Source organism: Kitasatospora sp. NPDC059795, assembly GCF_042732175.1.
Classification (GTDB): Bacteria; Actinomycetota; Actinomycetes; order Streptomycetales; family Streptomycetaceae; genus Kitasatospora.
In genome coordinates, this window is record NZ_JBHWID010000002.1 from 171,011 (window position 1) to 212,603 (window position 41,593).

At 73.3% G+C, this 41,593-nt stretch carries 35 protein-coding genes and 1 tRNA gene; 24 read left to right on the plus strand and 12 right to left on the minus strand.

The annotated features are described in order from the left end of the window. Positions 1–102: 102 nt before the first annotated feature. The 4 genes from ACFV4P_RS04730 (at position 103) to ACFV4P_RS04745 (ending at position 4,310) form a co-directional block, all read left to right on the plus strand. Positions 103–678, plus strand: a complete 576-nt coding sequence (locus ACFV4P_RS04730; protein WP_380467392.1) for a TIGR03086 family metal-binding protein — start codon at positions 103–105, stop codon at positions 676–678. Between the two features lie 55 nt (positions 679–733). After that, entirely contained in the window at positions 734–1,693 is a 960-nt protein-coding gene (gene galE, locus ACFV4P_RS04735; protein WP_380467394.1) for a UDP-glucose 4-epimerase GalE, read from the plus strand. A 141-nt stretch (positions 1,694–1,834) separates the two neighbouring features. Then, the gene (locus ACFV4P_RS04740) at positions 1,835–2,710 is read left to right on the plus strand and encodes a LuxR C-terminal-related transcriptional regulator (protein ID WP_380467396.1); all 876 of its coding nucleotides are present in this window, start codon (positions 1,835–1,837) and stop codon (positions 2,708–2,710) included. A 106-nt stretch (positions 2,711–2,816) separates the two neighbouring features. Further along, positions 2,817–4,310, plus strand: coding sequence for a polysaccharide biosynthesis protein (locus ACFV4P_RS04745; RefSeq protein WP_380467398.1), 1,494 nt, complete (start codon positions 2,817–2,819; stop codon positions 4,308–4,310). A 15-nt stretch (positions 4,311–4,325) separates the two neighbouring features. Here ACFV4P_RS04745 and ACFV4P_RS04750 read toward each other — a convergent pair whose 3' ends face one another. Continuing rightward, complete coding sequence (locus ACFV4P_RS04750) at positions 4,326–4,820, minus strand: MarR family winged helix-turn-helix transcriptional regulator (RefSeq protein WP_073811277.1); 495 nt, start codon at positions 4,818–4,820, stop codon at positions 4,326–4,328. Positions 4,821–4,937: 117 nt separating this feature from the next. Between ACFV4P_RS04750 and ACFV4P_RS04755 the strand changes: the two genes are divergently transcribed. Beyond that, on the plus strand, positions 4,938–5,732 hold the full coding sequence (locus ACFV4P_RS04755) for a methyltransferase domain-containing protein (RefSeq protein ID WP_380467400.1): 795 nt from the start codon (positions 4,938–4,940) through the stop codon (positions 5,730–5,732). Positions 5,733–5,739: 7 nt separating this feature from the next. Here the strand turns inward: ACFV4P_RS04755 and ACFV4P_RS04760 are convergent, their stop codons facing one another. From ACFV4P_RS04760 to ACFV4P_RS04770, 3 genes are read right to left on the minus strand one after another with little or no spacing between them, the layout of a single operon-like run. Beyond that, entirely contained in the window at positions 5,740–6,591 is an 852-nt protein-coding gene (locus tag ACFV4P_RS04760) for a DMT family transporter (protein ID WP_380467402.1), read from the minus strand. Between the two features lie 57 nt (positions 6,592–6,648). Then, entirely contained in the window at positions 6,649–7,344 is a 696-nt protein-coding gene (locus ACFV4P_RS04765; protein ID WP_073811272.1) for a TetR/AcrR family transcriptional regulator, read from the minus strand. A gap of 26 nt (positions 7,345–7,370) precedes the next feature. Beyond that, complete coding sequence (locus tag ACFV4P_RS04770; protein WP_380467404.1) at positions 7,371–8,333, minus strand: acyl-CoA desaturase; 963 nt, start codon at positions 8,331–8,333, stop codon at positions 7,371–7,373. A 242-nt stretch (positions 8,334–8,575) separates the two neighbouring features. Between ACFV4P_RS04770 and ACFV4P_RS04775 the strand changes: the two genes are divergently transcribed. The 6 genes from ACFV4P_RS04775 to ACFV4P_RS04800 all read left to right on the plus strand — a co-directional run bounded on the left by ACFV4P_RS04775 (position 8,576) and on the right by ACFV4P_RS04800 (position 13,293). Next, a tRNA-Gln gene (locus ACFV4P_RS04775) sits at positions 8,576–8,646 on the plus strand. A 92-nt stretch (positions 8,647–8,738) separates the two neighbouring features. Further along, on the plus strand, positions 8,739–10,184 hold the full coding sequence (gene glmU / locus ACFV4P_RS04780) for a bifunctional UDP-N-acetylglucosamine diphosphorylase/glucosamine-1-phosphate N-acetyltransferase GlmU (protein ID WP_380467406.1): 1,446 nt from the start codon (positions 8,739–8,741) through the stop codon (positions 10,182–10,184). A 155-nt stretch (positions 10,185–10,339) separates the two neighbouring features. Further along, a complete protein-coding gene (locus ACFV4P_RS04785; RefSeq protein WP_380467408.1) occupies positions 10,340–11,320 on the plus strand; it encodes a ribose-phosphate diphosphokinase in 981 nt (326 codons plus the stop codon). Positions 11,321–11,597: 277 nt separating this feature from the next. After that, a complete protein-coding gene (locus tag ACFV4P_RS04790; protein WP_380467410.1) occupies positions 11,598–12,212 on the plus strand; it encodes a 50S ribosomal protein L25/general stress protein Ctc in 615 nt (204 codons plus the stop codon). 114 nt (positions 12,213–12,326) lie between these two features. After that, positions 12,327–12,902, plus strand: a complete 576-nt coding sequence (gene pth, locus ACFV4P_RS04795) for an aminoacyl-tRNA hydrolase (protein ID WP_380467412.1) — start codon at positions 12,327–12,329, stop codon at positions 12,900–12,902. Between the two features lie 142 nt (positions 12,903–13,044). Continuing rightward, a complete protein-coding gene (locus tag ACFV4P_RS04800) occupies positions 13,045–13,293 on the plus strand; it encodes a hypothetical protein (RefSeq protein WP_073811265.1) in 249 nt (82 codons plus the stop codon). A 69-nt stretch (positions 13,294–13,362) separates the two neighbouring features. On the opposite strand, the gene ppc is transcribed toward ACFV4P_RS04800, so the two are convergent. Continuing rightward, positions 13,363–16,149 (minus strand): phosphoenolpyruvate carboxylase, encoded by a 2,787-nt coding sequence (gene ppc / locus ACFV4P_RS04805; RefSeq protein ID WP_380467414.1) that lies wholly within the window; start codon positions 16,147–16,149, stop codon positions 13,363–13,365. 200 nt (positions 16,150–16,349) lie between these two features. On the opposite strand from ppc, the gene ACFV4P_RS04810 reads away from it, so the two are divergent. Beyond that, on the plus strand, positions 16,350–17,621 hold the full coding sequence (locus tag ACFV4P_RS04810; protein ID WP_380467416.1) for a sensor histidine kinase: 1,272 nt from the start codon (positions 16,350–16,352) through the stop codon (positions 17,619–17,621). A 4-nt stretch (positions 17,622–17,625) separates the two neighbouring features. On the opposite strand, the gene ACFV4P_RS04815 is transcribed toward ACFV4P_RS04810, so the two are convergent. Further along, positions 17,626–18,084 carry an SUKH-3 domain-containing protein gene (locus tag ACFV4P_RS04815; RefSeq protein WP_083646734.1) on the minus strand — a complete coding sequence of 153 codons (459 nt, stop codon included), beginning with the start codon at positions 18,082–18,084 and terminating at the stop codon, positions 17,626–17,628. A gap of 41 nt (positions 18,085–18,125) precedes the next feature. After that, entirely contained in the window at positions 18,126–18,614 is a 489-nt protein-coding gene (locus ACFV4P_RS04820; protein WP_380467418.1) for a YwqJ-related putative deaminase, read from the minus strand. A gap of 318 nt (positions 18,615–18,932) precedes the next feature. Here ACFV4P_RS04820 and ACFV4P_RS04825 point away from each other — a divergent pair, with 318 nt between their 5' ends. From ACFV4P_RS04825 to ACFV4P_RS04855, 7 genes are all read left to right on the plus strand, one after another. Continuing rightward, on the plus strand, positions 18,933–20,045 hold the full coding sequence (locus ACFV4P_RS04825) for a Gfo/Idh/MocA family protein (protein ID WP_380467420.1): 1,113 nt from the start codon (positions 18,933–18,935) through the stop codon (positions 20,043–20,045). Continuing rightward, on the plus strand, positions 20,042–21,061 hold the full coding sequence (locus tag ACFV4P_RS04830) for an NAD-dependent epimerase/dehydratase family protein (RefSeq protein ID WP_380467422.1): 1,020 nt from the start codon (positions 20,042–20,044) through the stop codon (positions 21,059–21,061). Before ACFV4P_RS04825 ends, ACFV4P_RS04830 begins: the two co-directional genes overlap by 4 nt. A 78-nt stretch (positions 21,062–21,139) precedes the next feature. Further along, positions 21,140–22,270 (plus strand): DegT/DnrJ/EryC1/StrS family aminotransferase, encoded by a 1,131-nt coding sequence (locus ACFV4P_RS04835; protein ID WP_380467424.1) that lies wholly within the window; start codon positions 21,140–21,142, stop codon positions 22,268–22,270. A 112-nt stretch (positions 22,271–22,382) separates the two neighbouring features. Continuing rightward, complete coding sequence (locus ACFV4P_RS04840; protein ID WP_380467426.1) at positions 22,383–23,489, plus strand: DegT/DnrJ/EryC1/StrS family aminotransferase; 1,107 nt, start codon at positions 22,383–22,385, stop codon at positions 23,487–23,489. 121 nt (positions 23,490–23,610) lie between these two features. Beyond that, entirely contained in the window at positions 23,611–24,612 is a 1,002-nt protein-coding gene (locus ACFV4P_RS04845) for an SMI1/KNR4 family protein (RefSeq protein WP_380467428.1), read from the plus strand. Between the two features lie 25 nt (positions 24,613–24,637). Next, positions 24,638–26,860 carry an SUKH-4 family immunity protein gene (locus ACFV4P_RS04850; RefSeq protein WP_380467430.1) on the plus strand — a complete coding sequence of 741 codons (2,223 nt, stop codon included), beginning with the start codon at positions 24,638–24,640 and terminating at the stop codon, positions 26,858–26,860. Between the two features lie 214 nt (positions 26,861–27,074). Beyond that, positions 27,075–28,559: a hypothetical protein gene (locus ACFV4P_RS04855; protein WP_380467432.1), complete on the plus strand. Its 1,485-nt coding sequence runs from the start codon at positions 27,075–27,077 to the stop codon at positions 28,557–28,559. Between the two features lie 61 nt (positions 28,560–28,620). Here ACFV4P_RS04855 and ACFV4P_RS04860 read toward each other — a convergent pair whose 3' ends face one another. Both ACFV4P_RS04860 and ACFV4P_RS04865 read right to left on the minus strand, forming a co-directional pair. Beyond that, on the minus strand, positions 28,621–29,862 hold the full coding sequence (locus tag ACFV4P_RS04860) for a Dyp-type peroxidase (protein ID WP_380467434.1): 1,242 nt from the start codon (positions 29,860–29,862) through the stop codon (positions 28,621–28,623). A 10-nt stretch (positions 29,863–29,872) separates the two neighbouring features. Then, entirely contained in the window at positions 29,873–30,442 is a 570-nt protein-coding gene (locus tag ACFV4P_RS04865; RefSeq protein ID WP_380467436.1) for a copper chaperone PCu(A)C, read from the minus strand. A 128-nt stretch (positions 30,443–30,570) separates the two neighbouring features. Here ACFV4P_RS04865 and ACFV4P_RS04870 point away from each other — a divergent pair, with 128 nt between their 5' ends. Beyond that, positions 30,571–31,134 (plus strand): copper resistance protein CopC, encoded by a 564-nt coding sequence (locus ACFV4P_RS04870; protein ID WP_380467438.1) that lies wholly within the window; start codon positions 30,571–30,573, stop codon positions 31,132–31,134. Between the two features lie 4 nt (positions 31,135–31,138). Here ACFV4P_RS04870 and ACFV4P_RS04875 read toward each other — a convergent pair whose 3' ends face one another. Further along, positions 31,139–32,419 (minus strand): nucleotide sugar dehydrogenase, encoded by a 1,281-nt coding sequence (locus ACFV4P_RS04875; protein WP_380467440.1) that lies wholly within the window; start codon positions 32,417–32,419, stop codon positions 31,139–31,141. Between the two features lie 520 nt (positions 32,420–32,939). Between ACFV4P_RS04875 and mfd the strand changes: the two genes are divergently transcribed. After that, positions 32,940–36,548, plus strand: a complete 3,609-nt coding sequence (gene mfd, locus ACFV4P_RS04880) for a transcription-repair coupling factor (protein WP_380467442.1) — start codon at positions 32,940–32,942, stop codon at positions 36,546–36,548. Positions 36,549–36,819: 271 nt separating this feature from the next. Here mfd and ACFV4P_RS04885 read toward each other — a convergent pair whose 3' ends face one another. Further along, complete coding sequence (locus tag ACFV4P_RS04885) at positions 36,820–38,643, minus strand: glycosyl hydrolase family 28-related protein (RefSeq protein WP_380467444.1); 1,824 nt, start codon at positions 38,641–38,643, stop codon at positions 36,820–36,822. Positions 38,644–38,841: 198 nt separating this feature from the next. Between ACFV4P_RS04885 and ACFV4P_RS04890 the strand changes: the two genes are divergently transcribed. Then, complete coding sequence (locus tag ACFV4P_RS04890) at positions 38,842–39,471, plus strand: SurA N-terminal domain-containing protein (RefSeq protein ID WP_380467446.1); 630 nt, start codon at positions 38,842–38,844, stop codon at positions 39,469–39,471. A gap of 6 nt (positions 39,472–39,477) precedes the next feature. Here ACFV4P_RS04890 and ACFV4P_RS04895 read toward each other — a convergent pair whose 3' ends face one another. Further along, complete coding sequence (locus ACFV4P_RS04895; RefSeq protein ID WP_380467448.1) at positions 39,478–39,666, minus strand: hypothetical protein; 189 nt, start codon at positions 39,664–39,666, stop codon at positions 39,478–39,480. Positions 39,667–39,830: 164 nt separating this feature from the next. On the opposite strand from ACFV4P_RS04895, the gene ACFV4P_RS04900 reads away from it, so the two are divergent. Together ACFV4P_RS04900 and ACFV4P_RS04905 are read left to right on the plus strand one after the other, a co-directional pair. Then, entirely contained in the window at positions 39,831–40,859 is a 1,029-nt protein-coding gene (locus ACFV4P_RS04900; protein ID WP_380467450.1) for a LuxR C-terminal-related transcriptional regulator, read from the plus strand. Positions 40,860–41,051: 192 nt separating this feature from the next. Beyond that, on the plus strand, positions 41,052–41,450 hold the full coding sequence (locus ACFV4P_RS04905; RefSeq protein ID WP_380467452.1) for a hypothetical protein: 399 nt from the start codon (positions 41,052–41,054) through the stop codon (positions 41,448–41,450). Positions 41,451–41,593 lie beyond the last annotated feature (143 nt).

A 41,593-nucleotide genomic window follows, 5' to 3' on the forward strand; every position in this document is an offset into this window, starting at 1 on the left:
GACGCGCGCTGATCCGACAAGATCGACCGGACAGGCCCTGTGCCGCGTCGGTGTCGCGTTTGTTCAAGCCGGCCCCCGGTCGGCCGCGCTAGCGTCGGCCGCATGACCACGAAGATCGCCGCCCTGCTGCAGGCCGCCACCGAGCGGACCGTCCCCGTGATCCTCGCGCTGCCGGACGCCGCGCTGGGCGCGCCGACGCCGTGCGGGGAGTACGACGTCCGGGAGTTGATGCGGCACCTGTTCCAGGTGGTGGTGAACTTCCAGGTGCTGGCAGCGAAGGGGCAGCCCGACTGGTCGGGGCCCGCGCCCGAGCTGGACGGCGACTGGCGGCAGCGGTTCGCGGCCGAGGCGGCGGCGCTGGTCGCGGCGTGGGGCGAGCCGGGCGCGGACGAGGGCCTGCTCGGGTCGATGTCGATGCCCGCGGAGACGGTCGGCGCGCTGGCCCTGATGGACCTGGCCGTGCACGGCTGGGATCTGGCGCGCGCCACCGGCCTGCCGTACCGGCCGGCCCCGGAGACGGTCGCCGTGCTGGGGCCGCTGACCGAGGAGTTGGCGCCGAACGGACGGCAGATGGGCATGTTCGCGGAGCCGGTCGCCTACGCAGGGGCAGACCCGTTCGAGGCGCTGCTCGCGCTCACCGGCCGTGACCCCGGCTGGGCCGCCGAACCGGTTCGTTGACCCGGGTGCCATATGCTCCGGACGAGGAACACCCGAGTGTGCGGAGGTCGAGGGCATGAGCAAGTACCTGGTCACGGGCGGAGCCGGCTACGTGGGCAGCGTGGTGGCGGCGCACCTGCTGGAGGCGGGCCACCGGGTGACGGTACTGGACGACCTGTCGACCGGATTCGCGGAGGCCGTGCCGGACGGCGCGGAGTTCGTGCGCGGCCGGATCCAGGACGCTGCCGAGGTGCTCGACGCCTCCTTCGACGGTGTACTGCACTTCGCGGCCTCCTCGCAGGTCGGCGAGTCGGTCGCGGACCCGGAGAAGTACTGGCGCAACAACGTGGCCGGTTCGCTGGAGCTGGTGTCGGCGATGCGCAAGGCCGGCGTCCGCAAGCTGGTGTTCTCCTCCACCGCCGCCGTGTACGGCGAGCCGGACGAGGTGCCGATCAAGGAGACCGCGCGCACCTCGCCGACCAATGCCTACGGCGCCACCAAGCTCGCCGTGGACCACCTGATCACCTCCGAGGCGATCGCCCACGGCCTGGCCGCCGTCAGCCTGCGCTACTTCAACGTGGCCGGGGCGTACGGCCGTTACGGCGAGCGTCACGAGCCGGAGTCGCACCTGATCCCGCTGGTGTTCCAGGCGGCGCTGGGTCAGCGTCCGCACATCGCGGTGTTCGGCGAGGACTACCCGACCCCGGACGGCACCTGCATCCGCGACTACATCCACATCGCCGACCTGGCCGCCGCGCACCTGCTGGCGCTGGACGCCGCCGAGCCGGGCGAGCACCTGATCTGCAACCTCGGCAACGGCACCGGCTTCTCGGTGCGCGAGGTGATCGAGTCGGTCAAGCGGGTCACCGGCCGGGAGATCCCGGTGCAGGTCGCCGGCCGCCGCCCGGGCGACCCGGCGGTGCTGGTGGCCGCCGCCGACCGCGCCCGGGAGGCCCTCGGCTGGACGCCGAAGCACCCCGAGCTCGACCGGATCGTCGCCGACGCCTGGGAGTTCACCCTCGCCCACCGCGCCTGACCAGCCCCGCTCCCGACCCGACCCCGACCCCCGAAGTCCCTGCGTACAGGAACTTCACCAAATCCCCACGGCCGACCGGCGCCGCCCGTACGCTGAGTGAGGCACCGGTGGGGGTCGGGCCAGGAGCAGGGGGGCAGGACGATGGGGCGGATTCGCGTCCTGGTGGTCGACGGCCACCGCATTTTCGCCGAGGCGCTGGCCACAGCACTCGCCGCCGAACCCGATGTGGACGTCGGGGCGGCCGGCAGCGCCGCGGCAGCCGAACGCGCGCTGGAACGGGCCGCGGCCGAACGCCGCCCGTACGACGTGGTGCTGGTCGACGCCGACCTCGGCGCCGTGCCGCCGCTTGCGGCCCGCGGTGCCGTACCGCCGCCCCGGCGCGTCGCTGTACCGCCCCAACAGCAGCCCGCAGCAGGGCAGTTGAGGCGACCTCCGGTGTTCGACCCGACCCGGCCGCCGGGCGACGGGATCGCCCTGGTCGGCCGGGCCTGCCGGGCCCACCCCGGGCTGCGCGCCGTGGTGCTGGCCACCGCCGACGACCCGCAGCGGGCCGTCCGCGCCCTGCAGGCCGGGGCCGGCGGCTGGGTGGCACGGGAGAGCTCACTGGGCGCGCTGATGGCCGTGATCCGCGGCGTCCTGCGCGAGGAGACCCACCTGCCGCCCGCCCTGCTGACCGGCGTGGTCCGCGAACTCACCTCCGCCCGGCGGGACCGCTCCGAGAGCGAACGCCTGGTCGCCGCGCTCACCCCCCGCGAGGAGGAGGTGCTGCGCTGCATGGTCGCCGGCCTGGGCAGACAGGCGGTCGCCGAGCGGCTGTTCCTCTCCCCGCACACCGTCCGCACCCACATGCAGAACGTCCTGGGCAAACTGGGGGTGCACTCCACGCTCGCGGCGGTCGCGGTCGCCCGCCGCGCCGGGATCGCCCCCTCGGAGCCCGCCGCGCCCGCCGCGCCCGCTGTGCCCGCCCCCGTCCCCCCACCGACCGTCGCCTCGACCGCAGGCCCCGGCGCGGGCTGAACGAGCCCCGCCTTCCGAGCAGGTTTCCACTCCGTGAGTCAGCGAGACCGGAGGTCAGATGTCGCCGAACCGCGCTTCCGCACGCCCGCACGCAGCCCGCACTCGCATGCCCGAGCAGCGCGCCGATCCGGCCGGCCTGCGCACCCTGGTGGTCGGGGCCGGGTCGGCCGGCACGGCCCTGGTCCGCGACCTGGACCGGACCCCGGAGTTCGGCCTCACCCCCGTCGGAGTGCTGGACGACGACCCCGCCAAGGCCGGCCGGAACGTCTCCGGCAGCCCCGTCCTCGGCCCGCTCGCCGACCTCACCGCGCACGCCCTCGCGCACCGCGCCCAGGTGGTCGTCCTCGCCATCCCCGGACTGCCGCACCAGCGCGTCCGGGAGCTCGCCACCGCCGCGGCCGCCGCCGGCGCGGCCGTCCGCTACCTGCCGTCCTTCCTGTCCGCGCTGCGCCGCGAAGTCGTCGGCTCGGACCTGCGCACCCTCGACGTCAACCGGCTCATCGGCCGGCACGAGGTGCACGTCGTCTCGCCCGACGTCCGCACCGTCATCGAGGGCCGCCGGGTGCTGGTGACCGGTGCGGGCGGCTCCATCGGCAGCGAACTCTGCCGCCAGGTACAGGCGTTCGGGCCCGCCGCGCTCTACATGCTCGACCACGACGAGTCCAACCTGCACCGGCTGCAACTCGACATCTGGGGCGAGGCGCTGCTCACCGACGAATCCCTGGTGATCGCCGACATCCGGGACCGCCCCCGGATCCAGCAGATCTTCCGCGACCTGCGCCCCGACGTGGTCTTCCACGCCGCCGCGCACAAGCACCTCCCGCTGCTGGAGCGCCACCCCAGCGAGGCCGTCAAGTCCAACGTCCTCGGCACCGACCACCTGGTCGAGGCCGCACTCGCCACCGGCGTCGAACGCTTCGTCCTCATCTCCACCGACAAGGCCGCCGACCCCACCTCCGTCCTCGGCGCGAGCAAGCGCCTCGCCGAGCTGATCGTCCAGGCCAACGCGAAGGACGCCCGCAACCTCGGCACCGGCGCGTTCGCCGCCGTCCGCTTCGGCAACGTCCTCGGCTCGCGCGGCTCGCTGCTGTCGGTGCTGGAGGAGCAACTCCGCAGCGGCGGGCCGGTGACGGTCACGCACCCCGACGTCACCCGCTTCTTCATGACCATCGAGGAGGCGGTCGGGCTGGTGCTGGAGGCCGGACGGATGGCCGAGGGCGGCGAGGTCTTCGTCCTCGACATGGGCGAGCCGGTGCGGATCGTGGACCTGGTCCACAACTACGCGGAGCAGGTGCAACTGGGGGCGGACGAGGTCGAGATCCGCTACACCGGCCTGCGGGCCGGCGAGAAGCTCAACGAGGCGCTGTTCTCGGACGCGGAGGTGCGACTGCCCACCGCCCACCCGCGCATCTACGCGACGGCCGCGGAGGCGGCGACCGGCGTCGAGGACCTGGCCGGGGGACTCACGTCGCTGTACGCCGCGGCCACCACCAACGCGGACCCGCTGGTTCGCGACTGCCTGACGGCCCTGCTGCCCGGCTACAAGAGCGCCCCGGACAAGCCTCCGGCGCTCGCGAGCCTCTACCCGGACGGGTTCTGACGATCGGCGGGCCGGCTAGCCGGCCCGGTCGAAGGGGATGACCAACTGGCGCAGCAGGGAGGCGAGTTCGCCGCGCTGGGTGGGGGCCAGTCGGGCAAGGATCTCGCGTTCGTGGGCGAGGAGGCCGGCCAGCGCCTGGTCGGCCTTGTCGCGGCCGTCGTCGGTGAGGCGGACCAGGACGCCGCGGCGGTCGTCGGGGTCGGGCAGGCGGACGACCAGGCCCTTGGTGGTGAGCCGGTCGATGCGGTTGGTCATGGTGCCGGAGGTGACCAGGGTCTGGGTGAGGAGCTGGCCGGGGGAGAGCTGGTAGGGGTCGCCCGCCCGGCGCAGTGCGGTGAGGACGTCGAACTCCCAGGGTTCGAGGCCGTGCTCGGCGAACGCGGTGCGGCGGGCGCGGTCGAGGTGGCGGGCGAGCCGACTCACCCGACTGAGGACCTCAAGGGGTTCCACGTCGAGGTCGGGGCGCTCTCGGCGCCATGCTGCGACCAGGCGGTCGACCTCGTCCTCCATGACGATCAGTGTATCGGGGGATGTGTCGATGTGAAGTCTCTTGACATCAAGAGATAACAAAGGAACGCTCGGCGCTCGAAAGATATCTTGACGTCGAGATACCTCCGGAGGTCCGCCATGCCCGCCGACTGGGACGCCCGCCAGTACCTGCGCTACGCCGAGGAACGCATCCGGCCGCTGGGCGAACTGCTCGCCCGGGTCCCCGCACTCCCGGACCGCCCCACCGTGCTGGACCTCGGCTGCGGGCCCGGCAACTCCACCGCCGTGCTGCGCCGCCGGTGGCCCGAGGCCCGCCTGCTCGGCCTGGACACCTCGCCCACCCTGCTGGAGACCGCCCGCACCATCGGCGAGCCCACCGCCGAGTACCGACTGCAGGACGTCACCGCGTACGACCCCGCGCCCGAACGGCCCGACCTGATCGCGTCCAACGCCGCCCTGCACTGGATGGACACCCCGACCGCCGACCACCTCTCCCTGCTGCCCCGGTGGGCGGCGGCACTGCGCCCCGGCGGGGTGATCGCGTTCCAGCTGCCCGGCAACTTCGCCGCGCCCAGCCACGCCCTGCTCGCCGAGCTGCGCCACGGCGCCCGCTGGCGCGAGCGGCTGGGCACCGTCCGCCCGGACGCGTCCTGCCACGCCCCGGGCCGGTACCTGGAGGCGCTGATGGCCGCGGGCTGCACCGCCGACGTCTGGGAGACCACGTACCTGACGGTGCTGCAGGGCCCGGACCCGGTGCTGGAGTGGGTCAAGGGCAGCACGCTGCGGCCGGTGCTGGAGCGGCTGCCGGACCCGGCCGAGCAGAAGGAGTTCCTGGCGGAGTACGGCGCGCTGCTGCGCGAGGCGTACCCGGCGACCGAGCACGGCACGGTGTTCCCGTTCCGCCGGGTCTTCGCGGTGGCCGTGAAGAACTGACCGGAGGTCACTTGGCGCCGGGCATCGCCGGGTGGCGGCCCAGCACCACGACGCCGACCACGATCGCGGCCAGCCCGGCGCACTGCCAGGCCAGCGCAGCGGGGGTGATCCGGACCCGGTCGCCGAGGAAGCCGACGGCGCAGGCGATGCCGGCCAGCGGCTGGGCGGCGGTGAGGGCGGGCAGCGACATCCGCAGCGGGGCGGCCTCGAAGGCGGACTGGACCAGGAGGAGGCCGACCACGCCGATGCCGACCACGGTCCAGGGCTGCCAGGAGAGGAGCGCGGCGCGGGCGCCGTGCTCGTCGATCAGGTCGAAGGTGGCGCGGGTGAGCGCGTCCTGGAGGCCGTAGAGCAGGCCGGCGGCGAGGGCCAGCAGGGTGGCCTCCTCGAACAGCGGGAGGTGGCGGGCCGTCGAGACCAGGGCCAGCGCGAGGCCCGCGACGATGCCGATGACCAGCCACTGGCGCAGCGGCCCGACGCCGGGGCCGCCGCCCTGGGGTTGGCCGGCGGCGATGAACGCGGTGACGCCGAGGGCGATCAGCGCGACGCCGATCCAGCCGGAGCGGCCGAGACGGGTGCCGGTGATCCGGCGGGCCAGCAGCATCGCCCAGACCAGGTTGGTGGCGAGCAGCGGCTCGACCAGGGTGACTTCGCCCTGGCTGAGCGCCAGCGCGGACAGCACCTGGCCGGCGATCATGAAACCGATGCCGAGCAGCCAGTCGGGCATCCGCATCAGGTCGAGCAGCAGCCGCCAGCGCAGCAGGTCGCCGCTGGGGGCGCGTTGGGCGGCGTGCTGCTGCAGGACGAAGCCGAGTCCGAGGCAGCAGGCCGCACTGAGGGCCAGCAGGAAGACCGCCAACGGGTTCCCCTGTCGTGCGTGTCGGCCCGGCGGCCCCGGTGGCGGGGGCCGGGCCGGTCAGTTCCTGCGGTCGCCGACCAGCTTGGGGTGCCGCTCCAGGCCTTCCAGGCCGTGCCAGGCGAGGTTGACCAGGTGGGCGGCGACCTCCGCCTTGGCGGGCTTGCGCACTTCCAGCCACCACTGGCCGGTCAGCGCCACCATGCCGACCAGCATCTGCGAGTACATCGGCGCCAGCCTGGCGTCGAAGCCCCGGGACTTGAACTCCAGCCCGAGGATGTCCTCGACCTGGGTGGCGATGTCGCTGATCAGCGAGGCGAACGAGCCGGTGGACTGGGCCACCGGCGAATCCCGGACCAGGATCTTGAAGCCGTCGGTGGAGGTGTCGATGTAGTCCATCAACGCGAACGCGGCCTGCTCCAGCAGCTCCCGGGAGTGCCCGCCGGTGAGCGCGCCGGTGACCATGTCCAGCAGGAGCTGCATCTCGCGGTCGACGACCACCGCGTACAGGCCCTCCTTGCCGCCGAAGTGCTCGTAGACGACCGGCTTGGAGACCCCGGCGCGTTCCGCGATCTCCTCCACCGAGGTGCCGTCGTAGCCGCGTTCGGCGAAGACCGACCGGCCGATCTCCAGCAGCTGCTCGCGGCGCTGCTTGCCGGTCATCCGCACCCGGCCGCCGCTCTTCCTGCCGCCGGCGGCTCCGCCGCGTTGAGAAGGCTGCTGATGGCCGGCGCTGTCTCCGTTGGTCCCGTTCACCCCTCCATCATGCTGTAGGCGCTGCCTCATGCGGCGCGGCGGGCGGCGATCCGCTCCGCACCCGGCCAGCGGACGTCGGTGGCCCAGCCCGCCCGCTCGAACCAGCGGATGATCCGCGCCGAGGAGTCGACCTGGCCGCGCAGCACGCCGTGCCGGGCCGAGGTCGGGTCGGCGTGGTGCAGGTTGTGCCAGGACTCGCCGCAGGACAGCACCGCCAGCCACCACACGTTGCCGGACCTGTCGCGGGACTTGAAGGGCCGTGAACCGACGGCGTGGCAGATCGAGTTGATCGACCAGGTGACGTGGTGCAGCAGCGCGACCCGGACCAGCGAGCCCCAGAAGAAGGCGGACAGCGCGCCCTGCCAGCTCCAGGTGGCCAGGCCGCCGATCACCGCGGGCAGCGCCAGCGACAGCGTCGTCCAGAGCCAGAACAGGCGGGAGATACGCCTTATGGCCGGGTCGCGGACCAGGTCGGGCGCGTACTTGAGCTGCGGGGTCTGCTCCTCGTCGAACAGCCATCCCATGTGCGCCCACCACAGGCCCTTGAGCAGCGCGGGCACGCTCTCGCCGTAGCGCCACGGCGAGTGCGGGTCGCCCTCCTTGTCGGAGAAGCGGTGGTGGCGGCGGTGGTCGGCGACCCAGCGCACCAGCGGGCCCTCGACGGCGAGCGAGCCGGCCACGGCCAGGGCCAGGCGCAGCCGCCGGTTGGCCTTGAACGCGCTGTGGGTGAAGTAGCGGTGGTAGCCGACGGTGATGCCGTGGCAGGTGAGGAAGTACATGGCGACGGCGAGGCCGGCGTCCAGCCAGGACAGGCCGCGGCCCCACGCCAGCGGGACGGCGGCCAGCAGGGCGAGGAACGGCAGCGCGATGAACAGGGCGAGGGTGATCCGCTCCAGCGGGCCCTGTTTCTCGCCGCCCCTGGTGGCGGACAGTCGGGGGATGAGGTCCTCGGCGGCGCTCGGCGGCGCCTGCCCGGCCTGGATGGTCATGGCGCGTCCCGGGGGAGGAGGGTGGTGCCAACGGATACCTACGTTTCCGTAACCTACGGCATCGTAAGTACCGAACGGCGGCAGGCGGAAGACCCGTGCGCGGACGTGTCGCGGTGTTCGTCCGCCGGATTCCTCGCGGACGGCCACCCGGGGCCGGGGCGTCGTTCGTGTGCTTCGCGGAAGGTGGTGGAGCTACGGGCCGTCAACCCGTAGGCTGTGCTCGGCGCGGGCAATCGCGCTTTTCCGCCGTGGTGTAATGGCAGCACAGGGCCCTTTGGAGGCCTTTGTCTGGGTTCGAATCCTAGCGGCGGAGCCCCTCCCGGCCGTTGTCGGTCGTCTCCCCTCCGCCTCGTCTCGGTATTCTCGGTGCACCCTCACCCCGCATCGACCGAGGAGTCTCTCCGCGTGACTGCCAACCAGCCAGCTGCCGTGATCGTGCTTGCCGCCGGGGGCGGTACGCGGATGAAGTCCAAGGCCCTGCCGAAGGTGCTGCACGAGATCTGCGGCCGCTCACTGGTCGGCCATGCGGTCGCCGCCGCCCAGGAGTTGACGCCGAGTCAGCTGGTCGTGGTGATCGGCCACCTGCGCGAGCTGGTGCAGGCGCACCTGGCCGAGCACTGCCCGGCGGCCCGCCCGGTCGTCCAGACCGAGCAGCTCGGCACCGGCCACGCGGTCCGCACCGCGCTGCAGGCGCTGGCCGCCGACGGCGTGGAACTGGACGGCACCGTGCTGGTGACCACCGGCGACGCCCCGCTGCTGACCGGCGGCACGCTGTCCGCGCTGGCCGCCGCGCACGCCGAGCAGGGCAACGGCGTCACCGTGCTGACCGCCCTCGTCCCGGACGCCACCGGCTACGGCCGGATCCTGCGCGACGCCGACGGCGCGGTCGCCGCGATCGTCGAGCACAAGGACGGCGCCCCCGAGCAGCTGGCGGTCTCCGAGATCAACTCCGGGGTGTTCGCGTTCGACGCCAAGCTGCTGGCGCACGCGCTGTCGCTGGTCGGCACCGACAACTCGCAGGGCGAGGAGTACCTGACCGACACCCTGGAGATCCTCCGCCGGGAGGGCCACCGGGTGGGCGCCGTGGTGGCCGCCGACCACCGGGAGATCGTCGGCATCAACGACCGGGTGCAGCTGGCCGAGGCCCGCCGCCTGCTCAACGACCGCCTGCTGGAGCGGGCCATGCGGGCCGGCGTGACGGTCGTCGACCCCGCCAGCACCTGGATCGACGTCCAGGTCGGCTACGAGCCGGACGCGCTGGTGCACCCCGGCACCCAGCTGCGCGGCGCGACCCACCTGGGCGAGGGCTGCGAGGTCGGCCCGAACACCACGCTGACCGACACCGTCGTCGGCGCGGGCGCCCGTGTGAGCAACACCACGGCCGAGCGCGCCGAGATCGGCCCGGAGGCCTCGGTCGGCCCCTACGCGTACCTGCGGCCGGGCACCAAGCTGGCCCGGAAGGCGAAGGCCGGCACCTACGTGGAGATCAAGAACTCCGAGCTCGGCGAGGGCGCCAAGGTGCCGCACCTGTCGTACATCGGGGACGCGACGATCGGCGAGGGCAGCAACGTCGGTGCGGCGTCGGTCACAGTGAACTACGACGGCGTGAACAAGCACCGGACGGTCATCGGGGCCCACTGCCGCACGGGTTCCGACAACATGTTCATCGCTCCGGTCACGGTGGGTGACGGGTCCTACACCGCCGCCGGATCCGTGATCACCAACGACGTTCCGGCCGGTTCGCTGGGCGTCGCGCGGGCCCAGCAGCGCAACATCGCAGGCTGGGTTGAGCGGAAGCGGCCCGGCTCGGCGTCCGCCCGCGCGGCCGCCGAGGCGTCCTCGGCGGAATAGTCGGACGGGGCGGCCGGGGATCTTGAACAGAGGTCCCCGGCCGTCGACCGCGGTCCGGGGCGCGTAACCTGAAGTACATACGTGCGCCATCGGGCCTGCTGGGCCGTGCCTCGGCGTACTCACCCTGAGTGGCAATAACACGAGGAGACGGTGCAGTGAGCGGGATCACGACCTCCGGTGAGAAGAAGCTCAAACTCTTCTCCGGTCGAGCCCACCCGGAACTTGCCGAGGAGGTCGCCCGTGTCCTGGGCACCGAACTCGTCCCGACCAAGGCCCTGGACTTCGCCAACGGCGAGATTTACGTCCGCTTCCTGGACTCCGCGCGCGGCGCCGACTGCTTCGTGATCCAGAGCCACACGGCTCCGATCAACCAGTGGATCATGGAGCAGCTGATCATGATCGACGCGCTGAAGCGCGCGTCGGCCCGCAGCATCACCGCGATCCTCCCGTTCTACGGCTACGCCCGGCAGGACAAGAAGCACCTCGGCCGCGAGCCCATCTCGGCCCGCCTGGTCGCCGACCTGCTGCGCCAGGCCGGCGCCGACCGCCTGATGGCCGTGGACCTGCACACCGCGCAGATCCAGGGCTTCTTCGACGGCCCGGTGGACCACCTGTTCGCGCTGCCGATGCTCGCCGACTACGTGGGCAACCGGGTCGCCGACCGGTCCAAGCTGACCATCGTCTCGCCGGACGCCGGCCGTGTGAAGGTCGCCGACCAGTGGTGCGACCGCCTGGACGCCCCGCTGGCGATCATCCACAAGCGCCGCGACATGACGCAGGCCAACACCATCCTCTCCGCCGAGGTGGTCGGTGACGTCCGCGGCCGCACCTGCGTGCTGGTCGACGACATGATCGACACCGCCGGCACCATCTGCGCCGCCGCCGACGCGCTGTTCGACGCGGGCGCCGCCGACGTCATCGTCGCCGCCACCCACGGCGTGCTCTCCGGCCCCGCCGCGGACCGTCTGAAGAACTCCCGGGTCAGCGAGTTCGTGTTCACCAACACCCTGCCGACCCCGGCCCAGCTCCAGCTGGACAAGATCACCACGCTGTCGATCGCCCCGTCGATCGCCGCCGCCGTCCACGAGGTGTTCGAGGACGGCTCGGTCACCAGCCTGTTCGAGGGCGTGCACTGACACCGGGCTCCCGAGGGGTGAGCTGACCCCTCGTCACACCCTTGATCGGCCCCCGGTTCCGCCCTGGAACCGGGGGCCGATTTCACGTCCGCGCCACCGCCCGGTTAGGCTGGGGAGACTGCTCGGCGAGGGATGTCCAATTTCGGGGCTCCGTGATCGACGCGCGTGAACGATGCGCTTTGATCGAACCGCCGAGTGTCCCCCCAAACGTACTTGAGGGTGTGGCCCGGCGGTTCTGTCGTTCCTGCACCCCTGCGCATTTTCGAGGAGTGCAGTCGTGTCCGAGATCCGCATCGCCGCTGAGTCCCGCACCGAGTTCGGCAAGGGTGCCGCCCGTCGCGCCCGCCGCGCCGGCTTCGTCCCCGGTGTCGTCTACGGCCACGGCCACACCCCGGTTCACCTGAACCTGCCGAGCCACGACCTGATGATGGCCCTGAAGACCCCGAACGCGCTGCTGGTCGTCCCGATCGAGGGCAAGGACGAGTACGTGCTGCCGAAGGCCGTCCAGCGCGAGGCCATCAAGCGCACCATCGAGCACGTCGACCTGCTGCTGGTCAAGCGCGGCGAGAAGGTCACCGTCGAGATCCCGGTCCACGCCGAGGGCGAGCTGGCCCCCGGTGGCAACCTGCTCGAGCACGTCCTGAACGCCCTGCCGATCGAGGCCGAGGCCACCCACCTGCCCGAGTCGGTCACCGTCTCCGTCGAGGGCCTGGAGGCCGGCGCCTCCATCGCCGCCGGTGACATCGCCCTGCCGGCCGGCGTCACCCTGGCCGTCGAGGCCGACGTCGTCGTCCTGCAGGTCATCGGCGCCCAGGCCCCCGAGGCCACCGAGGAAGAGGCCGCCGAGGGCGAAGAGGCCGTCGAGGGCGAAGAGGCCGCTGTCGAGGCCTGATTCTCGCGATCTTCGTAACGCCGCTGCCCCGGCCGTCCCGCTTCCTGCGGGCGGCCGGGGCAGCGGCATGTCCGGGATGATGGACGACGCAACGACACCCGCGTGAGGAGCGGCATGAGCGAGTACGACGGCCCCTGGCTGGTGGTGGGCCTCGGCAACCCCGGCGACGGCTACGCCCGCAACCGGCACAACATCGGCTTCATGGTGGCCGACCTGCTGGCCCGGCGGATGGGCGCCAAGTTCAAGGCGCACAAGAGCCGCGCCCAGGTCGCCGAGGGGCGCCTCTCCGGCAAGCGGGCGATCCTGGCCAAGCCGATGACCTTCATGAACCTCTCCGGCGGCCCGGTGACCGCGCTGCGCGACTTCTACAAGGTGCCAGCCTCGGCGATCGTCGCGGTCCACGACGAGCTCGACCTCGACTACTCGGCGCTGCGGGTCAAGCTCGGCGGCGGCGACAACGGCCACAACGGCCTGAAGTCGATCACCAAGTCGCTCGGCCCCGACTACCACCGGGTGCGCTGCGGCATCGGCCGCCCGCCCGGCCGGATGGAGGTCGCGGACTTCGTGCTCAAGGACTTCTCGTCCACCGAGCGCAAGGACCTCGACTGGTTCGTCGACCGCTCCGCTGACGCCGTCGAAGCGCTGCTCGCCGAGGGCCTGGAACGCGCCCAGCAGAACTACAACTCCTGATCGGCTTCGGCCACCCTCCGTACACAACATTCGGACAACGCTTGCCTGATGGAAGCTGACTGGTGGTCAGAACCTGCCAGGAATCGGATACCGTCGGTCCCGGTGCACAAGGGTTGAAGTGCTGTCACTGGGGGTATGGAGCGTGATCCGCTCGAAGCGTGTGGGCAAGGTCGTCGGTGGCACCGTGCTGTGCCTGGCCGCCGGAGCATGGGCCGGGACGCCCGCGCTGGCCGCCGAACCCGTCAGCACCGTCGCTCCCGAGCCGGCCGCGGCCAAGCTCGCCCCGCCCACCGGCTCCGTCGGCTCGGCCGGCGTGTACGCCGTCGGCGGCGGCCTGGTGGTGGTGGCCGGCGGTGCGGCGACCTGGCTGCGCAAGCGCAAGAAGGCCTGAGCCCGCACAACGGACGAGGTCCGCTCCGCAGACGCGCGGAGCGGACCTCGTCGTGCTTTGGCGGGCCGGTCAGCCGGTGTTGCGCAGGCCGGCCGCGATGCCGTTGACGGTCAGCAGCAGGGCGCGGGCCCGCAGCGGGTCCTCCGGGCGGCCGAGCGCGACCTCCTCGCGCTGGCGGCGCAGCAGCGCCACCTGGAGGTAGGAGATCGGGTCGAGGTAGGCGTCGCGGACGGTGAACGTCTGCTTCAGGACCTCGTTGTGCTCCAGCAGCTCCGACTCGCCGGTCAGCCGCAGCACCTCGCGCAGGGTCAGCTCGTGCTCGGCGACGATCTGGTCGAACACGTGCCGCAGCTCGCCGGGGACCAGCTGCTCGACGTAGTGGCGGGCGATCCGCAGATCGGTCTTGGCCAGCGTCATGGCGACGTTGGACAGGAAGTTGCGGAAGAAGTGCCAGTTCCCGTACATCTCGTCGAGCACGTCCGACAGGCCCGCCGCGCGGGCCGCCGCCAGGCCGGAGCCGACGCCGTACCAGCCGGGGACGATCTGCCGGGACTGCGTCCAGCCGAACACCCACGGGATGGCCCGCAGGCCGTCCAGGCCCGCGCCGCTGTCCGGGCGGCGGGACGGGCGGGAGCCCAGGTGCAGCGAGGCCAGCTGGTCGACCGGGGTGGACGCGAAGAAGTACTTCGGCAGGTCCTCCTGCTCCACCAGCCCCCGGTAGGCGGTGTGCGCGGCCTCCGAGACCCGGTCCATCGCGGCGTCCCAGCGGGCCAGCTCCTCGGGGGCCTGGCGCGGCGCGGTGTGCAGCGCGGACGCGGCCAGCGTGGCGGAGAGGGTCAGCTCCAGGTTCTCCCGGGCCAGCGACGGCAGCAGGTACTTGTCGGAGATCACCTCGCCCTGCTCGGTGACCTTGATCTCGCCCTCCAGGGTGCCCCACGGCTGGGCGAGGATCGCCTCGTGCGAGGGGCCGCCGCCGCGGCCGACGGTGCCGCCGCGGCCGTGGAACAGCCGCAGCCGGATCCCGTACCGGTGCGCGACGTCGCGCAGCCGGCGCTGGGCGCGGTGGATCTCCCACTGCGAGGTGGTGATGCCGCCGAACTTCGACGAGTCCGAGTAGCCGAGCATGACTTCCTGGATGTCGCCGCGCAGCGACACCAGCAGCCGGTACGACGGATCGGAGAGCATCTCCTCCAGGATCCGGTCGGCCTGCTGGAGCTCGTCCGTGGTCTCCAGCAGCGGCACGATGCCGATCTTGGCGATGCCCGCGTGCAGGTCGATCAGCCCCGCCTCGCGGGCCAGCACCACGGCCGCGAACACGTCGTCCGCGCCCTGGCACATCGAGATGATGTACGACTCGACGATCTCGTCGCCGAACCGCTCGAAGCCCTGCCGGATGGTGCTGAACACGCCCAGCGTCTTGGCGCCCGCCGGGTCCAGCGGGGCCGGGATCGGGGCCAGCGGGCGGCGCGAGCGCATCTCCTTCGACAGCAGGCGCTGGCGGTACTCGCGCGGCATGTCGGTGTAGCGCCACGCCTCCTCGCCGAGCCGGTCGAACAGCTGGCCCAGCGCGTGGTGGTGCGCCTCGGCGTGCTCGCGGACGTCCATGGTGGCCAGCTGCAGGCCGAACGCCTCGATGGTGCGGATCGCCCGGGCCAGCCGGCCGTCGGCGATCAGGCCGCCGCGGTGGGCGCGCAGCGAGTCCTGGATCAGCCGCAGGTCGGCGATCAGGTCCCGGGTGCCGACGTAGTCGCGGCCCAGCACGTGCGGGGTGCCCGCGGCCAGCCGCTCGCGGGTGTTCTCCAGCTTGATCCGGATGCAGGTGGCCTTCAGCCGGTACGGCTCCTCGGCGTTCATCCGCTTGTAGCGCGGGCTCAGCTCCGGAAGGTGCGTCAGGTCGGCGTCCAGCGAGGCCAGCAGCTCCTCCGACGCGCCCGCCAGCCGCACCGAGGTCGACAGCGACGCCCGCAGGTCGTCGATGGCCGCCAGCGCGTCCTTGATGCCGTACTCGTGCTGCAGGTTCAGCACGTCCCAGGTGACCTGCGGGGTGACGTTCGGGTTGCCGTCGCGGTCGCCGCCGATCCAGGTGCCGAACGTCAGCGGACGGACGCCGTCCGGCAGGGTCAGGCCGACCCGGGCCAGCTCCTCGTGCAACTCCTCCAGTACGGCCGGCACCGCCTCGCGGTACAGCTCGTCCAGGTAGTAGACGGCGTTGCGGGCCTCGTCGGTCGGCTCCGGGCGGGCGATCCGCAACTCGTCGGTCTGCCACAGCAGGTCGATCACCTCGGCGAGGCGGCGGTCCGCCTGCCGGCGCGCCGAGGTCTGCCGGGCGCTGTCCACCTGGCCGGTCGCCGCCTGCTCGCGGTGGATCCGCTCCAGCAGCTCGCCGACCCGGCGCAGCTTGTTCAGCACGCTGCGGCGGGCCGCCTCGGTCGGGTGCGCGGTGAAGACCGGACGCACCGCGAGGTTCGCCAGCGTGTCCGCCAGGTGCTTCGGGTCCGCGTCCTTCAACTGGTCGGCGGTCTGCGACAGCACCGAGCCCTCGCGGGCCCGCCGCGAGGCGAACTCCCGGCCGCGGTGCACCTGTTCGGTGACGTTCGCGAGATGGAAGTAGGTGGAGAACGCGCGCACCAGCTTCGCGGCGGTCGCCAGGTCGATCTCCGCCAGCAGCTGGGCCGTCGCCTCGCCGTCGGTACGGCTCAGCAGGCGCACCTGTTCGACCAGGCCCAGCAGTTCCGGGCCCTCCTGACGCACGAGAGTCTCTCCCAGCAGGTCACCGAGGCGGCGGATGTCCGCACGCAACGCGGCGTTCTCTGCGGCCTGGTCGGCGGTCGGGGACGAGTTGTCCGGAGCGGTCACGGCTGGCTCCCTGTGGTGGTGGGGGTGTTCGGCAACGGCTCTGCAGGTGCGGACCGCACTGTCCGACGGGCAACAGCATAGGTGGCACCCGGTGCCAGACCGGAGAGGTGGCCGGATGGCGGACAGCGGAGAGCGTGCGGGCACGAAGACCGGGAGAGCACCGACAGGGGGGTGCATCTCGCACTGCGTATGGTGTTCCCATGAGTAAGAAGCCGGCGGGGGACGGCCTGTGGTGGTGGGCGCGGAGGCGTGGCGCGGCGCTCGACGTGGCGTTGGCGCTGGCAGCGGCGGCGGAGTGTGCGGCCGGGGCGTACGCGCTGGTCAAGGTCCGGCTGGAGCTGGGCCTCGCGGCAGCCGTGGTCGCGGTGGTGCTGGGGGCGCTGGCGGGTGTCTCGCTGGTGGTGCGGCGCCGATGGCCCGCGTTTCCGGTGCTGGTGGCGCTGGTGTTCGTGCCGGGGTTCTTCGGCGTGATCCTGCTGGTGGTGTCGCTGTACACGCTGGCGGCGACCTGGGAGTGGCCGTCCCGGCGGGCCCGGGTGGTCGGGTTGTCGGCGGTCGCCACGGCGGAGACGTTCGGCATGGTGCTGTTCGCGATGTTCGCGCCGCCCCCGACGCCGTCGCCGGAACCGCTGCCGCCGGGCTGGGTGCTGGTGATCGTGTCCGCGTTCGTCGCGGTCGGCATGGCGGTCGCCCCGGTGGTGACCGGCCTGTACGTGGGGGCGCGGCGGCGGCTGGTGGAGTCGCTCACGGACCGGGCGGAGGGCCTGGAGGCCGAGTTGACGATGCTCGCCGAGCAGGCCCGGGAGCGGGCGTGGCGGGCCAGGGCCGAGGAGCGGACCAGGATCGCGCGGGAGATGCACGACGTGGTCGCGCACCGGGTGAGCCTGATGGTGGTGCACGCGGCGGCGGTGGAGCGGATCGTCCCGAAGGACCCGGCGAAGGCGCAGCAGTCGGCGCAGCTGATCGGCGAGGTCGGCCGGCAGGCGCTGGACGAGCTGCGGGAGATCCTCGGCGTGCTGCGGATGACGGAGCCGCAGGACCAGGTGGAGGCGCCGGTCGGCGGTCTCGGGGAGCTGCCGGAGCTGGTGGAGCAGTCCCGGGCGGCCGGCATGGCGGTCTCGTTGACCGTCAGCGGGGAGCACCTGGCGTACGTCGCGGAGGCCGAGCAGACCGCGTTCCGGGTGGTGCAGGAGGGCCTGACCAACGCCCACAAGCACGCCGGCGGGGCGCGCGTGGTGGTGCTGCTGGCGTACGTGCCGAACGGGGTGCGGGTGTCGGTGGTGAACGACTGCCCGGGCGGCGCGGCGATGCCGGTGGCGCTGCCGAGCGGCGGCAACGGCCTGGTCGGGATGCGCGAGCGGGTGATGGCGCTGGGCGGGATGTTCCACGCCGGGCCGGAGGGCGACGGCGGGTTCCGGGTCGAGGCGGTGCTGCCGTCCCGGCTGCGGCTGGCCGTCGAACCGTTGAACTGACCGCTCAGCTCTCGGCGGTGCGCAGCCGGTGCGGGGCCAGGCCGAGCACCAGGGTGGCCAGCGCCTGGTCGACGCTGTGGCCGAGGAACCACTCTCCGGCGTGGTCGAGGCCGTAGACCCGGCCCTGTTCGTCGATGGCCAGCAGCGCCTGCCCGTACAGCTCCTCGCCGAGCGGGGCGAGCCGGGTGTCCAGGGCGCGGCCGAGGTCGGCGAGGGTGCGCGGGGCGTGCAGGCCGCAGCGCGGGTCGAGCAGGAACGGGGTGCGGGCCTGGGTGCGCCCGGGACCCGGCACGTCGAAGGCCAGGCCGCCGAACTCGGCCCAGGCCTCGATCGCGGCGGGGAACACGGAGTGCTGCGGGTCCAGCGGACCGCCGTACGCGACCATCGCATCGGCCCACTGCTCGGCCTGGCGGATCTCCCACCGGCCCGGGTGCCAGCCGGCCTGCTTGAGGGCGGCGGCCACGTCGGCCGGGAAACGGGGCTGGGTGCGGACGGTGCTGGCGTTCAGGACGTGCTCCGGGGGCTGGGGGACGGGGACCGGCGGCCGGGCGGCCCGACCGCGACGACAGTCACGTTCAGATGATCCAGCAGCGGAGCGCAGGAACGGCACGGCGGCGCGTGCGTGCCGTGCGCCGGATCGCCCTCCTCGCGGATCCGCACCGTGGTCATCCGGGCCCCCTTGAGCGCCTTGCGGGCCTCCTGAACCGTCATCGGCTTGCGCGAGGCCCGCTTCGAGCGGGACGAGTCGATCTGCCCCAGGAACTGCGACAGCAGCGCCGGCTCCGGGCAGCGGCCGAGGAAACGCTCGCGCTTGTCGACCGGCAGCGCCGCCAGGAACTCGCCGACCAGCGGGTGCAGCATCGGCGCCAGCTCGGACTTCTCCCCGGCCAGCGTGTGCACCTCACCGCCGCGCAGCATCAGCGCCGCAGCCACCGCGGGCAGCAGGCTGTCGCGCTGGTGGCGCAACACGGGCGGCGGGCCCGACTGGTCCATGACTGCTCCTCGACGTTGTGCGGCGCACCGGCAGTTCTCCGCTGCCGGGGGTCTGCTGACGGACGGTGAATCCTCACCCGGAAGCGTCCAGCCTGCCAAACCGATCCGACATGCGCCGCGCCGGGGTGCGACACGGGGGCGCACGGGGGCATACGGAGGGCCCAACTTCCGTCCCGCACGCCCCTGGTGGCGTTCACCGGTTTTTCCGATTGTGCCTCGACGGGCCCGGCCGGGCCGGTACCGTTCGAGCGACGCGGCGGCAAGGGGGGTCTTGCAATGGGGTCGAACGTCGTGGCGCACGAGGCGCCAGGGGAACACGTGCCCACACCGGGCAGCACCGACCGAGAACCCGACCGGCGGATCGGACTCGCCGTCGTCGGAGCCGGCTACTGGGGCCCGAACCTGGTCCGCAACGCCCAACAGACCGCCGCCCTGCAACTGCACTGGCTGTGCGACCTGGACGAACAGCGCTCCCGCAAGGTCCTCGGCGAGTACTCCACCGTCACCTCCACCACCTCCTACGAACAGGTGCTCGCCGACGAGCGGGTGCAGGCCGTCGCGATCGCCACCCCCGCCGCCGCCCACCACCGCCTCGCCCGGGCCGCCCTGGAGGCCGGCAAGCACGTCCTGGTCGAGAAGCCCATCACCACCACCGTCGAGGAAGCCGCCGACCTGGTCGCCCTCGCCGAGGAACGCGGCCTCGTCCTGATGTGCGACCACACTTTCTGCTACACCCCCGTGGTGCGCCGCATCCGCGAACTGGTGCACGGCGGCGAGATCGGCGACATCCAGTTCTTCGACTCCGTCCGGATCAACCTCGGACTCGTCCAACCCGACGTCGACGTGCTGTGGGACCTCGCCCCGCACGACCTGTCCATCCTCGACTTCGTGCTGCCGCCCGGCGTCGAACCCGTCGGCGTCAGCGCCCAGGCCGCCGACCCGATCGGGGCCGGCCGGGCCTGCGTCGCCTACCTGACGGTCCGGCTGTCCAACGGCGCGCTCGCCCACTGCCACGTCAACTGGCTCTCCCCGACCAAGGTCCGCACCACCCTGATCGGCGGCTCCCGCCGCACCCTGGTCTGGGACGACCTCAACCCGCAGGCCCGCCTCGCCATCCACGACCGCGGCGTCGACCTCACCCCGCCCGACGAGCTGACCGACGCCATCCGGCACCGCGCCCTGATCTCCTACCGGGTCGGCGACATGATCGCCCCCGCCCTGGTCGAACAGGAAGCCCTGCGCAACGTGATGGCCGAATTCGCCGCCGCGATCGTCGAGGGCCGCACCCCGCTCACCGACGGCCGGGCCGGCCTGCGCGTGCTGCGCCTGCTGCACGCCGCGTCCCTCAGCCTCGAACTCGGCGGCGTGACCGTCCCCGTCGAGCCGACCGCCCGTCAGCGTCCCGTGCAGGAGAGGGCCACCGTCCGATGAACGCCGCCGTACCGCTCGAAGGCTCCCGCTGCCTGGTCACCGGCGGCGCCGGCACCATCGGCTCCACCGTCGTCGACCAGCTGATCGAGGCCGGCGCCCGCGAGGTCGTCGTGCTCGACAACTTCGTCCGCGGCCGGGCCGAGAACCTGGCGCGCGCCCGCGAACTGGCCGCGCCCGGGCAACTGAGCGTGGTGGACGGGGACATCCGGGACCGGGCCCTGCTGCGTGAACTCCTCGCCCCCGGCGCGGACGTGCTGTTCCACCTCGCCGCGATCCGGATCACCCAGTGCGCGGCCGAACCCCGGCTGGCGCTGGAAGTCATGGTGGACGGGACCTTCGACGTGGTGGAGGCCGCCGCCGAGACCGGCGTGCGGAAGGTCGTCGCCTCGTCGACGGCGTCCGTGTACGGGCTCGCGGACGTGTTCCCGACGCCCGAGAGCCAGCACCCCTACAACAACGACACGCTGTACGGGGCCGCGAAGGTCTTCAACGAGGGCCTGCTGCGGAGCTTCCACACCATGTACGGGCTGGACTACGTCGCGCTGCGGTACTTCAACGTGTACGGGCCCCGGATGGACGTGCACGGCCGCTACACCGAGGTCTTCATCCGCTGGATGGAGCGCATCGCGGGCGGGCAGCCACCGCTGATCTTCGGCGACGGCGCGCAGACCATGGACTTCGTCTACACCGAGGACATCGCGCGGGCGAACCTGCTCGCCGCCACCGCGCCCGTCACCGACCGGGTCTACAACATCGCGTCCGGCAGCGAGGTCTCGCTGCGCGGGCTCGCGGACGCGCTGCTGGAGGCGATGGACTCGGACCTCCACGTGGAGCACGGGCCCGCGCGGGACACCGCGGGCGGCGTGGTGCGGCGGCTCGCGGACATCTCGGCGGCCGAACGCGACCTGGGGTGGAAGCCGGAACTGGGGCTGACGGACGGGCTGCGGAAGCTCGTCGACTGGTGGAAGGACGCGACGACCGCGGCGGGTGGAACCGCGCGGGACGGACAGAGCTAGCCGGCCCTGTCCGGTCGGAGAGATCGCGGCCGGACGAGTGACTTGCACGTGGGCGCGACCCAGCAGAGGAGCAACCCGATGTCCACCATCCCCGTCATGATCCCGTGGCTCGGCGAGGAAGAGGCCGAGGCAGCGGCGGAAGCCGTCCGTTCCGGGTGGGTCGCCCAGGGCCCGCGGGTGGCCGCGTTCGAGCGGGCGTTCGCCGAGGCCGTGGGAGTGCCGCACGCCATCGCGGTCTCGTCCTGCACCACCGCGCTGCACCTGGCGCTGGTGGGTGCGGGCGTCGGCCCCGGCGACGAGGTCGTCGTCCCGTCGCTGTCCTTCATCGCCACCGCCAACGCCGTCACCTACGTCGGCGCGACCCCCGTCTTCGCGGACGTCGAACCGGCCACCGGAAACCTCACCCCCGAGACCGTCGCGCCGCTGCTCACCGAGCGCACCCGCGCGGTGATCGCCGTCGACCAGGGCGGCGTCCCCGTCGACCTCGACGCCATCAAGGCGTTGGCCGAACCGCGCGGCATCGCCGTGGTCGAGGACGCCGCGTGCGCCGCCGGGTCCGTCTACCGGGGCCGCCCGGTCGGCGCGGGCGCGGACCTCGCCGCGTTCTCCTTCCACCCGCGCAAGCTGCTCACCACCGGCGAGGGCGGGATGGTCACCTGCCAGGACGGTGAACTCGCGGCCAGGTTGCGGCGGTTGCGGGAGCACGGCATGAGCGTCTCGGCCGCCGACAGGCACGCCGGGGCGGGCGGGGCGGGCGTGCTGGAGACGTACGACGAGATCGGGTTCAACCACCGGATGACGGACGTCCAGGCGGCGATCGGGCTGGTGCAGCTCGGGAAGCTTCCAGCGATGGTCGCGCGGCGACGTGAACTCGCGGCGCGGTACCGGGAGTTGCTGGGGGCGGAGCTCGCGGGGCGGCTGGTCGCCGAACCGGCGTACGGGACGTCCAACTTCCAGTCGCTGTGGCTGCTGCTGCCGGAGGACGCGCCGGACCGGGGCGAGGTGCTCGGGCGGCTGGCGGCGGAGGGGGTCTCGGCGCGGCGGGGGATCATGGCTGCGCATCTGGAGGCGCCGTACAAGGGGGCGGCGCGGGTGCCGTTGCCGGTGACGGAGTTGCTGACTTCGCGGACGTTGATTCTGCCGCTGTATCACTCGTTGACGGGGGAGCAACAGGGGCGGGTGGTGGCGGCGTTGAGGGGAGCGCTCTGATCGGTCGGGGCGCCCGCACGTGCAACTTTTCCGCTCTGACGCGACCTTTCCGACGGGTTTCTTCCGCTTCGCGCACTTTCTCGCTCCCCTGCTCTGGAGGGTCTGATCAACAATGAATGACGTTCCCCTGGTCGATCTGCACGCTGCCCATGCCGAGATCGCCGACGAGGTTCGGGCGGGGTTCGAGGCTGTGTTGGCGAGTGGGGCCTATATCAAGGGTCCCGATGTCGGCGCGTTCGAGCGGGAGTTCGCGGCGTTCTGCGGGGTGGGGCATGCCGTCGGGACGGCCAATGGCACGGATGCGCTCGAACTTGCGTTGCGGGCGCTGGACTTGGCGCCCGGTGGTGGGGTGGTGCTGCCGGCGAACACGTTTGTGGCGACGGCGGAGGCGGTGGTGCGGGCCGGGTTGACGCCGGTGCTGGTGGATGTGGACGAGGAGCATCTGCTGATCGACGTCGAGCAGGTGGCCGAGAAGGTCGGGGGCGCCGTCGCGGTGATGCCGGTGCACCTGAACGGTCAACTCGCGCCGATGGAAAAGGTGGTGGACGTCGCCGGCGGAGTGCCCGTGGTGGAGGACGGGGCGCAGTCGCAGGGGGCGACGCGGCACGGGCGGGCGTCGGGGAGTTGGGGGCGGATCTCGGCGACGAGTTTCTACCCGGGGAAGAACCTGGGCGCGTACGGGGACGCGGGCGCGGTGGTGACGGACGACGCCGGCCTGGCCGAGGCGGTGCGGCTGATCGGGGACCACGGGTCGGCCCGGAAGTACGTGCATGAGCGGTTCGGATTCAACTCGCGGATGGACACCTTGCAGGCGGTGGTGCTGCGCAGCAAGTTGCGGCGGCTGCCGGCGTGGAACGAGGCCCGGCGGGCGGCGGCGGAGCGGTACGACAAGTTGTTGGGCGGGTTGGAGGGCGTCACGCTGCCGCGGACGCTGCCCGGCAACGAGCACGTGTGGCACCTGTACGCGGTGCGGGTGGAACGGGACCGGGACGGGGTGCTCGCGGAGTTGCAGCAGGCGGGCATCGGGGCCGGTGTGCACTACCCGGCGCCGGTGCACCTGCAGCCGGCGTTCCGGCAGTTGGGGCACCGGGAGGGCGCGTTCCCGGTCACCGAGCGGGCGGCGGGGGAGTTGCTCACGCTGCCGCTGTTCCCGCAGTTGACCGAGGGGCAGCAGGTACGGGTGGCGGAGACGTTGTCCGCCGCGGTGCGCCGACGCTGACGCGGTGTCGGTACCCGGCCGGGCAGGGGTCGGTCGGGTACCCCCGTGACCCCGAGCGCCGTCGGTCGTTGCCCTAGGCTTGGTCTCCGAGGATTTCGGCTTCTGCTGTGGGGGACCCCAGATGACGACAGGTCGGCCCGGCACCGCCGCCGTGCCCAACGCGGCGTACGCGGGCCAGGTGGTGCAATTCCCGGACCCGGTCCGGGCGGAGCGCCACCCCGGGGGCGTTCGCGTCGACGAGCACGGGTACCCGGACTTCTCGCCGTACGCGGTCGCCGCCGCCGAGGTCGCCGACCCGCCGCAGGGCTTCGGCGTGGACGAGCTGCGGCTCACCGACTACGTGTCGGCGAACGCCGCGCTGTACACCCAGGGCCACGAGCTGTGGGCCGACCTGGAGACCGCCGTCGCCACCCCGCCCGGCTGGACGTGGCACCACGTGGTCGGCCGCGCCCCGCAGGGCTGGCGGCGGATGGAGCTGGTCCCGGTCGAGGTGAAGGCCCTGCTGCGGCACCACGGCGGCCTGGCGATCTCCACCGCCGACCACTTCCGGCGCGGCACCCGCCCGCTCCAGGAGCGCCGCCCCGTGCACTTCCCGCTGGCGAAGGACGGCGGCGACCCGCTGGCCGTCACCGAGGACCTGGTGCAGCGCGCCGAACAGCGCCTGGGCCACCCGCTGCCGCCCGTCTACCGCGACTTCCTGAAGCTGGCCGGCGGTCGCGTCCCCGCCTCCGCGGCGCTGGACGTCGACCTCGGCCTGCTGGTCGACCAGCCGTTCCTGACCCTCTCCGAGGAGTACGGCACCCAGGACCTGGTGTACGCCAACAAGTGCCTGCGCGACCACCTGACCAAGGACTACCTGGCGATCGCCTACCAGCAGGGCGGTCTGCTCGCCCTCAAGGTTCGCGGCGAGCAGACCGGTTCGGTCTGGTTCCTGCCCTACGACGACGCCCGGGACGAGGGCGCGGACGAGTCCCCGGAGGCACGGGTGGCCCGGCTGCTGCTGCCCTGCGGCGACAGCTTCGCCGCCTTCCTGCTGCGGCTCGCGGGCAGCCCCCCGGAGCTGGAGACCGTCGCCGAACTCATGGTGGACGGCGGCTTCGCGCGCGCCGTCCCGGTGAACTGACCGAACGACAGGGGTGGGACGAGACGTGGTGACCACGTACGCGCAGGCGCAGGAGACCGCCGAGGACTGGATCAACGCCGGTGTGCCGCGCTCGCTCCAACGCGAGGTGCGGGTCCGGGAGTTCGACCTCGGCTACGTCTGCTGGGCGGTGGACGGCAGCGAACACGAAGGCGGGCCCGGCACCTCGCCGAGGCTGGTGATCGCCCGGGACAGCGGCGCCGGCATGCTCTGGCCGCCGCTGCCGATCAACGACGTGGTGCGGGAGTTCGAGGAGCTCTACGGCACCGCGGCGGAGCCGAACCCGGCCGGCGCGGCCAAGCCGGTGCGCGGGGCGGTCGAGGCGACGTCGTTCCTGCTCAGCCCGCCGCAGTGGCTGCAGGACGCCGGCGCCGCCGCGGTGGCCGCCGAGAACGCGCAGCTGTCCGGGGCGGCTCCCGCGCCCGCGCCGGTGCCGGTGCCGGTGCCGGTGCCGCCCGCGCCGGTGCCGCCCGTGCCGCCCGCGCAGGGGGATGCGGGGCCCGGCTCCTACACGCCGACCGGCACGCCCGTTCCCGGCATGCCCGTGCCGCCGATCGGGGCGACGCCGCCGTTCCCGCTCGGCAGTCCGGCAACTCCCGGGCCCGGCACGCCCGTTCCCGACGCGGCCGGGCCGTCGATCGACTACGCGCCGACCATGCTGGCCGGCGACGGCCCGCCCGGGCTGATGGGGTTGCCCGGTGCGCCCGGCACGCCCCCGCACGGGGTGCAGCTGGGCCGGTCCGGTCCGACCGCTCCGCCGCCGCCCCCGCCGGCCGACCTGCTGCCGAACACCGGCGGGCCCGCGCACGTCGGGCTCGGCCGGTCCGGCCCGACCGCCCCGCCGCCGCCCCCGCCCGCCGACCTGCTGCCGAACACCGGCGGCCCGGTGCAGGGCCCCGGCGGCCGTGGCGGCCCCGGCACCCCGCCGCCGCCCGCGCCCGACGGGCTGCGCGCCGACGCCGCTGCCGCGCCGCCGGCCGCTCCGGCACCCGAGGCCGCCGCGGTCGCCTACCAGGCGACCCAGCTGGCCCCGGCGATCGAACTGCCGCCGACGGGCGGCCCGGCGACGCCGCCGTTCCCGCCCGCGCCCGGCCCGCAGCAGGGTGCGCCGTTCCAGGCCCCGCCGCCGTTCCCCGGACCGCCGCAGGGCATGCCGCCGCAGCCGTTCCCGGGTGCGCCGGTGCCGCCGCCCGGCCCGGCGTTCCCGCCGCCGCCCGGCCCCGGCCCGGCCCCCGCCGCCCCGGTGCCGCCGTCCGGCGTGCCCACCACCGGTCCCGGCACCACCGCCGTGGTCAACTACCGGGCGCCCGACGGTTCCGAGCGGAGCCTGGTGATGCTGTCCGAGCTCGGCACCCCGCACCCGGAGTGGAAGGCGTTGCAGGAGCTGCGCCGGATCGGCGTGCCCGCCGACCAGGTGCTGGAGGTGCACACCGACCTGGAGCTGTGCGACCTGCCCGGCGGCTACTGCGCCCGGATGGTGAAGGCGTCCTGGCCGAACGCCCGGATCAGCCACACCGCCCCGTACGGCCGGGACACCGCCGCCCGGCAGTCCGGCATGGCGGTGCTGAGCGAGCACGTCGAGCAACTGCACCAGCTGGTGTCCGCGCCGCCGCGCCCCCGCACCCAGCGGGTGCCGCTGCCGCCGCCCGGCTCGCTGCCGCCGCTGCCGCCGATGGTGCCGCAGCAGCTGGCCGCCGAACTGGGCCAGCTGTTCGGGCCCGGCATGTTCCGCTTCGAGCAGCGCGCGGTGTCCCGGCAGGGCGTGCCGGACCCGGTCGCGCAGACCCTGATGTGGGTCGGCCTGCCGCGCGAGTTCCCGCCGTTCTTCTGGGCACAGGCCCAGGAGGGCCGGCCGATCCCGACGCTGGCCGAGCTGGCCGCCGAGCGCGGTCTGCAGCCCGGCCCGGACTTCGGCGGGTACCTGGTGCTCGGCAACGACTACGGTCGCCAGCTGTGCGTCCAGTACGGCACCGCCGCGGTCGTCGCCGTGGACATCGAGAACCCGGCCGAGCCGCCGCGGTTCGTCAACACCGGCGTCCCCGAGTTCGTCCGCTGCCTGGCCGTGCTGGCCCGGATGTGGCACCTTCGGCACGGCCTCACGCCCGAGCAGGCCGGCCGCTGGACCACGGACTTCCAGGCCCAGCTGCTGGCGGCCGACCCGGCCGCCGTGCACACGCCCGAAAGCTGGTGGGCCGTCCTGGTCGAACAGCTGTGGGACGGCCTGCTTTAGGGTCGGTCCGGTCGATCGTGCCGGGCGCGCGACACGATCGACCGGACAGGCCCTGGCGCCTCCCGCGCGGCCGGTTCGCCCGGCCGCGCGGCGGCGGCCTGTTTGGTTTGCGTTCGTATCTGCGCAAAATAGGTCAATGGGACGGTGCCGCCGTCCCACCGAACCACGCACCCGGCGGGGCTGCGCGGCCCGCGAGCACGAGGAGAACAGCCGAATGAGCGACGCCGTGTCCCAGTACGGCTTCACCGTCTCCCGGCGCGGTTACGCGCCGGACCAGGTCGAGGCGGCCGTCACCGCGCTCAGCCGCGAACGGGACGAGGCCTGGGAACGCCTCAGCGTGCTCGGCTCCGGCCTGCGTGAGATGGAGAAGCGCCTCGGCGACATCCAGCAGGCCGCCGAGGACGCGCCCGACCCCGACTACGCCGAGCTCAGCGAGCAGGCCGCGATCCTGCTGAAGATCGCGCAGAACGAGGCCGAGGCGATCCACACCAAGGCCAAGCGCTCCGGCGAGGACGCCCGGGACGCCGCCCACGAGGCGGGCGAGGCCGCCGCCAAGTCCGCCAAGGACCACGCCGCCAAGCTGCGTGAGGACGCCGACCGCTCCGCCCGCAGCACCGACGAGCGCAGCCGCTCCGAGGCCGAGCGGGTCCGCGCCCACGCCGACGCCGAGGCCCGCGCCGTCGTTCACGCCGCGACCGGCCACGCCGCCCGGATCCGGGTCTCCGCCGCCGACGCCTCCGAGCAGTCCGAGGTCACCCTCGCCGACCGCCGCCGCAAGGCCGACGAGGGGTTCTCCACCGCCGAGGCCGACGCCGACGCGGCCGTCGCCAAGATCACCGCCGCCGCCGAGGCCAAGGTCAAGGAGGCCGAGCAGCACCGCGAGGCGATGCTCGCCGAGGCCCGCCGCCTCGACACCCAGGCGCAGGCCAAGGCCGACGCCGAGCTCGCCGCCGCCAAGGAGAAGGCCGCCCGGATCAAGGTCGCCAGCGAGCGCGAGCAGGTCGACTTCGGCAAGCGCCTCGACAAGGTGCAGACCCACCTCGACCACATCAAGGGCACCCTGGCCTCGCTGACCGGCGCCGCGGTCGGCGCGATCGAGGAGCCGGAGGACGAGAAGCCGGCCGCCCCCGTGCCCGCGAAGAAGGCCGACCTCGGCAAGGCCCCCATCGGCACCGCGACGGCCACCGCCAAGCCCGCCACCGCGACGGCCGCCGCCAAGCCCGCCGCAGATCAGCCGACCGCCGTGCTGAGCCGCGTCAAGGACGAGCCCGCCGACGTCGCGCCCAAGGCCGGCGACCCCCGCAAGCCCTACACCCCGACCGTGGTGGAGCCCCCGGCCGCGCCGCCCAAGCCCGCGAGCTTCGCCAAGGACCCGCTGCCGCCGAAGCCCGCCAACCCGCCGGCGGCCGAGCCGAAGACGGATGCCGGGGCCGACGCCAAGGCCGACGCCAAGGCCGACGCCAAGGCCGACGTAAAGGCCGATGCCAAGGCCGACGTAAAGGTCGATGCCAAGGCCGACGTAAAGGTCGATGCCAAGGCTGACGTAAAGGTCGATGCCAAGGCTGATGCCAAGGCCGCGTCGGAGGCCGACGCGAGGGCCGAGGCGGAGACCCGCATCGTGCCCAAGATCGTCATCGTGGACGACGGCCTGAACCACGACACCCGCCCCAACCGCGACCGGATCCAGCGCCGGGGCTGAGCTTCGGGGACCATGGCGAACCGCCCCGCTCGACCGAGCGGGGCGGTTCGCCGTCTCCGGGTCATCCCAGCAGGGTCTGTCCGATCCAGCCGCCCGGTTCGCAGCCCGGGGGGACGGCGAAGACGGCGGAGCCGATCGGGGTGGTCCACTGGTTGAGCTGGTCGGAGGCGGCCAGGGTGCGCTGGACGGGCAGGAACTGTTCGGCGATGTCCCGCTGGAACGAGGCGAAGAGCAGGCCGGTGTCGGGGGTTCCGTCGGGGGCCGGCGCGTCGTCGTAGTTGTACGGGCGGCGGAAGATGCGCAGCCGGGGGTCGGCGACGTGGGCCCGCCGGATGTGGGCGAAGTCGGGGATGACCGGGAAGCCGAGGGAGTCCTTGGCGTCGAAGTCGGGCTGGTCGTGCTCGGCGGAGCCGGTGAGCGGGGCGCCGGTGCCGAGGGTCCGGCCGACGGAGAACTCCTTGGCCCTGGTGTCGGCGACGTCCCAGGTCTCCAGGTCCATGCGGATGCGCCGCAGGACGAGGGTGGTGCCGCCGTGCAGCCAGTCGGGGCCGGTGTCGGTCCACACCGCACGGGTGAAGATGTCGCCGGCGGGTGGGGGGTTGGCGGTGCCGTCGATCTGGCCCATCAGGTTGCGCTGGGTGGTGGCCTCGTCCTGCATGCCGCGTCCGTTGCGGAAGCCGCGCTGGGCCCAGCGCAGCCGGGCGAAGGTGCGGGCGTCCTTGATCAGCATCCGTTGGGCGTGGGCCACGGTGAGCGGGTCGTCGGCGCAGATCTGGATCAGCAGGTCGCCGCCGCACCAGCGGTCCTGGAGCCGGTCGATGGCGAACGGGGGCAGCGGTTCGAGCGAGGCGGGCCGCCGGTCGTCGAGTCCGGCGGCCCGGAACAGGCCCGGGCCGAACCCGAAGGTGACGGTCAACCGGGCGGGTAGCGCGGCGAGTTCGGGCTCGGTGTCGGCGAGTGCCGGTTCGCCCCGGGTGAGCCGGACGGCGTCGTCGGTGAGGATCCGCATCATCCGGCCGAGGGCCGCGCGGTCGGTGCCGTCGGCCAGGTCGAAGCCGAGGAACACGCCGTGGGCCTGGGCGGGCGTGTCGATCCCGGCCTGGTGCGGCCCGTGGAACGGGACCTGGTGCCGGCCGTACTCGGGCGGCCGGTCGACGGCCCGGGCGGGCCGGCGGACGGCGGTGCCGAGGCCGGCGCCGGCCAGCGCCCCGCCGAGGGTGAGGGCGCCGCCGGTCAGCAGTCGGCGGCGGCCGACCGCGGCGGGGGCGGTGGGGCTGGTGTCCGCGGTGGGGCTGGTGTCCATGGTGCGGAACTCAGCCCTTCGTCATGCCGGGGTTGTAGTCCTCCTTGCCGCCCGCGAACGCCTTGCCGACGGCGGTGAACTTCACCGTCCGGCCGTCGTCGAGGGTCAGCGTGACGGTGACTTCGTCGCCCGGCTTCAGGGGCTGGGTCAGGCCCATCAGCATGATGTGGTCGGCGCCCGGCTTGAGTTCGTGGCCGGAGTTGGCCGGGATGACGAAGCCGCCCGCCTTCGGGCGCATCATCGGCTTGCCGTCCACGTCCGCGACCTCGTGCAGCTCGGTCTTCTCCGCGACGGTGGCGGTGCCGGAGACCACGGTGAGCTGGGCGCCGGTGGTGTTGACCAGGGTGCCGAACAGGCCGGTCATGCCGGAGTCGGAGGCCTTCACCCACGGGTCCTTGACCGTCACCGGCGCCGATTCGACCGTGGCGGACGGCGCGCTCGGGGAGCTCTTGGCCGGGGACGAGTCGCTGCCGCAGGCGACCAGGCCGGACAGGGCTATCGCCCCCGCCGTCGTGGCGAGGACGAGGCGGCGGAGCCGGGGGGAGCGGCCCGGAGCGGCGGGGGCGGGGGTGATCGACATGGGGTGCATCGGCTTTCGGCTCGGGTGCGGGTCGCGTCCCGCAGATACCGCAGTGGTCGGGCCGGGAGGGCAGGAAGTTCCCGGGATTCGTCGGGAACTTCCCGCTCGTCGCGGCCGACCACTGTGCTGTGAAGCCCCGAGTCCCCTCGCTCCTGACGGCCCTGTCGGCCGCCGCGCTGTCCGTCCTGGTGTCCGCGCCCCCGGCGGCGGCGCACGCGCAGCTGCTCTCCTCCGGCCCGGCCGCGGACGCAGTGGTGTCCGAGACGCCGACGGTGGTCACGCTGACCTTCGACAGCGCGGTGCAGCCGGGCTACACCACGGTCGCGGTGGTCGGCACCGACGGGACGGCGTACGCCGACGGCGCGCCGACCGCGGCGGGCCACGACATCCAGCAGAAGGTCGGCCGCCTGCCGCGCGGCCCGATCCAGGTCAGCTGGCGCACCGTCGCCGCCGACGGCGCTCCCCTCCAGGGCCGCTTCACCTTCACCAACGCCGACCCGGCCGCCCCCACCCAGCCCCCGGCCCGCCCGACGACGTCCCCGACGACGACGTCGCAGGCCGCCGCCCCGCCGGCGGCCGGTGGCGACCCGGGGGCCTGGCGGTGGTGGGCGGCGGCCGGCGGGCTGTCGGTCCTGGCGGCGGCCGGCGTGACCGTGCTGGTGCGCCGCTCGGACGCCGCCCGCCGCCCCTGAGGCGTCACAGCACCTCGACCGCGGCCCCCGTCAGGCGGTGGCGGCAGTCCAGGACGTACCGGGCGTGGGCGGTGACGGCGGCGTAGTCGAACTCGTCGTGGTCGGCGAGCAGGACGACCGCGTCGGCGGCGGCGAGTTCCTCGGGGGTGGCCTCGACGCGGTGGACGGTGGCGAGGGGGCCGGCGTCGTGGGGTTCGGCGACGTGGACGCCCGCGACGACGTGCGGGTCGGCGGCGCGGACCTCCGCGCCCTGGCGGGTGAGGAGTTCGACGATCCGGGCCGCCGGGGTCTCGCGGGCGTCGCCGGTGTTCTTCTTGTACGCCAGGCCGAGCAGCAGCACCCGGGAGCCGTTCACGCTGCGGCGGCGCTGGTTGAGGGCCTCGGCGAGCCGGCGGACCACGTAGTCCGGCATGTGGCTGTTGACGTCGTTGGCGAGCTCGACGAAGCGGAACGACTGCCCGAGGGCGCGCTCCACCCGCCAGGACAGGTACGACGGGTCGATCGGCAGGCAGTGGCCGCCGACGCCCGGGCCGGGCGTGAACCGCAGGAAGCCGAACGGCTTGGTGGAGGCCGCGTCGATGGCCTCCCAGACGTCGATGCCGAGGTCGTGCGCGAACATCGCCAGCTCGTTGACCAGCGCGATGTTGACGTGCCGGAAGGTGTTCTCCAGCAGCTTCGTCAGCTCCGCCTCCTTGCAGGAGGAGACCGGCACCGTCCGCTCCACGAGCTGCCCGTAGAAGCCGTCCACGGCGGCCAGGCCCTCGGGCGTGGTGCCGGAGACCACCTTGGGCGTGTTCTCCAGCTTCCACTGCGGGTTGCCCGGGTCGATCCGCTCCGGGCTGTACCCGAGGTGGAAGTCCGCCCCCGCGCGCAGCCCCGAACCGGCCTCCAGCAGCGGCGCGAGCAGCTCCTCCGTGGTCCCCGGGTAGGTGGTGGACTCCAGGACGACCGTCGCCCCGCGCTTCAGGTGCCGGGCCAGCAGCTTCGCGGACGCCTCGATGAACGACAGGTCCGGCGCCCCGTCCCGCAGCGGCGTCGGCACCGTGATCACCGCGACGTCGAAGCCCGCCACGTCGCCCGGATCGGCCGTCGGCAGGTACTGCCCGCCGTCCAGCAGCGGCCGCAGCCGCTCGCCCGGGATGTCCTCCACGTACGACTCGCCGACCGCGAGCCGCTTGATCCGCCGCTCGTCCACGTCGTACCCGACGACCTGGTGCCCCACCTCCGCCGCCCGGACCGCGAGCGGGAGACCGACATAGCCCTGACCTGCGATGACGACACGCATGACGAACCCAACCCCCTGGAAAAGACCCGGTGTCCCCACACCTTCTTCACAAGAGAGTACGGAGCCCCGCCCGCCGCGCGCGGCGCTTCGCGGGAAGTGGTCCGGCGGACAACACGCCGACGCCGAGATCTCGCGGCACCCGCCCCAGGCGGGCGCCGCGAGTCCCGGCGTGAGTGGCACGGGCGCCCCCACCCAGGGTCGCCCGGCCTTCGCACTCCCGACCCCCATCGAGGTGCGATCGCGCGTTCCGCAGCCATCCCCCACGGTTGGATGCGGCCTGCGCTGCTCTCCATCTTGCTCGGCCACCATGGACGGACAGTGACAGGAGTGTGTCGGCTGCATGATCTCTGGACGAGCCCGTACGCATACCGGTGAGTCGCCGGTCGGGACGGCGCGCAGCGTGCCCGGCCCCCGCGCGGCGTAGGCTGGACACCCCCCGGGCGCACCGCGTTCCGGGACTGTCGCGCTGCCCGGCGGCCGTCTGTTGCCGGGCCACTCCCCGCCGTGGAGAACTTGACGTATGAGCCTGTCCGGACTGCTCGATGTCGTCGTACGGGACGCCGCCCTCGCCGAGGCGATCGAGGCGGCCGCCACGGGGCACAGGCAGCACCTCGACCTGGTCGGCCCGCCCGCCGCGCGGCCGTTCGCGATCGCGGCGCTGGCCCGCTCGCTGGCCGCCCGTGCCGACGGGAACGGCCGCCCGGTCCTGGCGGTGACCGCCACCGGCCGCGAGGCCGAGGACCTCGCCGCCTCGCTGCGCTCGCTGCTGCCGCCCGACGCGGTCGCCGAGTTCCCGGCCTGGGAGACGCTGCCGCACGAGCGGCTCTCCCCGCGCTCGGACACCGTCGGCCGCCGCCTCGCCGTGCTGCGCCGGATCGTCCACCCGCGGGCCGACGACCCCGCCGCCGGCCCGGTGCAGGTGGTGGTCGCCCCCGTGCGCAGCGTCCTGCAGCCGCAGGTGAAGGGCCTGGCCGAGCTGGAGCCGGTGGCCCTGCAGCGCGGTGAGCAGCACGACCTGGACGAGATCGCCCGCAAGCTGTCGGCCGCCGCCTACGCGCGGGTCGAACTGGTCGAGAAGCGCGGCGAGTTCGCCGTGCGCGGCGGCATCCTGGACGTCTTCCCGCCGACCGAGGAGCACCCGCTGCGGGTGGAGTTCTGGGGCGACGACGTCGAGGAGATCCGCTACTTCAAGATCGCCGACCAGCGGTCGCTGGAGATCGCCGAGCACGGCCTGTGGGCGCCGCCCTGCCGTGAGCTGCTGCTGACCGACGAGGTGCGCGCCCGGGCCGCCGAACTGGCCGCGCAGCACCCCGAGTTGGGCGAGATCCTGGACAAGATCGCGCAGGGCGTCGCGGTCGAGGGCATGGAGTCGCTGGCCCCCGTGCTGGTCGACGACATGGAACTGCTGCTCGACGTGCTGCCCACCGGCTCGATCGCCGTGGTCTGCGACCCCGAGCGGGTCCGCACCCGGGCCGCCGACCTGGTCGCCACCAGCCAGGAGTTCCTGGCCGCGTCCTGGGTGGCCGCCGCCGCGGGCGCCGACCGGCCGATCGACCTGGAGGTCATCGATGTCTCCGCCGCGTCGCTGTGGTCGCTGGCCGACGTCCGCGAGCACGCCGCGGAGATCGGGCTGCCGTGGTGGTCGGTCAGCCCGTTCGCGACCAGTGACTCGACTGTCTCCGAGATTCTGGAGTTCGATGCCGACACGCTGACGCTCGGCATGCACGCCGTGGAGGCGTACCGCGGCGACACCGCGCGGGCGATCTCCGACGCCCGGGAGCGGCTGGCCGCCGACTGGCGCGTCGTGCTGGTGACGGAGGGCCACGGCCCCGCCAACCGGCTCGCCGAGGTGCTCGGCAACGAGGGCATCCCCGCCCGGCTGGTCGCCGACCTCGCCGAGGCCCCCACCCGGGACGTCGTCCACGTCTCCTGCGGCTCGATCGAGCACGGCTTCGTCGACGAGGCCCTCCGGCTCACCGTCATCACCGAGACCGACCTGTCCGGCCAGAAGTCCTCCACCAAGGACATGCGCCGGATGCCGTCCCGCCGCCGCAACGCCATCGACCCGCTGGCGCTGGCCGCCGGCGACTACGTCGTCCACGAGCAGCACGGCGTCGGCCGGTACGTCGAGATGGTGCAGCGCACCGTGCAGGGCGCCACCCGCGAGTACCTGGTGCTGGAGTACGCCCCCGCGAAGCGCGGCCACCCCGGCGACCGGCTGTTCGTGCCCACCGACCAGCTCGACCAGGTCACCAAGTACGTGGGCGGCGAGGCCCCGACCCTGCACCGCCTCGGCGGCGCGGACTGGGCCAAGACCAAGCAGCGCGCCAAGAAGGCCGTCAAGGAGATCGCCGCCGACCTGATCAAGCTGTACTCGGCGCGGATGGCCGCCCCCGGCCACGCCTTCGGCCAGGACACCCCCTGGCAGCGGGAGTTGGAGGACGCCTTCCCGTACGCCGAGACCCCCGACCAGCTGACCACCATCGGCGAGGTCAAGGCGGACATGGAGAAGTCCGTCCCGATGGACCGCCTGATCTGCGGCGACGTCGGCTACGGCAAGACCGAGATCGCGGTCCGCGCCGCGTTCAAGGCCGTGCAGGACGGCAAGCAGGTGGCCGTGCTGGTGCCGACCACGCTGCTGGTGCAGCAGCACTTCTCGACCTTCGCCGAGCGGTACGCGAACTTCCCCGTCAACGTGAAGGCGCTGTCCCGCTTCCAGACCGACACCGAGGCGAAGGCCGTCCTGGAGGGCCTGTTCGAGGGCTCGGTCGACGTGGTCATCGGCACGCACCGGCTGTTCTCCTCGGAGACCAGGTTCAAGGACCTCGGCCTGGTCATCGTCGACGAGGAACAGCGCTTCGGCGTCGAGCACAAGGAGCAGCTGAAGAAGCTCCGGGCCAACGTGGACGTGCTCACCATGTCCGCCACCCCGATCCCGCGCACCCTGGAGATGGCGGTCACCGGCATCCGCGAGATGTCCACGATCACCACCCCGCCCGAGGAACGCCACCCCGTCCTCACCTTCGTCGGCCCGTACGACGAGAAGCAGATCTCCGCCGCGATCCGCCGCGAACTGCTGCGCGAGGGACAGGTCTTCTACATCCACAACCGGGTCGAGTCGATCGACAAGGCCGCGGCCCGGCTCAAGGACCTGGTGCCCGAGGCGCGGGTCGCCACCGCGCACGGGCAGATGGGGGAGACGCACCTGGAGAAGGTCGTCGTCGACTTCTGGGAGAAGGAGTTCGACGTCCTGGTCTCCACGACCATCGTCGAGTCCGGCATCGACATCTCCAACGCCAACACCCTGATCGTCGAACGCGGCGACACCTTCGGGCTCTCCCAGCTGCACCAGCTCCGCGGACGCGTCGGCCGCGGGCGGGAACGCGGATACGCGTACATGCTGTACCCGCCGGAGAAGCCGCTCACCGAGACCGCGCACGAGCGGCTCGCGACCATCGCCCAGCACACCGAGATGGGCGCCGGCATGTACGTCGCCATGAAGGACCTGGAGATCCGCGGCGCGGGCAACCTGCTCGGCGGCGAACAGTCCGGGCACATCGCCGGCGTCGGCTTCGACCTCTACATGCGGATGGTCGGCGAGGCCGTCGCCGACTTCCGGCAGTCGCTGGAGGCGGGCGGCGCGGAGCCCGAGGAAGAGCCGCTGGAGGTGAAGATCGAACTGCCGGTGGACGCGCACGTCCCGCACGACTACGCGCCCGGCGAGCGGCTGCGCCTCCAGGCGTACCGGTCGATCGCGGCCGTCAACTCGGAGGACGACATCACGCAGGTCCGCGAGGAGCTGACCGACCGCTACGGCAAGCTCCCCGAAGCGGTGGAGAACCTGCTGCTGGTGGCCGGCCTGCGACTGTTCGCGCGGCGCTGCGGCATCGGCGACATCACCCTGCAGGGCACCTTCGTCCGCTTCGGCCCCGTCGACCTGCGGGAGTCGCAGCAGCTCCGACTGAACCGGCTCTACCCGCGCACCCAGATCAAGTCCACCGCCCGGCAACTGCTCGTCCCGCGGCCCGGCTCGGGCGGGCGCATCGGCGGAAAGCCGCTGTTGGGGCGGGAGTTGCTGTCGTGGTGCACGGAGTTCCTGACCACGATGTTCGACGACCTGAAGAGGTAGCAGGGGGCACGAAACCAGGGGCGCGGGGAACTGCGCGAGGCGGAAGGCAGCCAACCGCTGGGTCGCGACGAGGGCAATGACTTGCACTTGATCGCGACCTTGCGGACGGGCCTTGCGCTTGTCGCGCAGTTCTCCCCCAGCCCTAGCGGGCCGGGAGGTACCCCCACGCGCCCCTGTTTTCGTACCCCCTGCCTGCTCGAACTCCTCCTGGAGACCGAACGCCGCCACGGCCCCCACCAACCCGTACGCGACCTGACGCCGGGGGGCGGCCCTAGCGGAGCGCCGCCCAGAACGAGCTGGTCGAGTTGGCGGCCTGGCCGAACGTCACCTTCGCGGGCAGTGCGCCCAGGCCGGTGCCGTACTGGCCGTAGCGCGGCGGCTGGCCGGGCAGGCCCACGTTGATGGCCGAGGTGCTGAGGAAAGCGCCGCGGCCGAACCCGGGGGCGGTGCCGCCGGCGCCGCTGTTGGCGAGGAACGCCACCCAGTACGACCCGGCGGGCAGCACCGCGGGCACGCCCGCGGCCATGGTCAGCGGGACGGACTTCAGGCCGGTCGCGGCCCACGCCGCGCTCTGGTCCGCGCCGGTCGCCAGCAGCGACCCGTCCGCCCCGTACAGGCCGACCTGGTTCTGGCCCGCCGTCAGCCCGGCCCCCGCGCCGGTGACGGCGACCAGCGCCGCCGAGACCGTCTGCGGAGTGCGCAGCAGCACCCGGACCAGCTGGAGCGTCCCGGTCGCCGGCACGCCGGTGCTGCCGATCGCGGACGGGTCGAACGACCAGGTCAGCAGCCCCTGGTCGGCGGGCTGCGGGGTCGGGTCGAGCAGCGGGGTGACGGTGCCCGCGCTGGCGAAGGACAGCTGGTCGGGGCCGCTGCGCAGCCCGTCGGCGGGGCTCCAGACGGTGGCGTTGTTCTGGTAGCTGCCGGTGACCAGGTTCGGGCCGGTGCTCAGCCGGCCCTGCCCGTCCCAGTTGACGGCCTGCCCGCCCGCCGTCGTGGACAGCGCCGCCGCCTGGACCCCGACCGAGGCGGAACGCGCCACGGTGAGGCCGTAGTACGGGGACTCCACCAGCGTGTCCGGCGCGGTGTCGTCGCCCCGGAACGCGGTGACCGCCAGGCCGGTCAGCAGGACGGGGGCGGTGCAGTCGGTGACGCTGACGCCGGAGAACCGGGCGTCCTTGGTGTTGCCGTCCCGGCGGGCGCAGCAGCCGTCGAACTGGACCGCCGCGACACCGCCGATCCGCTCCAGGTGGAAGCCGTCCTGCCCGTTCTGGTCGGTGGTGCAGGCGGTGAGGACGACCGCGCCGATCGGGTTGTCGTCCGTCCACTCGAAGCCGTGCCGCTTGCTGTGCTCGGAACGGCACTGCGCCAGCTGGTTGTTGCTGGAGCGGACGAAGCGCCAACCGGACAGGGCGCTGCCGTGGGCCAGGCAGCCGGTGAACTGGCTGTCCCGGGCGTCCAGTTCGAAGCCGTTCCCGCCGGCGAAGAAGGTGGCGACCTGGCGGAGCCGGCAGGCGGTCGGGGCCGCGCCGCTCGCTGCCGAGAACCGCACGGCGGCGCCCTTGGTCTGCGTCACCTGGACGTTCTCCAGCAGCAGTTGGGAGACCGCGCCGACCACGTCCAGGCCGACCGCCGACCCGGCCGGGGCGTCCGCCGCACGCAGCGTCAGGTCGCGGATCGACACCGCCGTGCTGCCGCCCGACACGGTGCCGTCGAGCAGCAGCAGCTGGTTGCCGGAGAACGACGAGGAGGCGTTGATCACCGTCTCCCGGACGCCGCCGCCCGAGTACCAGGACGAGCCACTGCCCTGCACCCGTACACCGCTCGGGACCTTCAGCGGCGCCGAGATCCGGTAGTTGCCGTTCGGGAGGACCACCACGCCGCCCGGGCCGGCGGCGTTCAGCGCGTTCTGCAGCGCCGTCGTGTCGTCGGCGGCGCCGTCGCCCTTCGCGCCGAAGGCCTCCCGGACGTCGATCCAGCCCAGCGGCCGGGCCGGATCCGCGGCCGCCGCCGCGCTGCCGGCGCCCGCCACCACCGTCGCCGCCCCGAGCCCCGTTCCGGCCGCGGCCAGCCGCAGGACATCCCGTCGCGTCGTCATCTTCCGTGCCCCCCGATAGTCGAACGAGTCGCGGCAGATCATAGGCGGACGTTCGTCCACGGCGGGACGGAACGTTCGGTCCCGGACGGGCGACCGTGCGCGCGGGGTCTGGCACCCGCGGGCGGGGCTGCCTATTGTTCGTCCCAGCCGTGAACGCGAAGCACCACCGGAAAGCGCTCCATCGACCAGGAGGCCCCAGTGATCCGCATCAGCTCCGTCCGCCGACTGCGTGCCGCCATCGGGCTCGCGGCCGCCGCCGCCGCGCTCACCGCCTGCGGCGGGGCGCCGGCGCACCAGGGGGCCGCCGCCACGGTCGGCGACGAGCGGATCACCATCGCCCAGGTGCAGGCGCGGATGACGGCGGTCCGCGAGGGCGGCACCGCGCAGGACGGCGCACCGGCGGCGAACGAGCAGCCCGGGCTGGCCCGGCACGCCGTGAACGACCTGATCCTCGACAAGGTCATCGTCCGGGCACTGGCCGACCGCCGGCTCACCGTCGACGCGGGCGAGATCGGCGCGGCCCGGTCCGCGGACAGCAAGGTCGTGGGCGGCGACGCCAAGCTGGCCGAACTGCTGCGGGTCAAGCAGGGCGTCCCGGCCGCCGGGATCGACGACTTCTACCGCCAGCAGCTCGGCCTCACCAAGCTGGCCGGCGGCCAGGACCCGACCGGCACGGCCGGCGACGCCGCCATCCGCAAGGCCCTGGTGGACGCGGGCACCGCCCTGCACATCAAGGTCAACCCGCGCTACGGGACGTGGGACACCGCCCGGATCGGGCTCACCGACACCGTCGACGACTGGCTGCCGAAGAACGTCCGCCCGCTGTAGGGCCGGTCAGTACGGGTACCGCTGGCAGAGCGGCAGCTCGCAGGAGCCGCCCCAGGAGGTGTCGCCGGACGGCGTCGCGCCGTCCGCCCGCACCGCCGCCGGGTCGGACTGCGTCGCCGCGACCACGGCGGGGGCCGCCCCGGCCAGCGCGAGCAGCAGACCGGCGAACGCGACGGTGCGGGCGAAACGCTTCATGGCGGAGTCCTCCTGAAGACGGCGAAGAGCGAAGGAGATCTTGGTGGCGGGCCCCCGATCCGGGGGCCGGCGCCTGGGAACTAGCATGTCCGGCGCAGGGTGCCCGAACCATCGTGCGGCCACCTCACCAACTGCGCTGGCAGCAAGATGACCGGGGGACGAAGATGGACCTAACGGCCCAAACCCTGTGCGTCGGGGCCGAGTTCGCCCCCGATCCGGCCGACGTCGCGGCCTACGCCTGGGTGCTGGAGCACGGCCGCCTCGACCCCGCCGCCCTGGCCGGACACCTCGCCCGACAGGGCCTCGACCCGGCCGCCGCCGCCACCGCCCTGGACCGGCTGGCCGAGTGGCAGCTGCTCCAGCCCGACCCGGCCGACCCCGGACGCTGCCGGGCACTGCCCCCGCAGACCGCGATCGCCGCGCTCGCCGCCCCCGTCGAGGCCGAGATCCAGCGCACCCGCGCCGAACTCGCCCACCGCCAGGCCCAGGTGGCCGGCTTCCTGCCCTTCCACCGGCAGGCCGCCCAACAGGCCGGCGGGGCCGGCGAGATCGAGGTGATCGCCGACCTGGAAGACGTCCGCGCCGCCCTCGACCGGGCCTCCGCCGACTGCCGCAGCGAGGTGCTCACCAGCCAGCCCGGCGGCGGCTCCCGCGTCCCCGCCGCGATGGAGGAAGCGCTGCGCCGCGACCGCGCCCTGCTCGAACGCGGCGTCCGGATGCGCACCCTGTACCACCACACCGCGCGCTTCAACGGCCCCAGCCAGGCCTACGTGGAGGCCGCCACCGCACTCGGCGCCGAATACCGCACGGCCCACGAGCTGTTCGGTCGACTGATCGTCTTCGACCGCGAACTCGCCTTCCTGCCGCTCAGCGACGGCACCTGGGGCGCGCTGGTGGTCCGCCAGGAAGCCCTGCTCGCCTACCTCTGCGGCATCTTCGAACAGGCCTGGACGCTCGCCCGGCCGTTCGCCGCCGCCGCCGAGGACGGCCTCGAACAGGTCTCCCAGGAACTCGACCGCACCATCGTCCGGATGCTCGCCGCCGGCCTCAAGGACGAGGCGATCGCCCGCCGCCTCGGCATGTCGCTGCGCACCGCGCGCCGCCACATCGCCGACATCATGGACGAGTTGGGCGCCGAGAGCCGCTTCCAGGCGGGCGTCGCCGCCGCGCGGGCCGGCCTGCTCGACGACTGACCCGCGACTGACCCACGGGTGTCACGCGGTCCCGTTACCGACTGCCCGTTACCGACTGCCCGTTACCGCTGCCCCGGGACCGTTCGTCCGGGACCGCCATTCCGTGACTGCCGCCCAACTCCCGTGCCCCGCAGTATTGATGTCAGCGGGGCACACCGGGCCCCACCGGACGGCGGGAACGGAGGTGGCGCAGTGCAGTGGGGACAGGACGAGGACCGTCCGACCGACCCGGAGCGCGAGGTCGTCGCCTTCCTGAACCGCCGGCTCGGCACCGGCCCGGCGCTGCTGTGGACCGAGGGCCGGAGCCCGCGGGCCGCCGCCCACTGGGCGGAGACCCTGCGCCACCGCCTCGGCCGCCCCGTCGAACCCGCCCCGAGCCGGCCCGTCCGGCGGCTCGCCGCACCGGAGGGCAGCAGCCTGCTGCTCTTCCAGCACCACGGCGGAAGCCGGGTGCGACCCACCGGCGCCGGGGCCCGGCAGGGCGTCCGACTGCTGCCCGGCCACTGGCTGCTGCTGCCTCCGGGCTGCGGCTGCGACCTCCAGTGCCGGCCCGGCGCCGAACCCCTGGCGCTGCGGATCCCGACCGCCTGATCCCCGCGCACCACCCCCGCGCACCATCCCCGGGCGAAGCACGCCCCGGGCAGACCGATTCCTCCTGGTTCGTCCCCTCTCAAGAAGGAGCCCTGTCATGGGTGTTCAGAACACCGAGTCCTCGTCGAAGTTCGCCGCGATGG

Coding starts and splice junctions, on each gene's coding strand:
- ACFV4P_RS04885 (WP_380467444.1), bottom strand. CDS start 38,643: ATGACGACGCGACGGGATGTCCTGCGGCTGGCCGCGGCCGGAACGGGG.
- ACFV4P_RS04755 (WP_380467400.1), top strand. CDS start 4,938: ATGCCCGCCGACTGGGACGCCCGCCAGTACCTGCGCTACGCCGAGGAA.
- ACFV4P_RS04845 (WP_380467428.1), top strand. CDS start 23,611: ATGACGACAGGTCGGCCCGGCACCGCCGCCGTGCCCAACGCGGCGTAC.
- pth (WP_380467412.1), top strand. CDS start 12,327: ATGAGCGAGTACGACGGCCCCTGGCTGGTGGTGGGCCTCGGCAACCCC.
- galE (WP_380467394.1), top strand. CDS start 734: ATGAGCAAGTACCTGGTCACGGGCGGAGCCGGCTACGTGGGCAGCGTG.
- ACFV4P_RS04750 (WP_073811277.1), bottom strand. CDS start 4,820: ATGGAGGACGAGGTCGACCGCCTGGTCGCAGCATGGCGCCGAGAGCGC.
- ACFV4P_RS04830 (WP_380467422.1), top strand. CDS start 20,042: ATGAACGCCGCCGTACCGCTCGAAGGCTCCCGCTGCCTGGTCACCGGC.
- ACFV4P_RS04865 (WP_380467436.1), bottom strand. CDS start 30,442: ATGTCGATCACCCCCGCCCCCGCCGCTCCGGGCCGCTCCCCCCGGCTC.
- mfd (WP_380467442.1), top strand. CDS start 32,940: ATGAGCCTGTCCGGACTGCTCGATGTCGTCGTACGGGACGCCGCCCTC.
- ACFV4P_RS04840 (WP_380467426.1), top strand. CDS start 22,383: ATGAATGACGTTCCCCTGGTCGATCTGCACGCTGCCCATGCCGAGATC.
- ACFV4P_RS04740 (WP_380467396.1), top strand. CDS start 1,835: ATGGGGCGGATTCGCGTCCTGGTGGTCGACGGCCACCGCATTTTCGCC.
- ACFV4P_RS04860 (WP_380467434.1), bottom strand. CDS start 29,862: ATGGACACCAGCCCCACCGCGGACACCAGCCCCACCGCCCCCGCCGCG.
- ACFV4P_RS04810 (WP_380467416.1), top strand. CDS start 16,350: ATGAGTAAGAAGCCGGCGGGGGACGGCCTGTGGTGGTGGGCGCGGAGG.
- ACFV4P_RS04835 (WP_380467424.1), top strand. CDS start 21,140: ATGTCCACCATCCCCGTCATGATCCCGTGGCTCGGCGAGGAAGAGGCC.
- ACFV4P_RS04900 (WP_380467450.1), top strand. CDS start 39,831: ATGGACCTAACGGCCCAAACCCTGTGCGTCGGGGCCGAGTTCGCCCCC.
- ACFV4P_RS04730 (WP_380467392.1), top strand. CDS start 103: ATGACCACGAAGATCGCCGCCCTGCTGCAGGCCGCCACCGAGCGGACC.
- ACFV4P_RS04855 (WP_380467432.1), top strand. CDS start 27,075: ATGAGCGACGCCGTGTCCCAGTACGGCTTCACCGTCTCCCGGCGCGGT.
- ACFV4P_RS04875 (WP_380467440.1), bottom strand. CDS start 32,419: ATGCGTGTCGTCATCGCAGGTCAGGGCTATGTCGGTCTCCCGCTCGCG.
- ACFV4P_RS04745 (WP_380467398.1), top strand. CDS start 2,817: ATGCCCGAGCAGCGCGCCGATCCGGCCGGCCTGCGCACCCTGGTGGTC.
- ACFV4P_RS04895 (WP_380467448.1), bottom strand. CDS start 39,666: ATGAAGCGTTTCGCCCGCACCGTCGCGTTCGCCGGTCTGCTGCTCGCG.
- ACFV4P_RS04770 (WP_380467404.1), bottom strand. CDS start 8,333: ATGACCATCCAGGCCGGGCAGGCGCCGCCGAGCGCCGCCGAGGACCTC.
- ACFV4P_RS04820 (WP_380467418.1), bottom strand. CDS start 18,614: ATGGACCAGTCGGGCCCGCCGCCCGTGTTGCGCCACCAGCGCGACAGC.